General features: G+C 41.5%; 69 protein-coding genes and 3 pseudogenes (1 of these 72 running past the window's edge). 22 read left to right on the top strand and 50 right to left on the bottom strand.

Going from position 1 to position 56536, the window contains the following annotated elements; translation table 11 throughout:
- Positions 1 to 6 precede the first annotated feature (6 nt).
- From MKP07_RS04705 to tsaB, 7 genes are all read right to left on the bottom strand, one after another.
- Positions 7 to 354, bottom strand: a complete 348-nt coding sequence (locus MKP07_RS04705; protein ID WP_240845351.1) for a PDDEXK nuclease domain-containing protein — start codon at positions 352 to 354, stop codon at positions 7 to 9.
- A 133-nt stretch (positions 355 to 487) separates the two neighbouring features.
- Entirely contained in the window at positions 488 to 1072 is a 585-nt protein-coding gene (locus MKP07_RS04710) for a DUF1016 N-terminal domain-containing protein (RefSeq protein ID WP_240845353.1), read from the bottom strand.
- Between the two features lie 9 nt (positions 1073 to 1081).
- The gene (locus MKP07_RS04715) at positions 1082 to 2047 is read right to left on the bottom strand and encodes a Rossmann-fold NAD(P)-binding domain-containing protein (RefSeq protein ID WP_240845354.1); all 966 of its coding nucleotides are present in this window, start codon (positions 2045 to 2047) and stop codon (positions 1082 to 1084) included.
- Positions 2048 to 2189: 142 nt separating this feature from the next.
- Complete coding sequence (locus MKP07_RS04720) at positions 2190 to 3341, bottom strand: aspartate aminotransferase family protein (RefSeq protein ID WP_240845355.1); 1152 nt, start codon at positions 3339 to 3341, stop codon at positions 2190 to 2192.
- Between the two features lie 111 nt (positions 3342 to 3452).
- Complete coding sequence (locus tag MKP07_RS04725) at positions 3453 to 4118, bottom strand: rhodanese-like domain-containing protein (protein ID WP_240845356.1); 666 nt, start codon at positions 4116 to 4118, stop codon at positions 3453 to 3455.
- A gap of 22 nt (positions 4119 to 4140) precedes the next feature.
- A complete protein-coding gene (locus tag MKP07_RS04730) occupies positions 4141 to 4386 on the bottom strand; it encodes an ArsR/SmtB family transcription factor (protein ID WP_240845357.1) in 246 nt (81 codons plus the stop codon).
- Positions 4387 to 4536: 150 nt separating this feature from the next.
- Complete coding sequence (tsaB, locus tag MKP07_RS04735; RefSeq protein WP_240845359.1) at positions 4537 to 5253, bottom strand: tRNA (adenosine(37)-N6)-threonylcarbamoyltransferase complex dimerization subunit type 1 TsaB; 717 nt, start codon at positions 5251 to 5253, stop codon at positions 4537 to 4539.
- Positions 5254 to 5345: 92 nt separating this feature from the next.
- On the opposite strand from tsaB, the gene MKP07_RS04740 reads away from it, so the two are divergent.
- Both MKP07_RS04740 and MKP07_RS04745 read left to right on the top strand, forming a co-directional pair.
- Positions 5346 to 5726, top strand: a complete 381-nt coding sequence (locus tag MKP07_RS04740) for a RidA family protein (RefSeq protein ID WP_240845361.1) — start codon at positions 5346 to 5348, stop codon at positions 5724 to 5726.
- Positions 5727 to 5873: 147 nt separating this feature from the next.
- The gene (locus tag MKP07_RS04745; RefSeq protein WP_240845363.1) at positions 5874 to 7736 is read left to right on the top strand and encodes a 2-oxoacid:acceptor oxidoreductase subunit alpha; all 1863 of its coding nucleotides are present in this window, start codon (positions 5874 to 5876) and stop codon (positions 7734 to 7736) included.
- A gap of 51 nt (positions 7737 to 7787) precedes the next feature.
- On the opposite strand, the gene MKP07_RS04750 is transcribed toward MKP07_RS04745, so the two are convergent.
- From MKP07_RS04750 to MKP07_RS37680, 5 genes and pseudogenes are all read right to left on the bottom strand, one after another.
- The gene (locus MKP07_RS04750) at positions 7788 to 8348 is read right to left on the bottom strand and encodes a hypothetical protein (RefSeq protein ID WP_240845365.1); all 561 of its coding nucleotides are present in this window, start codon (positions 8346 to 8348) and stop codon (positions 7788 to 7790) included.
- Between the two features lie 53 nt (positions 8349 to 8401).
- Positions 8402 to 8686, bottom strand: a complete 285-nt coding sequence (locus MKP07_RS04755) for a hypothetical protein (RefSeq protein ID WP_240845367.1) — start codon at positions 8684 to 8686, stop codon at positions 8402 to 8404.
- Positions 8687 to 8729: 43 nt separating this feature from the next.
- Entirely contained in the window at positions 8730 to 9365 is a 636-nt protein-coding gene (locus MKP07_RS04760) for a prolyl oligopeptidase family serine peptidase (RefSeq protein WP_240845369.1), read from the bottom strand.
- Positions 9366 to 9427: 62 nt separating this feature from the next.
- Positions 9428 to 10482: pseudogene (locus tag MKP07_RS42115) on the bottom strand (hypothetical protein).
- Positions 10418 to 10879 (bottom strand): hypothetical protein, encoded by a 462-nt coding sequence (locus MKP07_RS37680; RefSeq protein WP_317235773.1) that lies wholly within the window; start codon positions 10877 to 10879, stop codon positions 10418 to 10420. Before MKP07_RS37680 ends, MKP07_RS42115 begins: the two are co-directional and overlap by 65 nt.
- A gap of 194 nt (positions 10880 to 11073) precedes the next feature.
- On the opposite strand from MKP07_RS37680, the gene MKP07_RS04770 reads away from it, so the two are divergent.
- On the top strand, positions 11074 to 12534 hold the full coding sequence (locus MKP07_RS04770; protein WP_240845371.1) for a patatin-like phospholipase family protein: 1461 nt from the start codon (positions 11074 to 11076) through the stop codon (positions 12532 to 12534).
- A 245-nt stretch (positions 12535 to 12779) separates the two neighbouring features.
- On the opposite strand, the gene MKP07_RS04775 is transcribed toward MKP07_RS04770, so the two are convergent.
- The 8 genes from MKP07_RS04775 to MKP07_RS04810 form a co-directional block, all read right to left on the bottom strand.
- Entirely contained in the window at positions 12780 to 13169 is a 390-nt protein-coding gene (locus MKP07_RS04775) for a carboxymuconolactone decarboxylase family protein (RefSeq protein WP_240845373.1), read from the bottom strand.
- Positions 13170 to 13173: 4 nt separating this feature from the next.
- Positions 13174 to 13653, bottom strand: a complete 480-nt coding sequence (locus MKP07_RS04780; protein ID WP_240845375.1) for a DoxX family protein — start codon at positions 13651 to 13653, stop codon at positions 13174 to 13176.
- 71 nt (positions 13654 to 13724) lie between these two features.
- Entirely contained in the window at positions 13725 to 14387 is a 663-nt protein-coding gene (gene truB, locus MKP07_RS04785) for a tRNA pseudouridine(55) synthase TruB (protein ID WP_240845377.1), read from the bottom strand.
- 71 nt (positions 14388 to 14458) lie between these two features.
- The gene (locus MKP07_RS04790) at positions 14459 to 14713 is read right to left on the bottom strand and encodes a hypothetical protein (RefSeq protein WP_240845379.1); all 255 of its coding nucleotides are present in this window, start codon (positions 14711 to 14713) and stop codon (positions 14459 to 14461) included.
- A 26-nt stretch (positions 14714 to 14739) separates the two neighbouring features.
- Positions 14740 to 15126: a hypothetical protein gene (locus MKP07_RS04795; RefSeq protein ID WP_240845381.1), complete on the bottom strand. Its 387-nt coding sequence runs from the start codon at positions 15124 to 15126 to the stop codon at positions 14740 to 14742.
- A 161-nt stretch (positions 15127 to 15287) separates the two neighbouring features.
- Positions 15288 to 15803 (bottom strand): TlpA family protein disulfide reductase, encoded by a 516-nt coding sequence (locus MKP07_RS04800; protein ID WP_240845383.1) that lies wholly within the window; start codon positions 15801 to 15803, stop codon positions 15288 to 15290.
- Between the two features lie 73 nt (positions 15804 to 15876).
- On the bottom strand, positions 15877 to 16266 hold the full coding sequence (locus tag MKP07_RS04805) for an NIPSNAP family protein (RefSeq protein ID WP_240845385.1): 390 nt from the start codon (positions 16264 to 16266) through the stop codon (positions 15877 to 15879).
- Positions 16250 to 16654 (bottom strand): hypothetical protein, encoded by a 405-nt coding sequence (locus MKP07_RS04810; RefSeq protein WP_240845387.1) that lies wholly within the window; start codon positions 16652 to 16654, stop codon positions 16250 to 16252. Before MKP07_RS04810 ends, MKP07_RS04805 begins: the two co-directional genes overlap by 17 nt.
- 119 nt (positions 16655 to 16773) lie before the next feature.
- On the opposite strand from MKP07_RS04810, the gene MKP07_RS04815 reads away from it, so the two are divergent.
- Genes MKP07_RS04815 through MKP07_RS04825 form a run of 3 tightly spaced genes read left to right on the top strand, consistent with a single transcriptional unit; the run spans position 16774 to position 18716 of the window.
- On the top strand, positions 16774 to 17142 hold the full coding sequence (locus tag MKP07_RS04815) for a hypothetical protein (protein ID WP_240845389.1): 369 nt from the start codon (positions 16774 to 16776) through the stop codon (positions 17140 to 17142).
- 32 nt (positions 17143 to 17174) lie between these two features.
- Complete coding sequence (locus MKP07_RS04820) at positions 17175 to 18149, top strand: tRNA modification GTPase (RefSeq protein WP_240845391.1); 975 nt, start codon at positions 17175 to 17177, stop codon at positions 18147 to 18149.
- A gap of 54 nt (positions 18150 to 18203) precedes the next feature.
- Positions 18204 to 18716, top strand: a complete 513-nt coding sequence (locus MKP07_RS04825; protein ID WP_240845393.1) for a hypothetical protein — start codon at positions 18204 to 18206, stop codon at positions 18714 to 18716.
- A 67-nt stretch (positions 18717 to 18783) separates the two neighbouring features.
- Here the strand turns inward: MKP07_RS04825 and MKP07_RS04830 are convergent, their stop codons facing one another.
- On the bottom strand, positions 18784 to 19305 hold the full coding sequence (locus tag MKP07_RS04830) for a hypothetical protein (RefSeq protein ID WP_240845395.1): 522 nt from the start codon (positions 19303 to 19305) through the stop codon (positions 18784 to 18786).
- Positions 19306 to 20214: 909 nt separating this feature from the next.
- Complete coding sequence (locus MKP07_RS04835; RefSeq protein WP_240845397.1) at positions 20215 to 20703, bottom strand: hypothetical protein; 489 nt, start codon at positions 20701 to 20703, stop codon at positions 20215 to 20217.
- Positions 20704 to 20950: 247 nt separating this feature from the next.
- Between MKP07_RS04835 and MKP07_RS04840 the strand changes: the two genes are divergently transcribed.
- Both MKP07_RS04840 and MKP07_RS04845 read left to right on the top strand, forming a co-directional pair.
- Positions 20951 to 21244 carry a helix-turn-helix domain-containing protein gene (locus MKP07_RS04840; protein WP_240845400.1) on the top strand — a complete coding sequence of 98 codons (294 nt, stop codon included), beginning with the start codon at positions 20951 to 20953 and terminating at the stop codon, positions 21242 to 21244.
- Positions 21245 to 21471: 227 nt separating this feature from the next.
- Positions 21472 to 22047: an FRG domain-containing protein gene (locus tag MKP07_RS04845; protein WP_240845402.1), complete on the top strand. Its 576-nt coding sequence runs from the start codon at positions 21472 to 21474 to the stop codon at positions 22045 to 22047.
- A 185-nt stretch (positions 22048 to 22232) separates the two neighbouring features.
- Here MKP07_RS04845 and MKP07_RS04850 read toward each other — a convergent pair whose 3' ends face one another.
- From MKP07_RS04850 to MKP07_RS04925, 16 genes and pseudogenes are all read right to left on the bottom strand, one after another.
- Entirely contained in the window at positions 22233 to 22658 is a 426-nt protein-coding gene (locus tag MKP07_RS04850) for a putative phage abortive infection protein (RefSeq protein WP_240845404.1), read from the bottom strand.
- Between the two features lie 303 nt (positions 22659 to 22961).
- Positions 22962 to 23324: a hypothetical protein gene (locus MKP07_RS04855; protein ID WP_240845406.1), complete on the bottom strand. Its 363-nt coding sequence runs from the start codon at positions 23322 to 23324 to the stop codon at positions 22962 to 22964.
- 95 nt (positions 23325 to 23419) lie between these two features.
- Positions 23420 to 24444, bottom strand: a pseudogene (locus MKP07_RS42120) (DUF4917 family protein).
- 1227 nt (positions 24445 to 25671) lie between these two features.
- Positions 25672 to 26115, bottom strand: coding sequence for a hypothetical protein (locus MKP07_RS04870; RefSeq protein ID WP_240845410.1), 444 nt, complete (start codon positions 26113 to 26115; stop codon positions 25672 to 25674).
- A gap of 390 nt (positions 26116 to 26505) precedes the next feature.
- On the bottom strand, positions 26506 to 27234 hold the full coding sequence (locus MKP07_RS04875; protein ID WP_240845412.1) for a hypothetical protein: 729 nt from the start codon (positions 27232 to 27234) through the stop codon (positions 26506 to 26508).
- 240 nt (positions 27235 to 27474) lie between these two features.
- Positions 27475 to 27945 (bottom strand): hypothetical protein, encoded by a 471-nt coding sequence (locus MKP07_RS04880; protein WP_240845414.1) that lies wholly within the window; start codon positions 27943 to 27945, stop codon positions 27475 to 27477.
- A 603-nt stretch (positions 27946 to 28548) separates the two neighbouring features.
- Positions 28549 to 28866 (bottom strand): hypothetical protein, encoded by a 318-nt coding sequence (locus tag MKP07_RS04885; protein ID WP_240845416.1) that lies wholly within the window; start codon positions 28864 to 28866, stop codon positions 28549 to 28551.
- A gap of 53 nt (positions 28867 to 28919) precedes the next feature.
- The gene (locus MKP07_RS04890; protein ID WP_240845418.1) at positions 28920 to 29378 is read right to left on the bottom strand and encodes a hypothetical protein; all 459 of its coding nucleotides are present in this window, start codon (positions 29376 to 29378) and stop codon (positions 28920 to 28922) included.
- A 181-nt stretch (positions 29379 to 29559) separates the two neighbouring features.
- The gene (locus MKP07_RS04895; protein ID WP_240845420.1) at positions 29560 to 30384 is read right to left on the bottom strand and encodes a hypothetical protein; all 825 of its coding nucleotides are present in this window, start codon (positions 30382 to 30384) and stop codon (positions 29560 to 29562) included.
- Between the two features lie 202 nt (positions 30385 to 30586).
- The gene (locus tag MKP07_RS04900) at positions 30587 to 31303 is read right to left on the bottom strand and encodes a hypothetical protein (RefSeq protein WP_240845422.1); all 717 of its coding nucleotides are present in this window, start codon (positions 31301 to 31303) and stop codon (positions 30587 to 30589) included.
- 178 nt (positions 31304 to 31481) lie between these two features.
- Entirely contained in the window at positions 31482 to 32090 is a 609-nt protein-coding gene (locus MKP07_RS04905) for a hypothetical protein (protein ID WP_240845424.1), read from the bottom strand.
- Positions 32091 to 32254: 164 nt separating this feature from the next.
- Entirely contained in the window at positions 32255 to 32737 is a 483-nt protein-coding gene (locus MKP07_RS37685; protein ID WP_317235948.1) for a DUF4184 family protein, read from the bottom strand.
- A complete protein-coding gene (locus tag MKP07_RS37690) occupies positions 32665 to 32988 on the bottom strand; it encodes a DUF4184 family protein (protein ID WP_262919149.1) in 324 nt (107 codons plus the stop codon). Before MKP07_RS37690 ends, MKP07_RS37685 begins: the two co-directional genes overlap by 73 nt.
- Positions 32989 to 33426: 438 nt before the next feature.
- Positions 33427 to 34149 carry a hypothetical protein gene (locus MKP07_RS04915; protein ID WP_240845426.1) on the bottom strand — a complete coding sequence of 241 codons (723 nt, stop codon included), beginning with the start codon at positions 34147 to 34149 and terminating at the stop codon, positions 33427 to 33429.
- A gap of 63 nt (positions 34150 to 34212) precedes the next feature.
- Positions 34213 to 34362, bottom strand: a complete 150-nt coding sequence (locus tag MKP07_RS04920; RefSeq protein WP_240845428.1) for a hypothetical protein — start codon at positions 34360 to 34362, stop codon at positions 34213 to 34215.
- A 483-nt stretch (positions 34363 to 34845) separates the two neighbouring features.
- Complete coding sequence (locus MKP07_RS04925) at positions 34846 to 35253, bottom strand: hypothetical protein (protein ID WP_240845429.1); 408 nt, start codon at positions 35251 to 35253, stop codon at positions 34846 to 34848.
- A 566-nt stretch (positions 35254 to 35819) separates the two neighbouring features.
- Here MKP07_RS04925 and MKP07_RS04930 point away from each other — a divergent pair.
- Positions 35820 to 36955: pseudogene (locus MKP07_RS04930) on the top strand (serine hydrolase domain-containing protein).
- 66 nt (positions 36956 to 37021) lie between these two features.
- On the opposite strand, the gene MKP07_RS04935 reads toward MKP07_RS04930, so the two are convergent.
- The 10 genes from MKP07_RS04935 to MKP07_RS04975 all read right to left on the bottom strand — a co-directional run bounded on the left by MKP07_RS04935 (position 37022) and on the right by MKP07_RS04975 (position 42649).
- Positions 37022 to 37699, bottom strand: coding sequence for a hypothetical protein (locus MKP07_RS04935; protein ID WP_240845430.1), 678 nt, complete (start codon positions 37697 to 37699; stop codon positions 37022 to 37024).
- A gap of 76 nt (positions 37700 to 37775) precedes the next feature.
- Positions 37776 to 38381 (bottom strand): Crp/Fnr family transcriptional regulator, encoded by a 606-nt coding sequence (locus tag MKP07_RS04940; RefSeq protein ID WP_240845431.1) that lies wholly within the window; start codon positions 38379 to 38381, stop codon positions 37776 to 37778.
- Between the two features lie 375 nt (positions 38382 to 38756).
- The gene (locus MKP07_RS04945) at positions 38757 to 39146 is read right to left on the bottom strand and encodes a nuclear transport factor 2 family protein (protein ID WP_240845432.1); all 390 of its coding nucleotides are present in this window, start codon (positions 39144 to 39146) and stop codon (positions 38757 to 38759) included.
- A 264-nt stretch (positions 39147 to 39410) separates the two neighbouring features.
- Positions 39411 to 39680, bottom strand: coding sequence for a TetR/AcrR family transcriptional regulator (locus MKP07_RS42125; RefSeq protein WP_394803531.1), 270 nt, complete (start codon positions 39678 to 39680; stop codon positions 39411 to 39413).
- Between the two features lie 358 nt (positions 39681 to 40038).
- The gene (locus tag MKP07_RS04950; protein ID WP_240845434.1) at positions 40039 to 40641 is read right to left on the bottom strand and encodes a CDP-alcohol phosphatidyltransferase family protein; all 603 of its coding nucleotides are present in this window, start codon (positions 40639 to 40641) and stop codon (positions 40039 to 40041) included.
- Positions 40642 to 40850: 209 nt separating this feature from the next.
- Positions 40851 to 41195: a hypothetical protein gene (locus tag MKP07_RS04955; protein ID WP_240845436.1), complete on the bottom strand. Its 345-nt coding sequence runs from the start codon at positions 41193 to 41195 to the stop codon at positions 40851 to 40853.
- On the bottom strand, positions 41161 to 41505 hold the full coding sequence (locus MKP07_RS04960; RefSeq protein ID WP_240845438.1) for a hypothetical protein: 345 nt from the start codon (positions 41503 to 41505) through the stop codon (positions 41161 to 41163). Before MKP07_RS04960 ends, MKP07_RS04955 begins: the two co-directional genes overlap by 35 nt.
- Before the next feature lie 96 nt (positions 41506 to 41601).
- Positions 41602 to 41808: a hypothetical protein gene (locus MKP07_RS04965; RefSeq protein WP_240845440.1), complete on the bottom strand. Its 207-nt coding sequence runs from the start codon at positions 41806 to 41808 to the stop codon at positions 41602 to 41604.
- Between the two features lie 95 nt (positions 41809 to 41903).
- Positions 41904 to 42308: a hypothetical protein gene (locus tag MKP07_RS04970; RefSeq protein ID WP_240845442.1), complete on the bottom strand. Its 405-nt coding sequence runs from the start codon at positions 42306 to 42308 to the stop codon at positions 41904 to 41906.
- Positions 42309 to 42328: 20 nt separating this feature from the next.
- On the bottom strand, positions 42329 to 42649 hold the full coding sequence (locus MKP07_RS04975; protein ID WP_240845444.1) for a hypothetical protein: 321 nt from the start codon (positions 42647 to 42649) through the stop codon (positions 42329 to 42331).
- Positions 42650 to 42813: 164 nt separating this feature from the next.
- On the opposite strand from MKP07_RS04975, the gene MKP07_RS04980 reads away from it, so the two are divergent.
- The 3 genes from MKP07_RS04980 to MKP07_RS04990 all read left to right on the top strand — a co-directional run bounded on the left by MKP07_RS04980 (position 42814) and on the right by MKP07_RS04990 (position 45588).
- A complete protein-coding gene (locus tag MKP07_RS04980) occupies positions 42814 to 44496 on the top strand; it encodes a hypothetical protein (protein ID WP_240845446.1) in 1683 nt (560 codons plus the stop codon).
- Between the two features lie 189 nt (positions 44497 to 44685).
- Entirely contained in the window at positions 44686 to 45186 is a 501-nt protein-coding gene (locus MKP07_RS04985; protein ID WP_240845447.1) for a GNAT family N-acetyltransferase, read from the top strand.
- 135 nt (positions 45187 to 45321) lie between these two features.
- Positions 45322 to 45588, top strand: coding sequence for a DsrE family protein (locus MKP07_RS04990; RefSeq protein WP_240845449.1), 267 nt, complete (start codon positions 45322 to 45324; stop codon positions 45586 to 45588).
- Positions 45589 to 45629: 41 nt separating this feature from the next.
- Here the strand turns inward: MKP07_RS04990 and MKP07_RS04995 are convergent, their stop codons facing one another.
- Together MKP07_RS04995 and MKP07_RS05000 are read right to left on the bottom strand one after the other, a co-directional pair.
- Positions 45630 to 46247 (bottom strand): TlpA disulfide reductase family protein, encoded by a 618-nt coding sequence (locus tag MKP07_RS04995; protein WP_240845451.1) that lies wholly within the window; start codon positions 46245 to 46247, stop codon positions 45630 to 45632.
- 54 nt (positions 46248 to 46301) lie between these two features.
- Positions 46302 to 46457, bottom strand: a complete 156-nt coding sequence (locus tag MKP07_RS05000) for a hypothetical protein (protein WP_240845453.1) — start codon at positions 46455 to 46457, stop codon at positions 46302 to 46304.
- 83 nt (positions 46458 to 46540) lie between these two features.
- Here MKP07_RS05000 and MKP07_RS05005 point away from each other — a divergent pair, with 83 nt between their 5' ends.
- The 10 genes from MKP07_RS05005 to MKP07_RS05050 all read left to right on the top strand — a co-directional run.
- Positions 46541 to 47107, top strand: a complete 567-nt coding sequence (locus tag MKP07_RS05005; protein WP_240845455.1) for an RNA polymerase sigma factor — start codon at positions 46541 to 46543, stop codon at positions 47105 to 47107.
- 59 nt (positions 47108 to 47166) lie between these two features.
- On the top strand, positions 47167 to 47487 hold the full coding sequence (locus MKP07_RS05010; protein ID WP_240845457.1) for a hypothetical protein: 321 nt from the start codon (positions 47167 to 47169) through the stop codon (positions 47485 to 47487).
- The gene (locus tag MKP07_RS05015; protein ID WP_240845459.1) at positions 47484 to 48239 is read left to right on the top strand and encodes a FecR family protein; all 756 of its coding nucleotides are present in this window, start codon (positions 47484 to 47486) and stop codon (positions 48237 to 48239) included. Before MKP07_RS05010 ends, MKP07_RS05015 begins: the two co-directional genes overlap by 4 nt.
- A gap of 196 nt (positions 48240 to 48435) precedes the next feature.
- Entirely contained in the window at positions 48436 to 51468 is a 3033-nt protein-coding gene (locus MKP07_RS05020) for a SusC/RagA family TonB-linked outer membrane protein (RefSeq protein WP_240845461.1), read from the top strand.
- 27 nt (positions 51469 to 51495) lie between these two features.
- Complete coding sequence (locus MKP07_RS05025; RefSeq protein WP_240845463.1) at positions 51496 to 53010, top strand: RagB/SusD family nutrient uptake outer membrane protein; 1515 nt, start codon at positions 51496 to 51498, stop codon at positions 53008 to 53010.
- Positions 53011 to 53099: 89 nt separating this feature from the next.
- Positions 53100 to 53372 (top strand): SGNH/GDSL hydrolase family protein, encoded by a 273-nt coding sequence (locus MKP07_RS05030; protein WP_240845465.1) that lies wholly within the window; start codon positions 53100 to 53102, stop codon positions 53370 to 53372.
- Positions 53348 to 53869 (top strand): GDSL-type esterase/lipase family protein, encoded by a 522-nt coding sequence (locus MKP07_RS05035; protein WP_240845467.1) that lies wholly within the window; start codon positions 53348 to 53350, stop codon positions 53867 to 53869. The genes MKP07_RS05030 and MKP07_RS05035 overlap by 25 nt, the downstream gene beginning before the upstream one ends.
- A 25-nt stretch (positions 53870 to 53894) precedes the next feature.
- Entirely contained in the window at positions 53895 to 54686 is a 792-nt protein-coding gene (locus MKP07_RS05040) for an alpha/beta hydrolase (RefSeq protein WP_240845469.1), read from the top strand.
- Positions 54674 to 54877, top strand: coding sequence for a hypothetical protein (locus MKP07_RS05045; protein ID WP_240845471.1), 204 nt, complete (start codon positions 54674 to 54676; stop codon positions 54875 to 54877). Before MKP07_RS05040 ends, MKP07_RS05045 begins: the two co-directional genes overlap by 13 nt.
- A gap of 320 nt (positions 54878 to 55197) precedes the next feature.
- Positions 55198 to 56536, top strand: the 5' portion of a protein-coding gene (locus MKP07_RS05050) for a glycoside hydrolase family 2 protein (RefSeq protein WP_240845473.1). It continues 893 nt past the right edge of the window; the window shows 1339 of its 2232 coding nt (coding positions 1-1339); it begins with the start codon at positions 55198 to 55200; its stop codon lies off the right edge, out of view.

The following is a 56536-nucleotide window of genomic DNA, read 5'->3' on the forward strand; positions in this document are numbered from 1 at the left end:
CCTTCTCTACATATTTTTTAAGCTTTCCTTTCTGAGGCAGCTTAAGCATATACTTTTAACAAACAAATTTTCATCCATTCCCGCTGTGGCATACTCTACCAAGGCCTGGTCTTTTTCTGCTACGAGCAATATACCAACGGGGAGATTGTCTGTTGATTCACAGATTTCCTTCTTGAAAAAATTCAGGTAGGTATTGAGCTGGCTGATATCACCATGCTCAAACTCTCCGATTTTTAATTCCAATAAAACATGGCATTTTAAAATACGATGATAAAACACCAGGTCAACAAAATAGTGCTTTTGCCCTATGAGTATTTTCTTTTGTCTTCCTTCCAGGCAAAAGCCATTACCCATTTCAGAATAAAACCTTGCAGGTTGTCTAGTAATGCCGCTTCCAGATCGGATTCTTCAACAATATCTTTTACCGGCAATCCTAAGAATTCAAAGGCATAAATATTCTTAACGATGTCAGAAGGCTCCTGTGGCGTTATCTTTTTCGTATAGCTGCTGATAGCTTTTGGGGCTTTGATGACAAACTGCTTCTTTCAAAGTACAGGCTGTTTATTTGTCGTTTTAGTTCTCTTACTCCCCATATCCCTTTGATAGCTTCCACCTCATAAAAGCTACGTTTTAAGGGATCTTCAATTTTTATTAGTTCAGCTATATGTGAAAAAGATAAGTTGGATACTATTTTAGCAGCAGTTACAGTTACTCTTTTTGCTGGTGCAGCTTTTTTAGATTCTTGGGACAGCGTCCCAAAAATGTTTGCTGGTAATAAATGAAATTCTTGGGACAGTGTCCCAAGAATTTGAGGATACACTAAATAGAACTGCCTGCACCTGGATAACTCAGGCGCTGTAAGCCCACGTATAGCAAGCTTTACAGCCATTTTTTCAAGAAGATTTTTACCATAAGCGGCCCTGCCTTTACCATTTTGCTCAAACTCTACTATGTAGTATCCAATAAGATAATTTCTTATGGTTAACGCCTGATTTACTGCGCCGGCAGCTTTTGACTGGAGCTGCTGATGTGTAAATGCAACAGCTTTTATAAGTTGTGCAAAATTGGTCATAGCAAAGCATTATTTTTTTAGCAGCTCACTCAGTACTGCCTGCGCGGCCCACACCCTGTTGCCGGCTTCCTGTGTAACAATACTGTTAGGACTGTCTAATATTTCATCACTTAACTCTACGTTTCTACGTACGGGAAGGCAATGCATTACCTTGGCGTTATTAGTTAACTGCAGCTTTTCCTGTGTCAGCATCCACTCTGGCTCGTTGCTGTAAATTTTGCCATAGTCGTTATAAGTGCTCCAGTTTTTTACGTATACATAATCCGCATCTTTCAACGCTTCATCCTGGTCGTAAATAATGGGTGCATTGCCGGTAAATTTTTTATCCAGTTCATAGTCTTCGGGATGCGTTACCACAAAATCAACCTCGCCCCATGCATTCATCCATTGTGCAAAGCTATTGGCCACACACTGCGGCAGAGGTTTTACATGTGGCGCCCAGGTTAACACCACTTTAGGTTTACGCGGCTCTTTAAATGTTTCTTTAATCGTAACTAGATCTGTAAGACTTTGCAAAGGGTGAAGCGTGGCGCTCTCCAGGCTTACTACCGGCAAACCGGCATATTTAATAAACTGGTTAATATAAAGCTCGCTGTAATCATCTTCTTTATTCACCAGTGAGGGAAAAGTACGGATGGCGAGTATATCAAAATACTTCCCGAAAATAGGCGCTGCATCTTTTACATGCTCTACCGTTTTTCCGCTCATGATCGCTTCTTCCTCAAATTCCAACTGCCAGCCTTCGTTACCCACATTAAATATAATGGCTTCCATACCCAGGTTCTGCGCCGCTATTTGGGTACTTAAGCGGGTACGCATACTTGGGTTGAGGAACAGGCATCCGATGCGTTTACCTTCTCCCAGTTTTTTATCAGTTAAAGGATCGGCTTTATAAGCAAGTGCTTTGGCCGCCAGCGCGTTGATGTCTGTAACATCTAATGCACTGATAAATGTGTTGCCTTTTAAAAGTGACATGGTTGTATGGATAAAGTTTTAATATACTAATTACTGGTAAAAAAACAATGGTTCGTGTGTGTGCACGAACCATTTTAATATTGTCTGATGTATGCACAAAAGAACAAATCTGAAGAATGCCTTTGAAGACCGGGACCGGAAATTATTCTGCTGCTACCGCAAAGGCTTCGATCTCTTCTTTTATTGCATCAACAAACTGCTCGGCATCTTTTTTCTTTAAAGCCAGGGAAGGGAGCAGTCTGATCACGTTCGGCTTGGCCTCACCTGTAAAGATCTTTTGATTCGTTAACAGGTTTTTCTTTAAAGCTGCAATTTCTTCAGGCACATCGAAGCCGATCATTAATCCGCGACCACGTACATTTTGCACTTCCGGAATGGCATTTAATTCATCACGCAGGTACTTGCCCGTCATCACCGCATTACCCATCAACTTCTCTTCTTTCATTACTTCCAACACTGCCATAGCAGCGGCGCAAGCCAGGTGATTGCCACCAAAGGTTGTACCCAATTGGAAATGCTTTGGTTTGATATGAGGAGCAATGATGATACCACCAATAGGGAATCCGTTGCCCATGCCTTTAGCCATGGAGTAGATATCTGCATTTACTCCGGCAAAGTCGTGGCTAAAAAATTTACCGCTACGTCCATAACCACATTGTACTGCATCTGCTATATAAACAGCGCCATATTTATCGCACAAAGACCTGATCAATTGCAAAAATGAATCGCTTGCTACGTTAATGCCGCCTACGCCCTGGATACCTTCAATAATAACGGCAGCTATTTCTTTGCCATGTTTTGCGAAATGAACCGCCAGCGCTTCTTCATCATTAAACGGAAGAAAATCTACGTTTTCTGTTTCGTTTACCGGCGCTACATAATTTTTATTATCTGTTGCTGCTACAGCCAGGGATGTGCGCCCGTGAAATGATTTGCTAAAAGCAACAATTTTCTTCCTTCCGGTATGAAAAGACGCCATCTTCAGTGCATTCTCATTCGCTTCTGCACCAGAATTACAGAGGAAGAGGCTATAATCTTCTTTACCCGATACTTCACCCAGCTTTTTAGCCAGGTCTGTTTGCAGGGGATTTTGAATAGAGTTGGAATAGAATGCGATTTTTTCCAATTGCTCTTCAATGCGTCGTACCCAGTGTGGGTGAGTATGGCCAATGCTGATAACAGCGTGCCCGCCATAAAGGTCTAAATACTGGTTACCTTCACTATCCCAAACATAAGAGCCCTTTGCTTTGGTGATAGTTACATTGTTGAGGGGATACACATCAAATAAGTTCATTCTTTCCTGTAAATTGAAAATAAAAAAATTGCCCGCTTGTAAACGGGCAACGAAATTACTTAAAATATTAATGGGTATCCCATAAAATTATTGTGAAACCCGGCAGTTTGCCTAGTTCAACATTCCGGGTTCTTTTATAATCCTGGCTTTCTTCTCCGACTGAACGGCGTTCCAGCCACCCAACACCACCCGAAGATTATGAATGTCCTGCTTTTTTAAGATAGTTGCAGCTAAAAAAGCTTCCTGGTCATTTTCTCCTATGATGTATACATTATCGTTTTCCTCGATAGCAGCAATTCTAAGGGGATCATTTATTTGAGCTAATGGCAGGCTTACCGCATCCTTTAAATGGCCATTGCCGAAGTTAACGGCGGGGCGGGTATCCATGATCACCAGGTTTTCATCAAATGGTATATCCATGATCAATTCATCTACCTCCACATCAATGATCAGATCAACGGCTTCACCGGCTTTTTCCCAGGCTTCAAATCCACCTTCCAGGTAGCCTTTTACACGCGTATTGGCACCATCGGATAGTTGTTGCAGAAAAGGCTCGAAATTCTGAGCCACATCGCCTACCAGCAAAACAGGGCTGAGGCCAGAACTAATTGAAAAACCCGAGAATGCACCGATATGGGCGCCAAAAATAGCGGGGTCAGAAAGCGAAATGCTGCCCTTTATAAAACCCTGTTTTAATAATTCTGTATCCCTGATATCAATGATCGGAAGTCCCTGTTCTGCCAATTGGCTAAAAGCTTCAACGCTGAGTGCTGTCATGCCTGAGAAATATGGTAAAAAATTAGGATAAAAGCTCCCCAACAAACTTATTCAAGTCTTTCATGCGTTGGGTGTTTACCGTATAATAAATGAATTTCCCGTCACGTTCTGTTTTTACGAAGTCTGCTTTACGCAGAATTGCCAGATGCTGAGAGGCAACGGATTGTTCAATTCTTAGTTTTACATAAATTTCGGTTACGGTTACTTTTTCCTGATTATCAATCAGTTTAAGTATTTGTTGCCGTAATTTGTGGTTAAAAGCCCGCAAAATTAACGCGGCTTTTTTATCGCCAGAGTATCTAATGTTAATTCTTCTCCGGGGCTTTCCTTTACCCCGAATGAAATGTGATAATTGCTCATTTAAATGATCGTGTTTAGAGGGTTTAAAAATACCAGCATAAAATTATTTATCGCAATGCTATTTATATTTCTTTTTTAGATATATATACATCTTTAACGTAATATGGTTCACAATATGCAACATCTGAGAAATTTTTTTCTGATAATATTTAAGCGATAGGGCAATCATGTTCCGCGCATCAATGTTATTTTCTACTATTTCAGCATTAACATTGTCTTTTATCAGTGACCTGAACTTCTCACTACCGTTGCCGGTGAATATGATGTGATCTTCCTTTAAGATATCTGAAAAACTTTCCTCGTTCAATATCGTGGCAAAGGGCTCTTTTATCAGAGTTAAGTTTTTATCAAATAGCGCTGTAAACACTTCCATACGGCGCGCATCAATCATTGGGCAAATATAGCGTTTGGCTTGTAACTCCACCGCCGCTGCAATAATTTGTAGCGTATTTATGCAAATTAAAGGCTTATTTAATGCGTAGCAAAGACCTTTTGCCGTGGAAAGTCCGATTCTTAAACCGGTATAAGAGCCCGGACCATTGCTTACTGCTACCGCGTCGAGCTGGTGAAAATCAAGGTCATTTTGTTTAAAAGCGTTGTGAATTGCCTGATGTAGCCAACCTGCTTGCTCGTTCCTGCTCTCGGTGACCTCAAAAGCTATCACCTCATCATTCCTGCTTATGCAGAAAGATCCTTTATCAATTGCCGTATCTATATTTAAAAGAAGCATTCCTGCAAAAAAATGAATATTGTTTAAAATATGTCTTAAATACATTTAAAGTTTTAAAAACCGTACAAAAGTTCATAGAAATTGTTTATTTAATGGTTCTTTTGTACACTTGCAAAGCTTCTTTCAATTAATGTTTTATGGAAAAGAAAATAATCACTACTACCAATGCCCCCGCGCCCATTGGTCCTTATAACCAGGCAGTTTTTGCCGGAGATACCTTATATATATCGGGGCAAATTCCGATTGACCCGACAACCGGGGAACTCAATAATGCCAGCTTGCAGGATGAAACCCACCAGTGTATGAAAAACCTGCAGGCCATTTTAACCGAGGCTGAACTTACTTTCTCCGATGTGATAAAAACTACTATTTTCATTACTGATATGAAACGGTTTGCCGAGATCAATGAGGTTTACGGGCAGTACTTCACCGACAATTTTCCTGCCAGAGAAACCGTTCAGGTGTCCGCCTTACCCAAATTTGTAAATGTAGAGATCAGCATGATTGCGGTAAGATAGTTGTGAGTTGGCAGATGACATTTGTTAGTCAGGTGTGCCTGTCAGCTGTCAACTATAAACTGTCAGCTTTCTCCCTTTGTCAGCGCTTCGTAAAATAAAAGAGCCTAACCTTGGAACTTTCGTACCTTCGTGCGCAATTTTTGAGGCATGAACAGAACACAGGAAGTTTTAAAGGATGTAGTTATCAAATTTGCGGGTGATAGCGGCGACGGAATGCAGCTTACAGGTACCCAGTTTACTACCAATACCGCCTTATTAGGCGCAGATCTCTCCACTTTTCCCGATTTCCCGGCAGAAATAAGGGCCCCGCAGGGCACTATCCCGGGAGTGAGTGGTTTTCAGTTACGTTTTTCATCAGATCATATATATACGCCTGGCGATGAGTGTGATGTGTTGGTAGCCATGAACGCTGCTGCATTAAAAGCCAACCTCAAAGGCCTTAAAAAAGGCGGAAGGATCATTGCCAACACCGATGGGTTTGACAGTAAAAACCTGAGACTGGCAAATTACCCGGATGGTGTAAATCCCATCGAAAACGGTAGCCTGGACGGATATGAGCTGATTAAAATAGATGTAACCAAACTTACCCGCGAGGCTTTGAAAGAGTTTGCGCTGGGCACCAAGGAAAAAGACCGGGCAAAAAATATGTTCATCCTGGGTTTTCTTTACTGGATGTACAACCGCGATATGGAAAACACCATCGGCTTTTTGACCGAAAAGTTTTCTAAAAAACAGGATATCTTAGATAGTAATATCAAAGCCCTGAAAGCCGGTTACAATTACGGTGATACTACCGAAACATTTACCACTACCTATAAAGTTGAAAAAGCAAGGATTGAGCCCGGAACCTACCGTTCTATTATGGGTAACCAATCTTTAGCGCTGGGCTTAATTGCAGCGTCTACCAAGAGCGGACTTCCCATGTTTTTAGGAACCTATCCTATCACACCTGCCAGCGACATCCTGCATGAGCTGAGTCGTCATAAAAATTTCGGCATCCGTACTTTCCAGGCTGAAGACGAAATTGCGGCAATTACTGCAGCTATAGGCGCTTCGTATGGAGGTGCGTTAGGAGTTACTACAACTTCAGGACCCGGTATGGCATTAAAAGCAGAAGCGATGGGATTGGCAGTGATGCTGGAGATTCCGTTGGTGATCATCAATGTGCAGCGCGGAGGTCCTTCAACCGGTTTACCTACCAAGACTGAGCAGTCAGATTTGTTACAGGCTTATTATGGCAGAAACGGCGAATGCCCTATGCCGGTAATTGCCGCGAGCAGTCCTGCAGACTGTTTTGATGCGGTATATGAGGCGGTTAAAATAAGCGTGCAACACATGACACCCGTTATTATGTTGAGCGATGGATATATTGCCAACGGCGCAGAGCCCTGGCGTTTCCCAACCGAAGAAACCCTGGCCCCCATTCATGTAAAGTTCAAAACAGAGCTTTGGGACCATGAAGATAAATTTCAACCTTACCTGAGAGATGAGAACCTCGTACGCCCCTGGGCAGTGCCTGGTACGCCCGGACTGGAACATAGGATCGGGGGTCTCGAAAAGCAAAACATCACCGGCAATATCAGCTACGACCCGGATAACCACCAGACCATGGTAAGGATCCGCCAGGAAAAGGTGGATAAAATAGCAGAGCATATACCAGATCAAAAAATAGATAGCGGTGATCACAAAGGCAAAGTGCTGGTACTGGGCTGGGGATCTACCTATGGTACGATCAAATCTGCCGTAGCAGATTTACAGGCACAGGGCAAGAGTGTAAGTCATGCGCATATACGCCATTTACGCCCATTCCCTAAAAACCTGGGCGAAATTATCCGCAATTTCGAGCATGTAATTATTCCTGAAATTAATAACGGCCAGCTGATTAAAATTATCCGCGACCAATATTTGGTAGATGCCAAAGGTTACCATAAGATCATGGGTATACCTATTACCAAGCACGAGCTGGTAGAAGAGCTGGATAAATATTTTGTGGTGGAACAAGTAGTATAAGACGCATATTTTTTACGATATGGAAGGTCACCGTTTAAACGGTGACCTTTTTTATTTTACGGAAACCATATATATTTCACTCCCGTTAATAAGCAGGAATGCCGGACCATTATTTTTTAGCTCAATGAGATTGTCCTCCCCACTCAATATTTTAAACTGCGTTGAAATATTGTTGAAACTCATATCATAATAGTAATAACCCACTTCTCCGTATACAGGTATAGCAGGAATAAAATGATTGCCACCGCCCGTGATATGCCAGGACTTTCGCATCATGGCGTAACCCGTTTCTTTGATATGAGGATGTTTTCCTTCTAAAAATTCCATTTTTTGAAGAGCATTCTTCACCGGCACCTCCTCCCGCTCCTCCTTCACTATAGCCGCACTGATTTTTTTCTCCAGGGCATAGGGAATTTGAGTAAGAATAAATTCGTCATCTTTGGTTTTTATATAATAGTCGTCACTTGCTACCTGCTGATTATAGGGGATGCGGCTATCATCAAGTTTATACTTAGTATAAAAATACCCAACAAAAAGGGAATCTATAACAGGGTTAATCCCAGATGCTGTATCTGTGTAAATCCTGTAAATGCTGTCTTCAATTGCTCTCAACCTTGGCGACTCATCAATTATTTTTATGGAACGCCGGTTAAAAAGCCGGTCATCTACCCGTAGTAGCTGGTGTCTTCTTTTAAAATAAACAGGCCGTTTGCATAAATGAATTCAGTTGTCGGAAATCGGTTGGTTTGCTGATAATGAAACCGGTAAACAATCATAGCGGCACTATCTCTAAAAACCAGGGCAGAATCATTATAGTAATAATCGTAAACACGATCGAACAATTTTTGAACTACAAATTGTTTATTGGTAGTTGCCGGGAATTCAGGAATTTCCGGATGGAGGTCCTTGCCCGTTTTGTTGAGGCAGGACGAACATAGTGCTACCATCAAGCACAGGCTTATTAAGATACGATAATTCAAACTCCGGCGTATTTTATTCGGTGATACCTTCCAGTTTTAATAAAAAAGCATAGCGCAGTGCGTCTTCTTTTAAATAATCAAAGCGGCCAGAAGCGCCACCATGGCCATAATCCATATTAGTACGCAAAAAGATCAGGCTATTATTAGTTTTAAAATCCCTGAGTTTAGGCACCCATTTAGCCGGTTCAAAATACTGCACCTGGCTATCATGTAATCCTGTTGTGGCCAGTATATTGGGGTAGGTCTTCTTCTCTACATTTTCGTAGGGTGAATAGGACTTCATATATAAGTAAGCGTCTTTGCTGGTTTCGGGATTACCCCACTGGTCGTATTCGTTAGTGGTAAGGGGAATGGTAGGGTCCAACATGGTATTCACTACATCCACAAAAGGCACATCCGCGATAAGGCCATTAAACAATTCACCGCCGATATTGGCTACAGCCCCCATTAACAAACCTCCGGCACTACCCCCATTGGCATATAAATGCTTCGCCGAAGTATATTTTTCATTGATGAGATAAGAGGCGCAATCTATAAAATCAGTAAACGTATTTTTCTTCTTCATCAACCTGCCATCCTCATACCATTGGCGGCCCATTTCCTGTCCGCCCCTGATATGCGCAATGCCGTAAGCAAAGCCCCTGTTCATCAGGCTGACCAGGTTGGCATTGAAATAAGTGGGATAGGAAAAGCCATAGCTGCCGTATCCAATCAGCAGAAAGGGCTGCGTACCATCTTTTTAAATCCTTTCTTATAAGCAATAGATAGCGGAACTTTTGAACCATCTTCGGCTGTTACATACACCCTCTCGGTGGTATACTCGTCTTTATTATACCCGCTCGGTATTTCCTGCTGCTTTAATAATGTTTTTTGGCCTGTTGCCAGGTTGTAATCATACACACTGTTAGGTGTTACCGGTGAGCTATAGCTATACCTGAGTTGGGTAGCATTGTAATCTGCATTAGAAGAAAAAGAAGCGGTATAAACAGCATCTTCAAAAGGCACCAGTTTATTTTCTTTTCCATCTTTAGATAATAGCTGAAACTGGTCCAGTCCGTTCTTCTTTGATTTTACGATCACGAAATCTTTGGTGAGCGTGATTTCTTCAACCAACACATCAGAACGATGAGGTATATAGTCTTTCCAATGCGCTACCCCGGTGGCATTAAATGGAGCAGTGGACACTTTAAAGTTCAATGCTTTATTATTGTTTACAATATAGAACTGTTGGGCATCTGCATCTACTTCATACAATACGCTATCCATTCTTTCCTGGAAAACACTGAAATTGCCTGATGGCCTGTCTGCTGCCAGGTAACGGATTTCCGAATTAGTAAAATTGCCCGAGCTGATGAGAATAAAGTTATCTGCTTTGGTTTTATGAAGGCTCAGGTAATTATTATTGCTTTTTCTTCGTACACCAACTCATCTGCTGCAGCCGGCTCATTAACCTTGTGGCGCCATACTTTTTCAGATAGCAGTGTAAGCGGGTTGTTGGATATATAGAATATCGTTTTATTGTCTGCGGCCCATACATAATCCGAGCTGGTATTTATAATGCCCTGCGGAGTGATATTCCCGGCAGTAAGGTCTTTTACCATTACCGTGTACTGCCTGCGGCTTACGGTATCCTCTCCAAAAACCAGCCATTTATTATCAGGACTCACGGCAGCGCCCGCTATGGAGTAGTAAGCATGTTTTTCAGCCATGGCGTCTACATCCAGCAGTATTTCTTCTGCAGCAGATAAACTGCCTTTTTGCGGCACAATTTGTAATACTGCTTGCCGGTTTCGGTGCGGCGATAATAGAAATAACCGTTCTTAAAATACGGTACCATCTGATCTTCTTCCTTAATCCTCCCCGCATTTCCTTAAAAAGTGTTTCCTGAAGCCCCTTGGTATCGACCATCATATCATCCAGGTATTTGTTTTCCGCCTCCAGGTATTGTACCACTTCGTTGCTATCGGCACCTTTTTTAAAGAAATCGATCATCCAGTAGTAGTCATCATTTACCTTATCTCCGTGAATATCCCTTACATGCGCTTTTTTTGCAGGAACAGGATGTTGTATTTCAGGCCATTTAACAGCGGTCATTTGTGCACTTGCTTTTTGTAAATAAAATAAGGCTATAAAAATAGCTAATATACCATGAGCCCGTTTCATATATTATTTTTAGCGTGAGGAGATGGAGTTTTAGTCATTTAAATATACTTTATTTTAAAGAGGAACATAACTGGTAGCTAGAATTGGTGACCTGTCATATTGTATATTTCAACCTGAAGTTTTTACCTTCAGCAGGAGAAATGGGTCAGTGCCACTGAAATACAAACACCAAACATAAAATAAAGCCCGCTGCAATGTCAACTCCTAAAATAACCGTTCAAGACTTTACCAATAGTCCGAAAGTGCAGAACAATTTAAAGAAGCTACGAGAGGCTTTCGGCACCAACGGTAAGCCTTTTATAGTATCTGATGTGCTGGATGCTGAAGGGCACCAATATGTAAACCTGGTGCAAAAAGGCGGTGGCGTGTTGGGTGTAGCCCTGGTGGGGTATACCTATGTTTTGGAACAGATGGGGGTAAGATTTTTAAGAATGGCCGGTACCAGCGCCGGGGCTATCAATACGGCGATGCTAACTGTTATTGGCAAAAAGCAGGAAGAGAAATCAGGCCGTGTGCTGGACGCCATTACCAATCTTAATTTTTTCGACCTGGTAGATGGGCACCCTGCCGCCCGCTGGGTCATTAAAAGATTTATTACCCACAAGAAATACTTTCAGAGAGTACGTAATGTAGCTATCGGGGTTATTGCCTTGTTTGCATTGCTGCTTGCTGGCAGCATCGTGTCGTTGATACTGGTGCAAAAAAATGAAGGGTTGCTCAACCTGAGCCGTTCATTATTATTGGCGCTGGTAGTAATAATGATTGTAATTGGAGAATTGGTGCATTATATTTTAAAGCTGTTCAGGAAGTTTAAAACGGCAGGCTATGGTATTAATCCCGGGCACTTTTTTTATAACTGGATAGAAAAGCAAATGCGCGATAATGGTGTATTGAACACTAACGACCTGGTCAATAAAGCTGCGCAGGATATTCCGGGCCTTCACCTGCGAAATGAGCATCCGCAGGGTGTGACGGATTTAAAAGGCGATATTACCCTTATCACTTCCGAACTGGTAACCCAAAATAAGATTGAATTCCCTGCAATGGCAGGATTGTTTCGCAGTAAAGGAAAGGATGACCTGCATCCTGCAGGCTTTGTTCGGGCGTCCATGTCTATCCCCATGTTTTTTGAATCTTATTTTATTAAGGATATCCCCTGTGATCTTCCCGAAATTAAAAAACAATGGAAAGATATTTTCGACGAAGACGACCCGCCTTCTGTGGCCCGTTTTGTTGATGGCGGCATTTTGTCCAACTTCCCCATCAATATTTTTTACAACCCTAAAGTGACCGTGCCAAGACTGCCTTCTTTTGGTATTGACCTCGACGATTCAGCACCTGAAGATAAGAGTAAACGTGCCGGCAGCTGGACCATCATGGGTTATTTCGGTCGCATCTTTAATACCATCAGGAATTATTACGACAAAGATTTCCAGCTCAAAAACAAAGTATATTCCAGAGGTGTGGGCACTATCCCGCTGGCTGAGTACAACTGGCTGAATTTTTTATTACCGATACGGAAAAGCTGGCCATGTTTGAAAAAGGTGCGGAGGCAGCTACAAGCTTTCTTTTACAATTTAACTGGGAGGAATATAAAAACGACCGGGCTTTTATGCAGGCTACTATCGAGGGGAATAAAGGATAAGCCTGTCTGAAGGACTCCTTTTGGAGACGAACCGTTTTTCGATCATGATGCCCTTCGTCAAGCTCAGGGCGACAATCATTTTCAATTATGCAGGCTAAGATTGAAGGCAATAAGGGTTGAGAAGATACATTCCTTTTTTAACTTAACCGCTAAGGCGCGAAGGCGCAATGTGCTTCTTTGCTAGACCTCTTCTCCCTTGCGTCCTCGCGCCCACGCGTTTAGACATCCCATGTAATTTAGATATGTCATGTTCTTTTACCTTGGCACTTCCAGCTGTGTGCTGATTGCGATGCGATTCCAGGCATTAATAGTTACCACTGCCAGAATAATTTGTGCTACATAGTTTTTATCAAAAAATTGTAAGGCTTGCTGATAGCTGGCATCAGACAATCCGTGCTGATGGATCAATGTCATTTCTTCGGTTATGGCCAATATGGCTTTTTCTTCCGCAGAAAAAAGGTCTGTTTCACGCCATGCATTCAACAGGAAAATACGCTGGTTGGTTTCCCCGTTTTTTAAGGCATCTTTGGTATGCATATCAATACAAAATGCACAACCGTTTATTTGAGAGGCTCTTATTTTGATCAGCTCCTTATGTGTTTTTGTTAATTGGGTAGTGGCCAGGTATCCTTCCAATCCCAGCATAGCTTTATAGCCCGTAGGTTCTGTTTCGTAAATGTTTAATCTTTTTCCATGATTTATTATTTAATTGATCGATGCTGAATTGGTAATAAGGGATACCGGCGAGCAAATAGCAAGCTGATGCGCCTACCCATACGGAATAATCTAAAGTAGGTTTAAGCCCTAAAGCCAACACCATACTTAAGCCAAAAATGGAGAGCAGGCTGCCGGTTAAAATCGCTACCAGCCTTGTTTTGTATCCTATTAGTAGTAAAATGCCAAACGCTATTTCTAAAATAGTAGCTATTACGGCAGCTACAGCCACCAGTGAGTGGGGCAAAAAGAATAGTAATTGCCCGGTATACGCTTCAAAATTAGCCCAGTTGCCCCAGGTAGACTGGCTGCCCCAGTAACCCAACCGGTCTGCTACGGCAGAAAACAGGGTGGCGGAAATAGCTACTCTAAAGATGAACTGTGCCCGGTTGGTATAAGAAGTTTTTTGTTGCATATTGATCCTTCAAAATTCAATATTACAAAGCTTCTAAAACTTAAACTGGTTTAAGAAATAAAAAAGTAATGCTAAGGTTGATCAGCCACTTTTGCTTTTCTTTCGCGCATTGCTTTTTCGAATGCTTCGATGGTTACTGCTTCTTCCGTAGTAAAAGATCCTATACGGGTACGGCGCAGGCTGCTTAAATAAGCGCCACAACCAAGGGCTGCGCCAAAATCATTGGCCAGGCTACGGATATAGGTGCCGGTGGTACATACTACCCTGAAGGATACGATGGGTAGTGCAGAAGCATCTACTTCAAATTCCTTAATGGTTATTTTTCGCGGTTCCAGCTTTACATCCACTCCTTTTCTTGCCAGCTCGTATACCCGCTTGCCGTCTATTTTTATGGCTGAATGAATGGGTGGCACCTGGTCAATTTCGCCCAGGAAACCGGAAGTAGCATTCTTTATGTCATCTATAGATAAATGATCGATGGGTTGAATGTTTACAGGTTCGCTTTCCAGGTCATAGGTAGGTGTGGTAGCCCCCAGCGTAAAAGTACCGGTATACTCCTTCTCCTGCGCCATATATTCATTAATCCTTTTAGTAAACTTACCCGTGCACACAATCAGCAGACCGCTTGCTAATGGATCTAATGTTCCGGCATGGCCTACCTTTTTTATTTTGATCAGGTTACGTATTTTTCTTACTGCATCGAAAGAGGTCCAGTCGAGCGGTTTATCAATCAATAAAACTGCGCCCTCGGCAATCGATAGTTTGTAAATCTTCAGTAGTCATTATAATAAAAGCAGTGAGGGAATTAATTGGTTGTGTCCTGGTTGGTTGCAGATAGTTCCCGCAAAATATTCTCCAGTCTGGCGTTGAGTGTATCGTAGGGTGTAAAACCTTCGGCTACCAAATAAAATTTAGTATCGTTTACCTGTAGTAACAATTTAGGAAAGCCGGTAACCTGCAGTTGTGCGCATAGTGCAAACTCGTACCGGGCTTTTTCAGCATAGGCCGGGTCTTTCAGCTTTTCATAAAAAGCATCAGCAGGTATCGTGTACTTTTCCAATAAATGCCGGTAGGCTTCGCCATCGCTCAGGTCGCGCGCCCTTCTTCAAACATTGCTTTTTGAAAATCAGCCGCTATAGCCACCTGGTGTTCGGGTAAATATTCTTTAAAAATGCAGAGCGCTATCGCCGGAGTTAAAGATTCGGGAAACCAATCGCTGTCATCCGGGTTTTGAATATGCCAGAGATAATCGGCACCAAACTCCACGCCCGCCAGTTCTTCTACCCTTTTATAGGCTTCGCCAATATATCCTGCCATTGCTTTTATTGGCCTGGCCGTTTCTTTGGGAATCATGCCGCCGCTCAACACTTCAAAGTGAAATTGGTTCTGATACTGAGCTGCTAACCGGGTGATCACTTTACTAAAACCATAACACCAGCCGCAATGCGCATCATAACAATAATAAATAGTCATTCGGCAAAAATAAACCTTGTTGATTAATGAGGTGGCAATGTTATTGAGCAGATGAAAAGTTTTGCCACGAATACACGAATATTTTTCTCCTCATTTGTGCCTGCCCGTCCGGATCAGGCGGGCATTCGTGGCATTCTATAAATCGATTTGTAAAACGGAGGCTACTTAGTCAGCTTCGCATCAATCAGCTCCACCAGCTTTTTAAATTCGGCAGGTTCATAACCAATAGATTGGTAAATAATGGTCCCTTTTTCATCGATCAATATATTACGCGGAATAGACTGCGTAGCGAATTTGCTGAAAACGCCCCTGTCCACATCGGGCAGAATAGGGAAAGTATATTTAAATTTTTCTTTAAAAGGCACCAGTACATCCCAGTTTTCTTCGCGCCCGAAAACAAACAATGCAAATTTTTCGTTTTTGCTGTGCTTCTCCCATACCTGCTTTTGCATTTCCGGCAGTTCCTTGCGACAGGGTGGGCACCAGGTAGCAAACAAATTGATCAGCACCAGCTTGCCTTTATAATCGGCAATGCTTTTTTTCCCCTTTTCTACTTCAAAATTAAATGCCGGTACTTTATCCCCGGTTTTTGTTACCGAGCCGTCGGCATCAGCCTGAGCAAAAGCGGCTAAACCGCCCAACAACATCATTGCTACTATAGTTACCCATCTTTGCATATATACTATTTTTTACCAGGGGAAGATATTATCATTTAAGTGCTTTTATTAACAGCCGTGATCGTCATTTTGTTTACAGATCAGAATAGGGGCGGGCTTTCAAAAAGTTGATCTCGATACGCGACACATTATCCTGGTACGCAGGGTCTACTTTAAGCTGGTTCCATGCCGGGTCATTACTAAAGCTTTTCCAGTTACGGTCTCTCGCAGCCATATCTGCATGCGTGGTCATATACATCAGGTTCGGCATGCTGGCCCCGGCAATCACTTCTCCATAAAATACTGCGTTAAATCCCAGTCTTTTAAATATACCTACTTCCCCACCTTTATTAAACATTTCTACTTTATTATGAAAGAGCTTTTCGGTACCACTTTCATAGCTCCGCAGCTCGTACACCCTGTCGGTTTTTGTATTCGTAAGGCCCGGTTTCACCAATACCGGCGCATCAGCAAAAGCCTTCATCAAAACTGTTTCCATGCGGTCGTACACCTGCTTTATTGGGCGCATTCATATATGCCGCAGCAGCACGCTGGTAGGCGGCATCCTTAGTCAACCGGTCGTTAATGCTGAGCCATTGGTCCGCCCCGCGAAACGGTATCAATACATACATTTTCTTTTGCTTCGCAGTATCGTTAGCCAGGTTACTGAACGCCCCTACCCGGTTAAATCCCAGCCGGTGCAGGGTGGGTAATAGTGCATTTTGAAGATAGTCGTTCAATGCTGCTTCCTGTGTAGCCGAATGGTATTGGTAAATAGTGAGCTGGTAATACTCACGCAGATTTTTCTGCGCATCAGCTTTTGTAACCAGAAAAATAAGACAAAGCAGTAGGGTATGTTTTAAGCGGGTCATATCAAAAAAATAATTTTTAGTTGGGCGCTGTTAAATGGCATGCCGCTGTAAATATAATCGATCGCTGGTATAAAATACCCGCGCATACAGGTGTGCCGGTGAATACATAATTTTGCCGCATGAATATGCTTTCGGGTTTGGGTGATACTATTGTGGCGCTGGCAACGGCTCCCGGTGTAAGTGCAATAGGCGTTATCAGGCTGAGTGGTGCAGACGCCATTCATATTGCTGATAAAATTTTCAGGGGTAAAAACCTGTTAAAGCAGGCTTCCCATACCATTCATTTCGGTCATATTGTTTCTGGGGATGAAGTCATTGATGAAGTGGTGGCTTCTTTATACCTGGGTAAGAAAAGTTATACGGGTGAGAATACGGTAGAGATCAGCGGGCATGGATCGCCTTATATACTGGGCAGGATCATCGAAGCCGCAGTAGCTGCCGGCGCGCGGCTGGCCAGACCGGGTGAGTATACCCAACGTGCTTTTTAAATGGCAAGCTAGACCTGGCACAGGCCGAAGCGGTGGCTGACCTGATTGCAGCTAACAGTAAGGCAGCCCAGCAAACGGCCCTCAACCAGTTAAGGGGCGGCTTTTCGAGCGACTTGAAAATACTGCGCGATGAGCTGATCAATTTTGCGGCGTTGATAGAATTGGAGCTGGACTTTAGTGATGAGGATGTAGAGTTTGCAGACAGGGAAAAATTCAGGACCCTGATCCATAACCTGAAATCGAGGGTTACTCACCTGCTCGATTCCTTTAAATTGGGCAATGCCATTAAAAACGGTATCAGCGTAGCTATTATAGGTAAGCCCAATGCTGGAAAGTCAACTTTATTAAATGCCCTGCTGAATGAAGAGCGGGCCATTGTAAGTGATATTGCAGGCACTACCCGGGATACCATCGAGGAAACATTGAACATACAGGGTGTATTGTTTCGTTTGATAGATACCGCCGGTATTCGCGAGCATAGCACGGATCATATAGAAAATCTGGGTATTGAGCGTAGCAAACAAAATGCGCAAAAGGCGGATATCATTTTGCATCTGCTGGATTTGACGGACCCGGCCGAAGAACATTCTTTTGATTGGCTGCAGGCATTTGAATCGAAAACGATTAAGGTTTATAACAAGTTCAGGCCCTGGTATGCTGCGATGGAAGCGCAGGGTCTATTAGTGGACCCTGTATTTCCAACGATAGATGCCAAGGATGGTTTTGGTATTGATGCTTTAAAAAAGTTGGTATATGAAAAAGCGATTGGCGAAGAAATCAATACCGAAAGCACTATTGTTACCAATGCCCGCCACCACGAAGCCCTACAAAAAATTATTGAAAGCATTGATGCGATTGAAGCCGGTATGCAAAATAATCTCAGTGGCGATCTGCTCACCATCGATATCCGCAGGGCTCTGCATTACCTGGGAGAAATTACCGGGCAGGTAGAGGTTGACCGGGATATACTGGGAACGATCTTTGGCAAGTTTTGCATAGGCAAATAGCCTCCTTCGGCGTGAGCGTTTGGCAACATCTATGATAAACAAATTTTAATGCTAATGAAACAAATACTTCCGATTTTGATAATTTTCATGAGTTGCACAAGCAATCATCGACAGACAGAGAAAATAGATCAAAGCCCAGAGGTTGTAAATAGACCTCTTGAAAATGTGGTCATATTCTATGATCATACAACTTCAGTTGACCTGCAAAAAGACTTATATACGGTGCATTTTATGGATAGCAGCAAGGTTGATTATAAGCTGAACTTTAATGCTGCTGAAAAGAATATAATAATGCAAAGTTTTGAAGACTTAAAGCTTAATCGCCTGAGAGATTCTATCTTTTTCGAAGATCAATGCGTTATCGTTCCTAAAATGTACACAACGATCAGGTTTGTTTATAAAAATGATTATACGTCCATCACGCTTGATGAAAATTGCAAACTTCCTGCCGGCAAGCATGAAGGCGAAGCAAGAAAGATTCAAAAATTCTTAGGGCTTTTTGACAGTATTATTACTACGAAATCGCAACTGAAAAATGCGGTACGCTCAGATTTTAGATATATGTAACCTGATTTCGGCATAAGCCCGGTTACTTTACTCTTTGCATCAGTATTAGGCAGTCATCACTGTACTACTATCCATTATTCTTTACAATCATTGTTACCATCTGTAGTAGCTGCGTTATGTAGGTCGTAAATGTATAGATCGCTACAGGGCTTATTTCATCCGCTGCTGATTGTTGAGATATTGCAGCCATCGTAAATACATGCAGCCACTTTTTCCATTTCCTAAGTGAGGCCTTACTGAAGAATGTTTTTAAATATTGTAAGGCATCCGCATACTCCACTGACTCTGTTGCTGCCTGTTGTTGCGTCAATAGGCTGCGGTATAGTTGCCGGTTTTTATGAAGCAGGCAAGCGGCTTCTATTAACAGTTCTAATTGCCCGGCATAATGCAGGGCATTGCCGGGGCTGCCCCTGTGCCAGCCATACTTTTGTTTGAGTGCTGCCCTGCAGAATGCGTCAAAGGCTTTGGTATGTTCTGCAGGTGTGGCGTAGTTGAAGAATTCTTGTAATATTCCTATTGGCGATGCTTTTAGTGGATTGCCTTTGCAGGTTGCGGCAATGCGGTTTAGGTTAATAAAGTGTTTTTTCATGGTGGTTGATTTTATTGTTTGATGCTTCATTAGTATCGTCATCCCGAGCGCAGCGTAGTGTAGTCGAGGGATCTCCACCTTTTCCTAGTAAATAATCACTACGATGAAAGTGTCTCTATAATTAGCGTCAATGTTGCCCTATCCGAATGGAATTCATCCAGACCGACTTTTCCATATTAATAGGTTGTAGCATTGCAATACCCCATCAGCCTTTCATGATCAAATTTTCTTTGTCCTTTTTTGCTTGTCCAAAAAGAACGAAAAAAGACCCCGGCGGCACTTACGGGCCTGCCGCCGGGATGGGTGCTACTATCAACAGTGAACATAGTGGTGTGTCCGCCCCGTTGTACCTACCGTGCTATGGGCGGACGCTGATCTTATGAATAGTTACTTACGCACGTCTTGGCATTGTTGGTGGAAAGGATGAATAGCGCATAGGCCGGTATCTATCTCCATCAACTACCAATGCCCTTTACATAACAGATGCAGGACCGGTCTTGAAAAAATGGCGTTAAGAAAACAATTGCGTAAGCCGTTAAAAAGCCGCCACTGTCCGAGCCCGTGGGGACTTTTTAACTGCTTTACACTAAGTAAGCGTCCCGAACGTTCGGGACAGGCATTTTAGCGAAACGAAGGTCATTTTTAGCGAAGGCATCACAGCCTTGTCCCGAAAGCATTCGGGATGGCTCAACCTTTTTATCCCCGCCTGACCTCCAATGATATTTTATTTTGTAGTCGGGCAGGAAGAAAAAGGTTGAAAAAGCAAATAATAGTAGCTGTCAGCTTCACTTAAAACCTTCATTCCATCCAAAGTACTGAAGGCCTTCTTCGAACCTTCGGATACCGCAACGGGATGCGCATTCCTACAAGCATCTGCGATCCTAAACATACTGCTTGCAAGCAGCAGCATCAAGGCGAGCCTGAACTGTCATGCATAGTATTCCCAATAATCCCCGGAAACGCTGTAACAATCCGCCCAGCGGCGTCAGCGATTATGGTAACAACCTGCGTAGCACTCCCACAAACATCATAACCCACAATACTACCCGCCTCCCAAACCCTTTGGTAATTGCAGCTTTGCGGCACCGGCTGTGCGGTGGCGGCAAAAGCCTCTTTGATGATGGCAACAATGCGCTCCACGCCAATGGTAAACTTACCCGCGCCGGGGTGGCGGGCCATGGGCGCATAATGCCGCTCCAGTATATGCGCCAGAGTGGAGGCGCTTAAGTACCAGTTATTACGCAATAGCTTTTTATGCTGTTTGAGTGGCAGCTGGTAAAAAATATCTTTATGCAATTGCTGTAGCCATTGCTCGGTATCGGCAATGAGAAATAAAATACGCAGCCATTGGGCCTCGTTAAACGGGTGGTGTGGCGTAGGTGTAGTAACGGCGTTCATAACAGGTGGTTTTAAAAGCACCCGCACAAAAAAGGCGTGGCGCTCAACTTACCGTAACTGAGGCCCTCGGAAGGCCCTGGAACAGATAAGAGAGCTCACGCCTAGGCCGTGAGCTATTCTACTTATCATCTTGTTCCATTTGAAATTTCCGAGGTTTCAGCTACAAGACTCAAAGCGAATGCTTCAAATATTTTTATGAAGTGATCGCAAATATAAATTCTACAACTAAAGTACAACTATTTTTTAAATGTGTGCTATAACTCACTTTATTTTTTCTATTTTCTTTGACCTTGCTGGTGTGACCAAATTTGAAAAAAGATATAATTCAGAAATTAAAGCGTTGGGCGAAAGGATCAAGGCTATACGCATTCAAAAGAAGTTAACGCAACTGGACCTTGAAGTATCTTCTGGCATTAATCGCACCGAAATAAGCCGAATAGAAACCGGCCAAAAAAATGTTGAGTTTATAACATTGGTAAAGCTTGCTTTAGCGTTGGATGTAGAGTTAGTAGATTTCTTTGGCGAAATGGAAGGCTTATAAATTATAGCTACATCGGCAAGATCGAAAAACGAAAAGCTAACATTGTTAGAGTTGGCAAAGGGCCTGAAAATACACCCTAAAAAATTGTTGGATTTTGATTTTGAGGAGGGGGAGTGAGGATTTGATCAAGTTATCTAAATAATACAAGCTGAATAAAAGTATCAGAGGCGACTAGCGAGAAGCCAACTTTAATGTAGATTAAAAATAATTGCAGCCACTAGACAAGAATGAAAGAAAAAACATGGAATGGATGGGAAAGCTTCATCCTAACGTTTATCAAATTGGGCAAACCCAATGACGGAACAGTAAACCTATTTAGAGGCCAACCTTGTGCCAAGCCGCTAATACCAAAAATTGCCAGATCCTTTTCCAATCAAAACACAGAAGCTATTGAGAAAAAGATGCTTAATGAACTTAGGCTTAGGGGCTCTCGTTTTTTGCCGAAGGAAAGTATTAATGATCTTGACTTATTAACTATAGCGCAACATCATGGGATGGCCACTCGTTTATTGGATTGGTCTACTAACCCTTTAGCTGCATTATGGTTCGCATGTAAAGATCGAGATGAATGTAGCGGTCATTTTTACTTCTATAGGGCCTACAGCAATAATTTTTTTGATCCATCAAAAGACGTGGACATATTCAATCTACCGTATACCAAAATATTGCGACCCAAATATAATAACGCGAGAATATTAGCACAAAATGGATGGTTTTCTTTGCACGGCGTTAATCAATCTTTCAAAGATGGAAAATTTGAAGGGAAATTTATAGGATTAGATGAAGATCCAATGCATTTTTAAGTATTTACCATTTTGAAATTCCAGCCACGGAAAAAAATATAATAATGGAGCAACTTGATTGTCTTGGGGTAAATTACGAGTCATTATTTCCAGATATTGATGGGTTATGTAAAAACATCAATATGATTAATGGCATACATAAGTAATGTGATGGAAGACCATATTCAAACTTACTGATAGTTACTTTATGAGAGAGCATGCTTTAGTTTATTCCAGTCAAAGAAATCTCTATCTGCTTTAATTTCATCTTTGAATTTTTCTTCAGGTTCAATCCCAAAATCCGCGAATGACAAAGGGAGATTAATGAGTAACTTATACTTCTTGATGTACTCCTTTTTTATCCAATCGTTTCCTAATAAGGACATTGAGTTATAATATAGAATTATTTGTTCAAAGTTTGACAATTGAGCCCTCAAAGTTTTTAAATACGAATATTTTATTGTTTCGGTAAACAATGGATTATCTTGACGATCTACATATTCAACAGTTTGAAACAAATGCCTAAAATAATGTCCGATTTTAGTTCCATGACCGGTAAAAGGCTGATAGACTTGGATGAAGACTGCTTTCTTACCATTATGCTCAACTACAAGGTTTTTATGTGAAGGCATAAGTAACCCAAGTCGAAGTTTAGCAACTTCAATTTTGGATGCTATCTTGCTATAGCTACTCTTCTCACTCTCCAGTCTTTCTACTGTCTTTATAAAAAGATTTCGGTTACATATTTCGGTGCAATATGAGAGAAAACACTCTGGGTAGTATGACCTATTCCAAAAAAAATATTAAATATCCAAGATTTGTCAGCTCTTCTTTGGTTAGTGGCCGGGCCGGTTTATTTGTATCGTGCATTCTCTCAAGAACAAAATAGATATATCTCAACTCAAAATAATAAGTTGTAAAAACCTTTCTTCCAGTTATAATATCTTGTATATTTTGTTCTTCGACATTCTCCTGTGCAGTTTAATTAGCTCAAAAAATCGATTTTCAAATCTTTCTATTACTGTATCATTAGCTTGCTTAGCGAACTGATTTCTTTGTTCTTTATTAGCTTCATATTGGATATAGAATGCAGCAAACGTCAATATTGCAGCAATCCATGCAATAACTGGTCCCATGGTTCCTCCAAATGCGTCTCCCATCTGGCCTTTTTTTTCTTGGCTACATAGATAATAATATTTTGCTTGAATAAAATCTGGACCAAGGAAAAATAGAAGAGCACTGGTAATCAATAAAAAGGCGGCCAAATAAATTAAAATATTTCTAGATGAAAGCTTCATGTCAGTGTATATTATCATATTTGCTCAAAGCGTTGAACAATTATTTAAGCCATAATTTAATAAGCTTTGAATAATGCCTTGTCATATGCTGTTCTTTATTTCCAAATTTTCACTTTTGAGGCGTCATAGAAAAATAATTCGAGTGGATTCTTTTTATTCTTCCTGTTCTCCTTAAATGAGTTTGCTTTCTTTATTATTTTCTTATTATCATTACTGTCAGGATCTCCATAAATACTAATAAATAGTTTTGACACCTTACCTTTTGGAATTAGGTTTAATATGTGGTCGTCGTTGTCTGCCAAGGAGTGGCCATATATAAAAAGTGTATTTCCTATTGCTGAAAAACTTCTATATCCTCTAGAAAGATAGTTACTATGTACAATTTTCTCTTTTTTCTCTTTGCTTGTTCCCTCTGAAACAAAAACGGGAAAAAAGCTTTTGTCAAGAGCATTCCTTATTTGTTCAATAAGTTTGATGCCAGTATTTACCCAAGTGTATTTTTGAAGCTCAGCACCCTCGTCAAATATGTGAAGAGCTCCATGTAAATAAAAATATTTTGTGTGTTCGTCTTTTCAATATCCCAAGTGACATATTGTGATTTGCCATTGTCGGGTGTTCTAAATCCATCATCATATTTTATTTTATCATTCTCTTGGTTGTAATGCATGATTACCCAATAAAGTAGTAAATCATAATTCAACGTATAAATGTTTTGAAAATGATTCAGGAATGAATTGGCTAAAAAATATTCGTTTTCAGAAATTTCACTTGGATTTTCGGGATGATTTGATGCAATTGTAGTAACCAATAAATTTTTCAATTCAACTGCATCCTGTTCAAGCTCGGCAATTAACCTTTTCCTGGCAGGCAAATAAACCTTTAAAACTCCTGCTGCATTAACCAAGGATTTCATTACTAACTCAAAATCTTTAGTTTTAAGTTTTTCAAATACTTTCTTAATATCAGGATTTAAATTCTTGAAGTTTGCCCTATCGTAGAGCGAGTCGTATCTGAATGTATCCGGCTTCCAAGAAATACTGAAACCATTTCCAAGTAACAAATGTTTTTTGTCGCCAGAAATTCTCAAAGCCTCATCAAATGAAATTAGTTTAGTTGGCATTGTTATATTAAAATGGCATATAGCTCATAAGTGCGCGAAACAAGTACCATAATTAACCTTTTATAAATACTTGCACCGCCTACTCATAGTTTGCTCTAATTATTTAGTGTTGTTAATAGCTATCGGGCAATCTTTGGTGTTTCCATTGGCTTCCCACAGCAGTTTTGCTAATGTACTTATTTTTCGTGTCTTCGTCAAGCTCAGACTGACATTCGTGCCCGATTTTAGTTCGGTCGGGCAGGCTTCGTCAAGCTCTCCAAAGGAATCCGTTCGACAGACTGACATTCGTGCCCAAACCAGGTTCGGCCGGGCAGGCTTTGTCATGATCTCCGGGGAGTCTCCAACAACGTTTTTCGAACCTTTGAAAACGACAACATCGTATCGACATTGGAGCCAAATAAAATCACAGTAATAAAGGATCCATGCAAGTACCCATCCCTAATAACAAAAAATCAAAAAAGATGAACAGGAATAAGCATCCCGCTGTAGGATAAAGCAGTAATAAGAAAAACTTCCGTATACATTTTTATGGGTAAGAACTATACCTGTACAATTGCACCAGGAATTAGTCAAAAACCTGATCAACCAATCAGTTTTAACCACCAAATTGGTCAGCTTTTTTAGGAGGGTCAATCCGTTTTAATCATCCAATGTAGTTTTATATACATTTTGCCAGGTCTATTACTCCTCTCAGCCTGTAAAATACAGGTCCGGAGCGGTCTTTTACTGGTTTGCCGGGGTTGTACAACCCCATTTTTGCGGTTCCGAACCCCAACGCCGGGGTTATGCAACGCGTTGGTTGGCGTAATGCACCGCACTGGCCGGGCGCTGCACTTATCCGGATAGGTTCAATACTCATCCACACCTATACAACATATATCTGTACATATAGCGAACCCCGCCGATGCGGTTCAATACCCTGCGGTTGGGGTTATACAACCTATCCTTCGGGGCAAACAACCGGGGTAGCGGGGTGTAACACCGGGCAGGACAGGTTCCTTATCCATCCAGACCTATAAAACATATATCCGGACATATAGCGAACCGCGCCGGTGCGGTTCAATACCCTGCGGTTGGGGTTATACAACCTATTTCTCGGGGTAAACAACCGGAAAGAAGCAATAAAAAGCCCCGCCGGAAGTGGATGATACTTCGCTGACGGGGTATTCCCAGTTTTCCAACACTCCGGTTAACCAGCCGGATTTTCTGTGGCAGGCTTACCTGCTTTCACAAAAACTGTTTCAGTCCGGCCCACTTTTCTTCGTAGCCCGGCTCATTGCTGCCTGCCTTATAAGCGGTAAAAGCATAATCGGTAAGGGCAGATTGATAATTGTCGTAATCGTGCAGGGTTTTGGCATTGTTCAACCGGTCTACCAGGTTGTTCAACCTCGAAATAATGCCTTCGTAATTGGTGCGACTCTGGTAGTCAGCATTAAACTCGCTCCAGTCTACTTCGGTGGCCGATAAGCTCGTCTGGCTAAGGTTATAATCTCTAACCTTGTTAATAAACAGCTTGTTTTGCTCGTTTACACTGCCATACTTACGCCGCTCATCGGGCGTGAGGTTAATGTTTACGGCCGTTAATACTTGTTCTAGCTGGTTGAGCGCGCTCTGCGCCTGTGCTACCTGATCTGCGCTCAGGTGCACATTGTTAAGGTTGCTGATTGGCATAATTTTTCATTTTTGGCCCATTTAGGTGTGAGCCGGGTTAAAAATTTGTTTTTCGGTTAACAGGGTGCAATGTTAGCATTGCTACTGTTAGCAACTCTAATATAGAACAAAATATGAATAAGTAAAATTTAAAATTTGTATAAAATTACCTGGAGGTTAGGCGAGGACGGTTAGCCTGGTTGGTTGCGTACCTATGGCACGCGTAACCTGGCTATTTTGGCTTTCTACCAATGGTTGTCCCTGACGGGACCTAAACAACAGGAATATCCGTGCTGTGTTGCCGGAATATACTTTTAGACATTAAAACATATTTTGCTTTTTTGCAGTTGCAGGTGTTTGTCACCAGCAAGCCTTGATCGGTTGGTAGTCCCAACCATGGCGAAAAAATCATTAGAACTTAAATAGCTCATCAATATTCATATTATCGTGCAAGCCATTATCCTTCTCAAATACAATTTTTCGATCTTTCAATGAATACCAGACTTTCCAATCCAAAGGCTTATGGTAAATTCCAAACCTGTCATTATCGAACCATTTGTTGGTCCTTACAAGTTTATAAATAGAATCATACCACCACCAGTTACGTTTATCAAAAAGCTTAATAGTTTGAGATTTGTCCTCTATTAAAAACGTAACATACAAACTGGTGACCAGATCAGTCTTTTCAATATATAGTTTCGCGGATTTCTTTTTATCTCTTGACGTTTTGAATGGATAATCTATTCTGAATTTAAATTTGCTTTCTATAACTTCCGTATACGCTCTTTCGAACACAGAGTTGTCCCAGCTGTATTCATTACTTAATTGAAGCATACAATTATGAATAGTATCAAGAAAATATTGATACTTTTCCTGTTGATTGAGGCTTAAGTATTTTTGATAAATAAATTCAGTTGCTATCAATTTCAACGAACCGTCAGTCCAGGTTCTATCCCAAATTTTGTAATATGATGGATCAATACTTACACGGGTTGTGTTAGGCGGCTTGTAACCATACATTTTACTTATATACAAGTCACTGATGTAATTCTGAAGAGCCCTTTCCTGCCAATACTCTGGCGAGCCGGGTAGATATTGAGTTTCTGCGTATAGAGTTATGTCCGAAAAAGGAGTGCTCATGATTTTAGTGTTGTTCGGGGTTTTATATCTGAAACGAAAATCGTCGGATAAGAATCTTATTAATTATTAGCTGTTACCTGAGTTATCTTTTCCCTTCGCTGAATAAAAAGGCCTTTCAGAAGGCTTATCAAATATTCTTTTTATATACTCAAAGTTGTCGGTCATCTGTTAAGGTGCGTGCATTAATGCCATCTCTGGTGTTTCCGTTGACTCTCACAGCAGTTTTGCTAATGTAGTTGTTTATTCTACAATAATTCTATCGATTTTATTTCCAACCGGGATTTGCCCAATTTTTTGAAAAGCATCAAGGATTTGCCGCTTTGATGTTTCAAAATCGTTATCCTGGAAATCCAGTATTGCTATTATTTCATTATTACTATCTGATTCCTTTTTGTCTTCTTCATTAGTTAATTCAGAAATGTAAGTGTCTTTAATTGACGCTGATAATATCTTTTCAATTTCTTCAATTTCGTCTTCGAGTATTTTTTCGCTACAGCATATAGTAAAGGTTAAATCAGGATAAAGTGTATAATCATATTCGATTAAAAAATTAGCGCCGACCTGCTCTTTTGAATAAATATTTCTGGGCTTTAAATACGGTGTATAGTTTTCTGCATTAAAGTCTGTACACCATCCAAACTCAATATTTTCATTATTCCAAATATCAAGTTCGGAGCACTTTCTAAGTTCACATTTTCCAAAGGCTTCCAATAAGCTGTCGCAGGAGTGGCAAATGCAACAGGATCGGTTATATAAACAAGAGCAAATGCATAACCATCTTTATAAATGGTTTTCATGGGAAGCAAGCCTGCCGTTAATAGAAATTTAGGACGTTTGATCTCGTGCGTGACATCTAACATTAAATAAAATTTCTCTTGTAATTGTGACGCCATTACTTCCCGAAAGGAATTGGAAAAACGACCAGCCTCCTTTGTAAAAGTTGCCCACTTATGATATTTAAAATCTTCTTCCATAATAGAGTTGTGGTAACCTGGAAAGTACGAAATGAGTTTACAAATATTTACAACGCCTACCCTGATACCGCTTTAATTGTCAATAATATTTTTATTAGCTCATAGGCAATCTCCGGTGTTTCAATTGGCTCCCAAGCAGTTTTGCTAATGTACTTATTTTTTGTAAAACGAGATACCGTTTTCCGTACTTAAGAAGGTGTACATTCTTGAGGAGATTCCTCGGCTCCACTCCGTTGCGCTCGGAATGACGGTAGCAGGCGTTCTTCCATCCGGGCATCGGTGGCATTAACAACTCCTCTCCGCCCCGCTTTGCCCTTACCATTTCAGGCAGCGCGTTGTTTCATTCCAAAATCAGTTTGCCGTCTTCTTTCAAAATTTCCTTTCCGTCTTTCATTATATAAAGTCTGATTTCGGACATACTTGGGTTTTCAACCATAGTTCGGTAAACTTTGTAAGTATAATGTTCGTTTACAAAAGTAAAAACGTGGTTTCCTCCGCTTCCTTCAAATACTTTCTCGCCATCGGTTAAAATGATATCTGGCTTTGAAGATTCTTTTTCGCCCACCTTCCAGGAAGCATAGCGGTATTTATAATTCGCTAACTCGTCAATCCGGATATGGTATTTCTTTGTTTGTATTTTGTAGGTAGGACTTACCAATGTTTTTAATGAAGTGTGCAGGTTTTCCTTGTCTTTAATAATTAGCGTTTCCCTTAATTTTTTTCAATCTCACTCTGATAGTTTACCGCAGTTATGACGGCGTCACTATAGCCCAGCCACACAAGGCCATTGTCTAGCATAACTCCTTGCCAACCCACAGCCGACCATTGCTCCAATTTGGAATTGGCAATTTTATCAATAAGAGTGGTGTCAAACACCTCGTTGAACCGCTGTTTAAAGGTTTCTTTGTCTCTAATGGGCGGTATTGGATATTCCCTGTGTAAAGGATAATTTATTCTGTTGGCAATTTTGTCAATGTTGTTCTCTTTAAATAAAGCGATAATAGTTTTAACACGCTCAGTTTGCTCTTCGGTAAGATCTACCTGTCTTACTTGTTTGCCCGCCGTGTCAACCGGTTGTTTGTGGGTTGTTACGGTGTTTTTACTGCTGTTTTGATTACAGCTCAACAGCAAAACTGCCAGTGCTATTATTGTTAGTGTACAATGTTTCATTTTGTGTTTAGTATGGGTTTCGTATGATTGCCGATGCTTTTTGGTTTTGCGTTCCGGCAGGCTAGGAACCCAAAATTGTTAATGGCCGGTTGCTTTCTCACTTTTATTTGTCCGTCCGATAATAATTAATATTTCCTGTGAACTCCTATGGTCGCCGTCCTGGTCTGTTGTTCCCCTCTCGTCAGTTGTCCAGTCCATATTTCTGTTTTGCTTTAAAATGTCCCGTTTGTTTGTCGTAAAGGAAAATATATTTTATTGAAATTCTGTCCGCCGGATTTTCAATTGTAAATGGTTTCCCATTCTCAACGTCATACCACAAACTGTCTTTTGTATATTTTCCTAACATCAACTTTTGTCCAGTAAATACGATATCGTTGAAGCCATCTTTGTTTTCGTCTTTAAACCCAATTTTAAGTTCGTTGGGTTCAAACACAGAAAGGTCTTCGTGAGCATCATAAGTCTGAACGTCATAGTCGAAATAGCCCTCATAAACATTCTGTAAAGTGTCTGAAGATATTCTATAAATTTCGTGTCCGCCATTTCCTTTTGCTGTTGCAGTAACTGTCAATAGAAATGGGTTTTGATTTGGAAAAATTGTAACGAAGTCAAACCGTTGTCTCGATAACGATTTTACCAACCCGCCTTCTGTTGTCAAGAGTAGTCGATATTTCCAAGGATAAGTAGCCATACAACCATCTCCGTAGTCATACTCAATAAAAATGTAGTCGTTGTCCGAGCCGTAAATTTTTACTTTTTTATAATTCATGATTTTTTCGTTTGCCTTTTGAGAAGGGCTTTCGTCAACTTCAAGTCCAAAAACTTGTCGCAGGTCAGCAATGAATTTGGTAGTATCTTTTATTGTCGGAAAGTCGGCAACTTGTCTAAATACTGTATCTGCTTTTTCTTGAGTTTCTGTCACAGGTAATTTTTCGTCTTTCGGTGTCTGTTTGTTAACACAACCAAAAGTCGTCAAAGTCAAAATTATCAATATGAGCAGCGTCTTCATACAATTACTGGTAACTCGAAAATATCCGAAAAGTATCGCTCATTAATTGTTTATAAACGCTTACAACACCTACCGATCTTTCTCTTTAATTGTTATCAATATTGTTAATAGCTACCGGGCAATGTTTGGTGTTTCCACTGGCCTCCCAAAGCAGTTTCGCTAATGTACTTATTTTCTAAAACAATATGTGGCTACAGCTTCGTTATGCTCGCAATATTTTTTCCGCAATGGCTAAGCAGTTTTCCAGAGTCCCGATTGTTCCCATATTGTCAGTTTGAAGTTTGTAAAGCCTGTTTGCAATATTATGTTTATCAGGGTTTGTCTTCAATAAATCAAATACTTCAGGAACATAACTTTTGTATTCATCCCTGGGAGCAATATCGTTAATACCCAGAGGATCCCAGTCAGACCAAAGGATGTCATCAATTTTTTTATAAAGTAAAAAATCCGAGTTGGTTGTTAAATTGTTCCTGAATTTCTTATTGCCGTTAAACACCAGAATAGTGGAGCGAACCTCTTCTTCAAGCCCTGTATCATCAAAATATGCTGCTGTATGTAGTGCCAGACTTGCAATATGATGCCCACTGTCACTATCGAATGGTGCAGGGAGCCCCGATGCATTGTAAGTTACTTTGGCAACAAGTTCTGCAAGTCTTAAATAATTGTCCGGCTTATAATCTTTATTGCTGAGGGCAAACGTTCTGATTTGGGTAAATTGTTGATGCGCTTCTTTCCACCGATCTTTATTATCAATTATTGAAAACAGGTTGGTAACCGAAGATGGATTATTTTCTACAAAATCGTTAAAACGGGATAAAACAAGCCCTGCCCAACCTGGCCTTATGTCGTTCGGTAACCTTTGAAAAATTTCTTGTCCGATTTTGATGTTAGTCTTTAGGTCGTAAAGTTCGGTATTCATACAAGTAAGATGGATGATTACAGCTGTTCAATTGCCTGATTAGCAGTTTTGCTAATGTAATACTTTTTATAAAACGAGATATGGTTTTCTGTGCACGGCGAAAACAGTTTTCAGTCGGGCAGGCTTTGTAACCCTGATATATGTAACTGCAATCAACAAATCCCATGTTGGTGTCTGGTTACTTCGTCAGCGTCACTCCATCTCCTCGCATCCAAATGTTACCTTTTTTAAAATTCTTAATATTCTCTTCAGATCTTGTTGTCAACTTAACGAAGTGTAACTTGATTTTATCCCCTTCATTTTGGCCGTCCCAGGTTACTGACAACAAATTATTTTCGTCGATTTCGTATGTGTTGTAGTCGCCATGTATAATATTACCATCAATCATAAATATTAAAGAGTCGGTTTTATAGTTGAGTGGATAGTACTTGGCTATTAAGTTCGGCAGGGAAATAGCCTTAGGGAAATAGTTATTCTTTGCTACTAAATGAATTTGTCTATCATATTTGACGCTGTCAATCTCAACGGGCTTGTAAATAACTTTTAGACTCTCCATAAGTTCTGGATTTGTAGACACCAATAAGGAATGTTTTATAAATCGGTCATTCAAAAAATAGGCAGTTTTCCGGGCTTGCTTTCCCGGGCCAATCGTTATAAGTGTATAAACAGAGGTATCATTTGGTATCCGCTCATGCAATTTTGAAACGTCATTTGTCTTGTTTGTTGGTGTTTGGCCAAAAATATTTGTAGGCCCAATCGCAAGCGCCAATAGTATAAGCTTTTTCATCTTTTACAAAGTGTTTATAGGGTTTCTGCTAAACTTACCACCAACGTTTCGAGTATTGCCGAAGGCGGGGATTTTTAGCACTAAAGTTCAATCGAAGAACGAATGTTTGAACCTGCACAAATGTCCAATCGAAGCAAGTCAGCCCGCCTATTGCCAACCTGATGTTATAGCCAGTTTTTATTTCTTTTCGTTATTAATGATGTCAAAATTAATGAAATTAGTGTCGCTGAAATGCTTGTTACAATTACATTTCCGTATTGTCTGATGTCAAGTCCGCATAAAATTCGTGTCGCAATAATTGTCAAAGCCAAACCTGCGAAAATTGTCCAGTATTTCAAATTTACGTTTTCGCTTTCTGTCTTGTCTGTCGGCAGTTTGTAAACTGCAAAAGCAATTACAAGTCCTCCAACTATTGTGCTTGAATGTTGCAAGATTTTTAAAATTGGAATTTGTCTGCCAAACAATTCAACTGTGTTTGTCAGCGTTGGAATTGTCTGCACGAAGTAACCGTGTTCGTGTGTAAAACTGTCCCAAAGTATATGTGAAGCTGCACCGATGAGAATTGAAATTGCAATTACAAACCAGTTTCTTTTAAAATGTCCGTTCCAGTCAAATTGTCTAAATGCTGAAAATCTTGATTTAAAAATGTCGGCAAGTTGTCAAACAAACTATTGCGAACGATGTCGTGAAAAATGAAAGCAAACAAAAGTCCTAACGGCAAGTCAAACCAAAAAAGTCCGTCAAGTGTATGGCTGTAATTGCTTTTAATTCTCATTCGTAAAAAATATTCAAAGTCCGGTGTCAAACTACCAATTACAAGTGCCGTCAGCGAAAACCATTTTTTCGGCAAGTATGTTAGAGGTAAAACTATTGCTGGATGTGAGAATGTAAATGGCATTTTTTCGTATTTTCTGTCTGTTTACGGGTCGTCCTAAAATTGGCTATAACTCAGAAATATGCAAAACAAAGATCATGATTAGTCGTTTATAAACATTTATAAATACTTACAATGCTTTCCAAGTCTGCTTTAATTGTCAATAATATTGTTAGTAGCTATCGCGCAATCTTTGGTGTTTCCATTGGCTCCCAAAGCAGTGTTGCTAATGTACTTATTTTTTGTAAAACAGGATACGGTTTTCGGTATTTAATTGCCTTCGTCAGGCTCAGGCTGACATCCGTTTTTATTCTTCCCATTTATCAATCAGTTCAAATTTATTGTCAATTAACATTTGTTTAAATTGTGTTCTTGTCAAGCTGTTTCCAAGTCTATAATGAAAATGGTGATAACCCAACTCCAAATTGTAAAAATCTCTTGTTTGCTCATAACCTAGCTCAATTATATTTCCGATAAAATCACGGAATACACCCTCGTCTTTAGTATGTAGTTGTATTTTTTGTGGGCGTCAAGTGTTAAGTTAGTCTCCCGTAGCAGAGAGTGGACTACGATATCTAAGTAGCCATTTTCAAGAGTATTTATCTTTTGAGTTTTAAGAAAGTCGATTACGCTATGCTTGTCAGTGAAATGTTTTGCAACCCAAAGTTCTGTCAAATCACTTTCCCAGTAATTTCTGACATACACCCAAAATCCATCAATCGTCGGTATGAATTCAATTGTTTTGAAAAATGTATCTATTAGATTTTGTTTAGTAAGAACCAGTTCCAGTTCAAAAACTCCATTGTCGTTTGCCCCGTAAGCAACAAAGTTTTCCATAATTAAATCATATTCGTATTCTCCTTCATCAACACTTTTAACTACCCCAATTGGTGGAATGAATTCTTTGTCTGGGTCATCGAACGGATAGGTGTAAGTTGTTGGTCGCATGTAAACATTGTCTGAGATTTTAACCAATTCATTGCTGTTATCAATTACATCAAAGTTTTCAAGCAATGAAGCTTCTGCCAGGTTATGATTTGCAAATTTATATTCAACAGATGCTTTTATTGTCTTGTCTAATGCGTCTCCCAAATGATCGCCATAAGCATAAAAGTTTCCGACAATTCCTGTTTCCGTGTCTTTTTGTCCGTCAATTAGTAAATACCAAAGTTCATTTTTTATCATTCTGAAGTCCTCTTTAAAAAATGTATTGCAACTCCTGGGGACGCGAAATATTCATTTTAAAACTTATGAATACTTAGGACGCTGATCCCTGTTTTTCTTAGTTGTCAATAATATATTAATAGCTATCAGGTAGTCTACTGTGTTTCCATTGGCTCCCAAAGCAGTGTTGCTAATGTACTTATTTTTTGTAAAATGAGATGTGGTTTTCCGCATTTTGTAGAGATGCTTAAGAATGGATGATGTTTGGATTCAAAGCAACTGCCCGGTTGTAGATCTTTACCCATTTATCCAGGTCGATAGCTATTTCTTCTTCAACATCATCAAAGGAAATCCAACAACCGCAGGTTTTCGAAAGTTCAATGAGTTGGTCTATGTCAGGTTTTGAGATGATGCCTTGCCCATACTTTTTGGACCGCTCATAAAACTATTCAATAATACATACTCTAAATTTTCCATCCATCGGGCCGAGTAACATTTTTCACTCAATTCGCTCATAAAATCAGCAAGATTTCTTTGGTCTATATTTAAGTCATTAAGCATTGTGTAAAAAATCAATGTAATTATTTGATGATTTTGTCAATCCCTGGTGTCTCCATTGGCTTCCCAAAGCAGTGTTGCTAATGTACTTATTTTTTGTAAAACAACGTACAGAGTTCCATAATTTCACTACTATCAACTAGCCTTATTGGCTGCAAATTATTGAGACCAAAAAAGCTTTTCAAATGTTCTTTTCTTCTTGACCTCTTCTTCCTTTAGGTTCTCGTATTTTATCCAGTCGTAAGTACCATGCTCGGTATGATAAACGACTACCTTATGTTGTAGTACTTCATCAATTAATCGCGTGAGTGTAACAAAACAATCATCAAGGTCGGCAATTTCATAGCTGCTTATATGTGTATGTACATCCGTCTTGCCATCTGGGGTTTCCAGACCAAATGTTATTTCGCTGTTATAGGTAGCTATCCACATTAAAAATTTACCTGAGTCGCTTTTCAAATCACACTCAAAAGAATCATCGTCATTATATTTTACTGAAGGTAAAAATTCAGGAAAGTTTTTCGCTAAAAAATCAAAAACATATTTTGAAAATATCTTTTGCTCCATTTTTTAAGTATGGCTGGCCTTCCCACAGCAGCTTTGCTAATGTACTTATTATTTTAAAACAATTCGCCGCTCCGGTAATTTACTACTGTGAAAAACATTGCTGGCTAGGGATGTTTCAGACTTTGCGCTCGAGTGATTTCAAGGCAAAAAGTGTCAAGCCTGCATGTCAGTCCGCCTGACACAAAAATCCGCACCTGTGGCAGTTTTTATTTTTCTGTCCAATATTTTTCTTTTAACTATTCAGTCTTTTTAATGTCGCAACCTAATACAAATACCCGGTAAACAGGTCTGTCTATTCCGTTGGTGAACAAATACCACCCGCGGCGAAAATTGAAATGTATCTGTCAATATGGTAGCCGCAAAATATATAAAACGACAGGGTAAAGCAATACCTTTGAAGAACTGATGTGCCTGAGAAAGCGGACATCCTGAACAGTGATAATTTTTTTATCCCGCCAAATGACGACTTGGGTATTGTTAATGTGCAGTGCTTTACAATAATCAAAGTTTAAAAATATATGCGTTTTCCAAATTACTTCCTGTTTCCATTGTTATTTCTCGTACCGATGAGCGATACCATCGCACAATCAATCCGTCGCATCAACGGCTCTTCGATTAATGCAGACAGCCTGGATCAGCGGGTGAAGCAACTGATAGAGAAAGCAAGAGTAACAGGACTTTGTTTAACCGTCTTCAACAACAACCAACCGGTATTTGCCAAAACCTATGGCTATGCCATTGCAGCCACACAACAACCCATGACTCCTTCTACGGCATTATACGGTTTGTCACTTAGCAAGGCTGTTTTTGCTCATTTGGTAATGCAATTGGTTGATGAAAAGAAAATCGACCTGGATAAACCCTTAGTAAACTACCTGCCCCGATCGCTAATGACCTATACGTTTCCGGGGAAGCTCAGTTCTTACAAAGATCTGGAAACGGATGAACGATATAAAAAGATAACAGCCCGCATGTGTCTGACTCATACTACGGGATTTCCCAACTTTAGATGGTTTGAACCGGATAAAAAATTACGTATCAAGTTTGAACCAGGTACTCGGGTCAGCTATTCAGGTGAAGGGCTATATTTCTTGCAGGTGATCATTCAGGAAATAACAGGAAGAGACCTTGAATCACTGGCCAGGGAATATATTTTGCTCCCTGTGATATGCCAACATCCAGCTATGTTTGGCAGTCGGGATATGAGAAAGCATATGCGGTGGGCCATGATGACAAAAACGATAGCACCTTTTTTCCCCGCAGGCCTTTACCCAATGCAGCAGGTTCTCTGACAACCACAATGGAAGAATTTAACCGCTTCTATACCATGTTGATTAATGGCAGGAGGTTGTCGAAGCAATCTTTTAATGAAATGACGCAAAGCCAGATACGCATCCGATCGGTTAAACAATTTGGCCCTCTTTCCTGGAAGGATTCAACTTTAAATGACAATATACAGCTTGGGTATGGTCTCGGGTATGTTGTACTTCATTCACCTTACGGGCCTGCATATTTTAAAGAAGGAAACGATGTGGGTTGGGGCCACTATTGTATTGCTTATCCCGATAAAAAAATTGCGGTTGTGATACTCACCAATTCTCAAAACGGTGAAAGCATTTTTAAAGACTTACTTCAAGAAGCTATTGGCGACATATATACACCGTGGTTTTGGGAAAATTACATCCCCTGGTACCAGCTGTAAAGATATCTGGTTTCGCAGGCAACATCAGAATCAGCCCTTGCGGGTATTTCTCACTAGCAAGCCTCCTCAGGCAAATGAATAGGGCAATAGATCAGTGGTGAAAGCTACCAACTGCGGCGAACTAAAAATTGTAACCAAAATGCAGCCCTGGCTCCGGTGTATACTTGCCCCACTTGTCATCCTTTTGTTTGAAACCATCAGGCATTTTCGTGTGATAAAGGCGACCGGCAACACCGACTGATGGCTGTATAAAAACCGGTCTTTAAATAGCTTCACGTGATAGCCAGCCCGGTAAGTAGTGAAAATATGAAAACCATTGTCCACCTTTTTACCCTTTTCGTTTACAAAAGTTTGGAACATAGGCATTACATGTGCTGCCGCATAAAACCCTTTCCAGAAAAATCTTTGATACACCAGGGCGATACCATAATCTCTTATATAACCCGGGAACTTCTCTTCCGCCTTCCCGTATGATTGATTGAAGAAGGGATTAATACCAAGAGGCCAGGCATATTTCCAGGTGATGAGTTCCAGTGAAACCACATCCCTCCCGGTAATGCGATAGCCAACATTAAGCTGAGCGAGGTTGGGTGGGTTTACGGTAGAGAAATTGCCTAATAAAAACAGGGTGCTGCCCACAAACCACTTTTTGTGGGTGCTGTCTTCACGGGCATATTGCGCATTCAGGGCTAAACTGTTAAGCACTGTTACTATTAAAGCCAACCATAAAATCTTCTTTTGCATGTCTTTTATTATTAAATGACGGCAAAAGTAGAGAGGAACCTCAGCTTAAAATCGTTCACTTAAGTGAAGAAATCGGCTACGCTTTGCTATTTTCCAGGATCCTGGCTCTCAGCCTGCTTAGTGATTGCGGTTTAATGCCGAGGTAGCTGGCTAGCTGGTGCTGTGGCACCCGTTGCAATAGGTCTGGCCTTTTTTGTATTAAGTTGAGGTAGCGCTGTTCGGGCGAAGACGTTCTAAACTGGTCAAAGTCTATTTGCTGCAGCGTTAAACGCTCTTCCGATAGCATTCTGCACAAGGTTTCAAACCTGGGAAATCTGCGGTTAGCATCTGCTTCCATATCCGAATTGGAAACGGTGAGTATCGAGTCTTCCAAACAACTGATATAATACTCGGAGGGCGCCTTAGTTATGATGCAATGAGGTGTTAACACGTCCATTTCGGTGTAGAAGGCTGTTGTCTTTTCTTCACCATCTATCACATAATAGGTGCGGATACATCCCTGCAGGACAAAGTAGCTGTCTTTCGATTGCTGACCTTCTTTAAGTAAGATGGTGCCCTTCTTTACCGAGCGAAAAATGTCGAGTGAAATGATCTCGTTTTTCTCTTCTTCTGAAAGGGACATATACTTTGACAGAAAATTAAATAGTACTTCGTACATGTTGATTTGTTCGGGGGCTTCCATTACAATTACTATATCTGATAACGTTCGTGCGGACGTCGTGGTGAAATTGAAGCACAAATGTTCAATCGCTAATGGGAGCTAAAATAATAAAAAAGCTGAGGCTTGCACTTCAGCCACTTAACTCAAACACCTTTTTACCTGCCCGCATATGATCAGTCTTTTCTCCCTGGTCATTATTTATCACCAGCAAGCCTTCTCATAGGCAACTCAGTGCATATTGTGACCGGTTGGCGAAAAATATCAATCGTGGCGAAGGCAAAAGCCTGACCGAAAAGAAGATGTTTGACTCGACACAAATAGCCAACCGAACATTTCTTTACAGCTTTGGCGAAGCCTGTTGGCCTGCGAGGCATTATAAATATCTTTCCGATTCATTTATCTCCAGGTCGTTAATGCTTGCATATCTTTTTTCATCAGTCCATTTTCGTCAAATTCCCAATTTTCATTTCCATAGGCTCTAAACCATTGCCCATCCTTATTATGATACTCGTACTCAAACCTTACTGCAATCCTATTTTTCAGAGAATGTGCCCAATATTCCTTCCTGAGCTTATAATTAAATTCCTTTTTCCATTTATCTGATAAGAATTGTACGATTTCCGCTCTGCCATTAACAAATGTACTCCGGTTTCGCCATTCGCTGTCTACGGTATATGCCAGCGAAACCTTTTCCGGATCCTGCGAGTTCCAGGCATCTTCAGCCATTTTAATTTTTTGTTTTGCGCTTTCCAATGTAAAAGGTGGAAGCGGATGTTTCTGTTCCATATTGTACTATTTATATTAAATTGTTGATGATAGACTTTGACTTACTGACGATTTCATTTGATTTAAATAATTGACTTTCTATTATAGCGCTTTCAAACAGCAGGTATACATGCGTTGCCAATAGCTCATCGCCGACTAATTGTTTAAAAAAATTTCTCAAATCGTTTTTGTGATCCTGGATAACAGTAAGAATGCTACCCTGTTCCTTTGATATTTCAGATAAGATATTCAGGAAACTACAGCCTCTGAAATCTTCTTTTTCATTCATATAGATAATGAAGTCGAACGCTGCAATAACCTTTGTTTTAATTTTTTTGATCTTGATATGTAATTTAAAAGCTCATCAAACCAATATACATGCCTCCTATTCAGAAATTCAACACATAAGTCGTCCTTTGATTTGAAGTGTTGATAGAAGCTGGCTTTTGCAACATTTGCTTCCTGTATGATCTGGTTAATTCCTGTACTATTATAACCCTGCTGATGAAACAAAATGGAGGCTTGGTCTACTATTCTCTCTCTTGGTGAACTCATAATTCCTGATTGTCTAGCAAAAGTATGAAGAAAATAAATATAAACAGACAAGTCTGTCTATATATTTCTTAAAAAACTCTGACCATACCGAGAGATCGTTTTGCAGGAAACTCCAAAATACAAAACGGATATCTGGCATCAATGGGATACACACGTCTTTAAATACTTAAGTCTTGCTCGTATGGTTTGTATTTATTGCAAGTAATCTTACTATTAATTGCAGGGAACCCCTTCGGTATTTAAATCAGCTTTTTCAGCCATTTGTGTTAGCGAACTTTCTCGCTAAAGCAGTATAAAGTTGCCAGTACATGGCCAGGTTTCGTTCAGTAGGGTGCCGTTCTCTCCGATCATCGTATCCTCAGCCGTTAAACATTTTATGTCTCCTTATTACCTTACCCTGCCTTATTTGCAGGGCATGATACAAGGTAGGAACATCGTTAGCCCATCGTTTCAATGTAAAAATAATGGCTATTATTTCCAGCCTTGTTACCAGGCCAAGCCAAAAGCACATATTAAACAAGACGGTAGAATGACACTCCATAATAATCTCTATTAATGTTGCGAAAAGAACCAGGGTCCACATTTTAGCCCCGATCGAATGCGTTGCAATTTCTTTTTTAAACTTAATGAAACTTATAAGATATGCCAATAGCTCCAGCCCGATGAGCAAGGTAAGCTTTAAAGCTTGCGCGTTAAAAAAACCGGCGCATCTGATATATGCGGCAATTGTAACCGACACAAAAAATACCTGGTCAACTGTTGAGTCTAACCGTCTTAGTTTCTCAGTAGAAACATTCAGTTGGCGTGCAATAATGCCATCAAAAATGTCGCTCAACAATCCAATTGTCAGCAGCGAAATCGCAATCACCGGGAAATACCTGATTTCGACGATGCTCAGAAAAACTATTGTCAACCCCATTATAAGCCTCGAATAAATCAAGATGATAGGCAGTTTATTCATCAGTTATATTATTAACAATTCAGTCCTTTTAATCTGACACAAAGAAACAAAACTGCAAGGCCGGCTTTTTTGATAAATGTCAAAATCTTAGTTTCACAGATCTGGCTCTTTTCCGCCCTTGCTGATGTTTATCACCAGCAAGCGCCTCACCTGAAGTCAATCGACCGATCGTTGAAACACTAATTATGTTAATAAACTGAAAGATGCTTTTATTTAGATAGTTGCGCGGATTTTATTCCTTTTTTCTGATAGTTTTCTTTATTCATTTCATAGTGCATCATGGTCATCATATTTAAGTAGTTTTTCAAAGAATCGAGATTATACGCTTTCCTTAACTTGTCAATATTAGCGGAGTCTGCGAGTCCGATTTTAGGGATGGCTCTGCCCGTGGTTTCCACTTCATAAGTTACTTGTGTTCCAAATAATTGCTTTTCTCCTGCATTTACTTTTACACGGTCGTACAGGTAAGCGTAGTTATTGGGATTGGCATTGTGCTTTTTACTTGCTTGTTCATCGACTTCAATACCTTTTTTGAAATTCAGGGTATTTATCACAATGCTGAACCAGTAGCCAGAAATGCTGCGAGCCTTCTTTTCCTACTTTATCAAAACCAGGAAACCCATATTGATCAAATATAATCTCCACCTGCACTTTGTTGCTGGTAAAAACACTGTCTTTAAATTTTTCCCATTCTTCCCTGGGAAGTTCTTTGTATTTCCCTTGCGGAATATTTGCAGCAATCTGGTCAACATCTACCATGTCTTTCAATTGCTTTTGCAATAAGGCCTGATGGTCCGCTGTAAATTTTGCGGCGCAACCAGCTAAAATTCCGGAAACTAATAGAAACAAAATGGTCTTTTGCATCGAAGTATTATTTAATTATGGATGCTCAAAAGTATGCGATACAAATATCCGTTATAAAGGTTTATAATGTGTATTCCCGTAGCCCGCACCTTTCTTTCATTCATAACTATCCCCTTCCGACTGCTCATCCGGGCTGACAGCTACGTCATCCATTAGTGTAATTGCGGCATAAAACAACGTAGAAAGAGATTCCTCGCCAGCTTCGCAGGTCTCGGAATGTCCGAAGGACTCCTTTGGAGACGGTAGTAAGTGGCTGACATCCGTTTTAGCATTATCGGTGCCTGCTCCCGTCCCGGCGAGCACGGGTGGGCGTCCAGATCATACGTGTATCAGTGGCATAAAATAACCTGTAAACATGGGCAGCTTTAACCTCTATCAGAAATTGGCCTTTAAGCTGCCTACTGCTCTTTAATAAAATCATACGCCGCCTGTATATGATGATAACCTGGCCTGATGAGGCCGAGGCGTGGATTATTAAGATCGCTTATGACCAGCATGGTGAACGAAATGGTTACAAAGTAAATAACCGGCACCAGGAAATGAACACGGCTTTTAATACCATTCATAAAACCCACCAGGAAGCCTATAAGCAGGGATACGGTAATTAGTAAAAGCATAATAAACACTGGTGTCCGCTCATAATTGGCATAGGCATACAGCGTAGCCGCCGCCATAATCTGTTCGAAATACCCGGAGATCTTATCCACCACCTCAGCTTGCTGCGGAGTTGCCTGTTTTTTAAAGCTTCTCAGGTTTTTCCAGTAGGCATCGCTCATTTTTTGGGCCGTGGCAAAAGTGGTCACATCGCCCGTTTTCTCATAAATCAGTTGGTTTTGTAAAAACCGGTCAGCATATTTTGGGTATACCGATGCATGGAATCGGGTAGCTCGCGACTATAGCGATACAACATGTCAATATTATTTACTTCCCTGTGCAGGTTGGCCGAGCGTTCCCGATGCGCATTGCCGGCCTGTAAAAATGTAAAGGAAATGATAAGACCAAAAATGCCAATAATGGCATTTTCGATGCCTGAACTTTCCCAGCTGCGTTTCTTTTTATATACAGCCCCATAACGAATGCCAAGTATCAAAGACGTAAACAGCAGTAACACATAAAATATCATCCCCCATAGCGTGTTGAGCATAACGGTAATTGATTGGTTAGAGGTGATTTACCAATTGAATATACTAAAAATGGCGGACTGTTGCTGACTGCTACTTTAAAAAGATTTATACGGGTTAAAAGCCGTGCCCGCTACCCATACAGGTATTGGGGTATTTTTGTTCACGCCGTAATATTCATATAATTTTGCGAAGGTATCAATCAGCTGAAAGACTGTATTATGAGAAGAACCGCGAAAATTGCTCTTTATTTACAGATACTGCTCATCGCGGTGTTGATGCTGTATGGATGTGGAAAAGATACCAATCCGAAAAAGACAGTTCTAGTGAAACCAATCCTTCAGTTGTTAAACCAGAGCCGGAAAAAATCACACTTTTACCCAACGCGGCCTACAGGGATACGTTACCACAAGGTGAAGGGACCTTACCTTTTGTTGCTACCAATAACACATTTGATTTTACGGGTAGAATTTTTAACGCCACTTCGGCCTACTCCCCCAACCTGTTAATGCCTCCAGGCATAGCCTCTGTTATTGCATTTACACTGGAGGGCGGCAGTAAACGCCCTACGGCATCTCTGGCTGCCACCAACAACAATGCCCTATCTCAGCTCTACGAAATGGGAGTTGAAGGCGGTAATATTTTTGTTAACACCGGTGGAGGTAATTATACCTACCATGGGCCGCTGGGAACATCGCTATTGGCATTTGAACGAACCACCGGTAATAGCATTTTATATACAAAATATACGGATGGAGTAAGAACGGTGCTTTACGATATGGGTAGAATGAGCGATACGTCTGCAAAGTTATATCCAAGGTTCAGTTCTTTAGAAGGTGGCACCAAACTAAAATATCTTCAATCGATCAATACCGTGGTGGTCAACGATGCGGGCAATCCTCTGTCGCAGATTTTTACATTCGAAAGCTATATCGATAATGCCTATTATGCCGCCAACGCCTTGAATGCAGGCGGCCAGAAATGCAAGAATGGGGATGCTGTAATAACCATCCCGGATAGCAAAGGCAATGTAAGTATTAAATATAACGGAGCCAGTGCTCCTACTCTTGGAATACCCAAATATTTAAATGGAAGTATTGCTGTAACCAATCAATCGGATGCAGTGTATCTTTCAAGTGAAGTGGCTTACAATTCATCCGTTTCAACAACTGGCCTCTACAACCTTCCGGAAGAAGTAACGATGGTTTTTAGAAAAATGCCCGGAACTGATTGGGAGGCTATTTCAACAACTGCTGATTACTACATTGGATTTGGTGGCGGCGCGCTTCGGGTAATGAGTCCTGCTGTTTTTTTACCGGGAACACTGCCCGATATTAATTTTAAAGTAGCTATCCTCCATGTTAGATTTTATAAAAGCGGTAGCGCCGATGCCGCTGATGTATGGCTGAATGGCATAAGCCTGGGAACAGTAACGACTTCCTCGGGAATGTACAGGAGCAAAAACAGGAGTATCAGCGTTCATACCAACGCAAGCGATCATGATTTGATTGCCAAATTTTATAAATCCGGGACCATTTCAGACCGGGCAGATTATTTAAAGCAACTCAACACTTATTTTAATGCCAATGAAGGGCCTTTAGCTAATCAGCCTTATGCTTCCAATGTGACCAAATCCAAAAGCGGCAATCAATACACTGCTAACTATGTGTACAATGGCCTTAAGCCTGAAAACGCCTCAGCGGTGCAATATCAATGGTATGAATTGATCAATAATGGAGCTTTCACACATGTTCCCCTGGGCACTACGAAAACGATTACCTACACAGGTCCTAATGCTATAAGACCTACCATAAAAGTGGTTGACAGTTTAGGAAACAGCTGGCGGTATGTAAACGGGCTGTACGAGTAAATAGCTAAACATATATCTTATACATAAGAAAAGAACGAATAATCCATCTTCTAAAGCTGGAAGAGCTAAGGGAGAGTTTACAGTTGCCTGCTAACCGGCGCTTGCTCAAAAGTTATTGATATATATTCGCCCTACATGTCTAATGATTAGCGGTTCCGCCTTTTGTACCTTTGTATTATATTTCTGTATATGAATTTTAGAAACGCAACGATCGAAGATCTGCAGGCTATAAGTGCGATTGAACATATATGCTTTCCGCCCAATGAGGCGGCCTCACAGCAATCTTTCACCCAAAGGCTTACCATTTTCCCCCAGTATTTCTGGCTATTGGAGGTAGAAGGCCGATTGGCAGGATATATCAACGGCATGGTCACCGATCATTCAACTATTCATGATGCTATGTTTGAACATGCTGAGCTGCATGACGAAAATGGAGCCTGGCAATCTGTTTTTGGACTGGCCGTATCCCCGGAATTTAGAAAAAGCGGCTATGCAGGGAAACTAATGCAACATCTTATTAAGCAGGCTACCAGCCAAAACAGAACCGGTATTACCCTTACCTGTAAAGAGCACCTGGTGGGTTACTATACCAAGTTTGGCTTTGAAGACCTTGGCATATCCCAGTCAACACACGGTGGGGAAAAATGGCATGATATGACACTTCGTTTAAAATCAACAGGAGAAAAATAGCGATGAATTATTTAGATGAAAACAGCAGTAACCATTTTAGTCCTGCTACAGCCCCCTGCAACAGTACTATGCATTATATGTTATTAATGAGTCGGGGCCTAAAATAAAAGGGTCATTGGCAATATCGCCAATGTATTGAAAGATCCCCGATTAGAAGGCAAGTTGTTTATTGAACTGGTGGTTTTTGGCGATGGCATAGAAATGCTGCTAAAGGCTAATAATTACGAGGAACTGCTAAAGCCTTTGATAGCGCAGGGAGTGGTGTTTGTACAATGTATGAATACGTTAACAGGGCGTGGTATATCGAGCGAAAAACTATATCCTTTTGTGCACTATGTGCCCAGCGCCAATGGAGAAATTATTTTACGTCAATATGAAGGCTGGGCCATCGTAAAGCCATAAGCCTGGCTTATGTGCGCAACGCCGGTTTTCTTACCGTTTGGCTATTCCTTTATAAATGTATTGACCTGGTTAATGAAATCCTCTGATGCATAGTTGGCAAAGCCCTCATGACGGAATACAACTTTTCCGGTCTTGTCTAAAACCAAAGTAGTAGGCAGGGTGCCGTTGTAAATGGCAGCAGGCACCGTAGATTTTGTTTTGAACATCGGGGTAATATAATTTTTCTTTGCCAGGAATCCTTTGCCTGCTGCCCAATCGTCATCTTCATTAATCATTAGAAAGAATATCTCAGGGTTGTTTTTAAACCTTGCATACAGTGTTTCAATGGAAGGGAATTCTGCGCGACAGGGAGGGCACCAGGAAGCCCAGAAATTGATAAAAACCACTTTTCCTCTCAATGATGCCGTATTTTGAACACCCCCTTTCTCGTCTTCAAAATCGAAACCTGATTCTAACTGAGGTATAGCAGCAGCTTTCTTTTCAATCTTTACATTGTACAATCCGGTACGCATCAGTTGCTGTATTACCCAGGACTTGGCTTCGGGACTTACGAACAGCGTAATGATGATAAGACCCATCAGGAGGGTAAATCCATGTTTACTTATAAAATTGCGTCCGCTCTTTTCAGCTATTTTCTGTTCTTTGTCGCTGCCTGTCATATAATCTACCGCTAAATCTGCTTGTCAATAATTGATCTGCAAAAATACATACAATTAGGTCTTTATATAGTGAGACGCTCCTAATACCAGGGCGTTAAGGCCATCTGCCAGAAAATGGTTTGGCCAAAAACATTTTTGAAAACCTTTTTTCTTACATTGCCAAAGGAAAATCTCTTTTGATACTTTGCCAGGCTCTTTAACTGCTGCCATTACAGGGTTGTTGAATGGAAGTGTACCATAGTGTATGATCCCTATAGATTGAATATAAACTTAAAAACAGACACAGGTTCTTTTTGAGCACGATAGCTGATATACAGGCGGGCAACTCCTTTGTTTTTGAACAGGTGTATGAAGAGTACTACCTGAAGTTATATCATTTTGTGTTAGGTAAAACAAGATCAGAATGGCTGGCAGAAGAAGTAACGCAAACCACATTTGTGAAGCTTTGGGAAAACCGTCAACGATTGAATCCTGAAATTTCGCTTTCGCTACAGGTATTCAGAATTGCAAGAACGACCATGATCGACTATATCAGAAAGCAAAATCACCTGAGCTTTGCCCTTACACAATTAAAAAATAAATCAGGCGAGGAGGCAGATCAGCTGGATAACGAAATAGATTATAACGAAACCAACCGCAAACTGGCAAAAGCTTTAACAGAGCTGCCAGAAATGAGACGGAAGGTTTTTGAGCTCAGCCGCCTGGAGGGAATGAGCTATAAAGATATTGCGGAGCATTTATCTATTTCGGTAAAAACGGTAGAAAAACATATTTCAAAAGCGCTTCAGCAATTGAGGCCGCTTTTACACGGGCTGGTGATGATTGGATGGATTTTGAGAAACTTTATAAAAAATATATGACCGGAGTAAGGGAACGGCCGGTTACAAACGTATGTATTATTAAGGCGCCAGACTGAACGGTGCACATTGTAAGAAAAATGGTTACCAAAGAGCAGATAGAAAGGTTTTTCAGGTATCAGTGTACTCCTTCTGAGGCAGATGCAGTGGTTCGGTATTTCGAGCAGCACCCCAATGAATTGGCACAGTATATGCCTGAGGAAGAATGGGTTGGCTACGAATTCAGCAATGAGCTCGATAGCCAGTCTGCAGGTAAGCTCCTCCATAATATTAAAAGCAGAACAGTTGGTGCCACTGTCGAAAAGAAAAGACCGGTTATTTATTACCTGGCGGCCGCCGCAGCAGTTATTGCGGTTGCTTTTTCGGATGGCAGTACCTGGTGAAGCAAAACCTCCCCGAAAAGGGCGATCCTGCTTTCCGGGTACGGTTAGTGGCGAATAATACAGAGGCGCTGATGAATATCATGCTTCCTGACAGTTCGCAGGTGGCATTATCACCCCATAGCAGCATTAGTTATAAAGAGCCTTTCCAGGATGGCAAACGCAGCATCGAATTAAAAGGAGAAGCCTACTTTGAAGTAGTTAAAAATGCACGCATGCCTTTTGTGGTAGCATCTTATCCATTAAGCACTACTGTTTTGGGAACCGTGTTTTCGGTGAAAAGCTTTGAAAAAGACCGGCAGATCAAAGTGTCATTATTTAAAGGTGTAGTAGCGGTTGGCAATGCCGATTCATCGCGCCCGGCAGTAAGAGCCCCGTTTTACTTATCACCAGGCGATGTTTTGACCTATGATAAACAAAACGGCCAGGTTCGTTTTATATCGGCCAAATCAACTCAGCCCTCATCTAATGATTCTGAAAAGGGAGGCAACACATCCTTACCAGATAATACAATGGCAGACAATAACTGGTACATGTTCAATAATCAGCCCTTAACGGGTGTGCTCGATCAGCTGTCGCTTTTATACAACCAGAAAATATCCTATTCGGCTGAAGACCTGAGTGGTCTGTCTTTCATTGGCCGGATTGATAAAACGGATACGCTTGAAACCATTCTTCAACTAATAGGGCGACTGAACAACCTCCAGGTAGTAAAGGAACCCAATGGCTTCCTGATGAAAAAGCCCGGTAATTAATAGCCCCGCCCTATTGTTCAGCCACCGCCATTAAATCCTTACAAAAAATATTAAAAAAAGAAAAAAGAGGGTAGGGTGTTTTCAATCCTGAACGTATATGTATAAGAAGGGCATTGTAACGATTGCATCGGGCGCACTTCTACCCGGTTCAGAATGCCTGTAATGATTGTTTGAAATTTAAACCATTTAATTAAGTATGATCACTTGTTTAAGAGGAAAACACAGTGTGCTGCTATGCATGCTGGCAATGGCCCTTTTAGGGCAGATGGTGGCGCAGGCCCAAACGCCATCCAACAGTGTGAAGGGTTATGTAAGAGACGAAGCGGGGAACCCGGTCAGTCATGCTACTGTTTCCGTGAAAGACAATAAAACAGGCTTTACCGGCGGTACGGAAACAGATTCTACCGGCTTGTTCAGGTTCAGGGGACTGGCGGATGGAAATGATTATGAATTTACCATCTCTTCCGTTGGTTACGAAACACAAACCCTTTCGGGTTACAAGATCAGCAACGGTGCTGATATTTCATTACTGGTAAAGCTAAAATCCCAGTCTACTGCTATGGACCAGGTAGTAGTGATTGGTTACGGTACCCAAAGGCAAAAAGACCTTACGGGTGCGGTGTCGGCCATCACCTCGAAAGACTTTAACCAGGGTATGGTATTAAGCCCGCAGCAATCTATACAAGGTAAGCTAACGGGAGTTAATATCTCTCAGAATAGCGGTAAGCCCGGCGGTAGCAATACCATCCGTATTCGCGGCGGTACTTCATTAACACAATCTAACGATCCGCTTTATGTGATTGATGGGGTGCCTATTTCAACCAACGCAGGTGTTAGCCAGGCTAATATCAACAGCAATGGTCAGCAGAATGTTTTTGATATGGAGCCTACCAACCCGCTGATGACATTGAACCCGGATGATATCGAATCTATAACGGTTTTGAAAGATGCATCGGCTACTGCCATCTATGGTTCGCGTGGTGCAAACGGTGTAATTGTAGTGACTACCAAAAAGGGTACCGGTGGCGCTCCTATGGTTGCTTTAAATGCATCCTTCGGTGCCTCCAAAGTAGCTAAAACACTGGATGTTTTATCAGCAGATGAGTACCGGAAAACCATTGCAGACCTGGGTCTCACTATTGATGACAAGGGCGCCAATACCGACTGGCAGAAGGAAATATTCAGAACGGCTCACCTGCAGGATTATAACCTTTCGCTATCGGGAGGGACCGGCAAAACCACTTACCGCGCTTCATTAGGATACGGCAACCAGCAAAGCATCATGATCGGGTCGGATCTTACCCGTACCAATGCACGTATCAACGTGAATCACGCTGCTATAAAAGACCGCCTGACTTTTGACCTGAGGGTAAACTATGGTCAAACCTTCTCCAGGCAATCACCTGTTTCTAATACAGTAGGTAGCGAGTTTGCCAGCAGCATGAACTATGAAGCGATGGTGTTTAATCCAACCTACCCCATAAGAGACGAAGCCGGTAATTACTATAACGTACCGCCGTACCGTGTTAATCCCGTGTCTTTCTCCGACCAGGTATTGGATGAGCTCACCAATAACCGTTTTATAGGAAATCTTTCTACGACTTTAAAAATTGTAAAACCACTGAGCTTAAATGTAAACGTTGGCTATACCAACCAGAACATTAACCGTAATTCCTATATCGCAAAGGCGAATTTGCTAGGGCAGGGTCTCGGAGGATTAGCCAGCGTACAGAAGCTGGAAGACTATAGCAAATTACTGGAAACGGTATTACGCTACAATAACACTTTTGGCGATCATACGCTTGACGCCATAGCAGGTTACTCCTGGCAGTATTTTTTAAACAACGGCAATCGTACCGCCGCCAACGGCTTCCTGTCTGATGAGTTTAAATGGTATAGCCTGCAGGCTGCCAGCACCATCAACAGTGTGTCTACCTTCCAGGCCAGTAACAAGTTAATATCATTTTACGCAAGAGCCAATTATAGCTATGCAGACAGGGTTCTTTTTACAGGAACCGTAAGGCGCGATGGTAGTAGCCGTTTTGGCTCAGGTAATAAATGGGGCGTGTTCCCCTCAGGTTCATTAGCCTGGAGAATATCGAAAGAAAAATTCTTTAATGTCGACAAGATCAACGATCTGAAAGTGAGAGTAAGCTATGGTTTAACAGGTAACCAGGAAATAGGGAACCTGAATTCCATCACCACCCTTGGCGCTACTACTACTGGTTATATCGTAGGTGGCAAGAGGATCACTACCGTATTGCCTCAACAATACGCCAATCCTTCTTTAAAATGGGAACAGACCGCACAATTAGATATTGGTTTGGACTATGCGTTGTTCGGTGGCAGGCTGCGTGGATCCTTGGATTATTATGACAAGAAAACTACGGATCTGCTGTTAAGAATTCCGGTACCTACCCCAAGTGCTATCAGTACACAGCTGGCGAATGTAGGTAGTGTACAGAACAGGGGGCTTGAAGTAAGCATCACCGGTGTTATCGTAGATAAAACCGATTTTGGCTGGGAGTCTAATTTCAATATCAGCTTTAACCGCAATAAAGTGTTGAGCTTATCTAATGATCAGTTCAGCGGAAAGAATATCCAGATAGCGCCCTTGCAGGGAACCGTGTCGCTGGGCAGATTCGCACAGCTGGTAATACCGGGTCAGCCTTTAGGCACTTTTTACGGTCCTCAGTTTAGTGGCATTACAGATGGAAAAGAAACCTACGCTTACAATGGTGCTGATACCATTATTGGTGTAGCACAGCCCAAGTATATTTTTGGCTTTTCCAATACGTTCAATTATAAAAGATGGACGTTGAACTTCCTCTTCCGCGGATCGGTAGGCAATGATGTATTCAACCTTACTGCAGCTAATATGAGTTATCTCAGCAACCTGCCGGGTAAAAACGTACTGGCTTCGGCAGTTACCAGCGGCTTGAACCGCGATGCGCCAAAGCAGTATTCCTCCAGGTGGATTGAGGATGGAAGCTTTGTAAGACTGGATAATCTCTCTTTAGGTTATAATGTTAATGTAAAGAACAGCTTTATCTCTTCTGCAAGACTATTCCTTACCGGTCAGAACCTGCTGTTGTTTACCAACTACTCAGGAGTCGATCCGGAAGTAAACTCAGAAGTATCAGGTACCGGCACTGCCCCATTAGGTATTGACTACCTGGCTTATCCGCGCGCACGTTCGCTGAGTGTTGGTGTAAATCTTACTTTTTAATTCTTACTAATTCTAACATCGTTTGTTATGTATAAATATTTGAAATTACCGATGATTGCTGCAACCTGCCTTTTGTTAAGTGCAGGATGCACCAAACTGGATGAAGAAACTTTCGGAAGTCTCTCACCGGATACTTATTACAGGAATGAAGAAGAAGCCCTGTCCTCCGTTGTAGGCGTGTACCAGTTGCTGTCTTATAATGTAGATATTGGTGACCCCTGGCGGATGAAGGAGTTTAGCACCGATGAATTTATTGTACCCGGAAGGGCTAGCGGCGGATGGTACGACCAAAGCAATGTTGACCTGACCAACCACGTACAGGATATTAACAACAATACCGTAGCCCGGGCCTGGGTGAATATTTTCCAGGAGATTGGTACGGCTAACGCCGTACTCGAAAGCCTGGAGTCTTCGCCTAATAAGGATAACCTCAAAACCCTGATTGCCGAAACAAGAGCACTGAGGGCTTATGGCTATTTCTTTGCAATGGACAACTGGGGTAATGTGCCGCTGGTAACCATTGCTAAGCTCGATCCTAAGAACCTTCCACCCAGTACTTCACGTGCAGACGTATATAAGTTCATTGAAACCGAGATGCTGGCGGCTGTAGCTGATATGCCTTCAGTTAAAGATGTGGATCGTACGGCTTACTATCCAAGATTTACAAAAGAAGCCGTGTACACTGCATTAGCTTATATGTACCTCAATGCGGAAGTATACACCGGTACCGCTCAATGGCAGAAAGTAATAGACATGTGCGACCTGGTGATCAATACAGGAGCTTATAGTTTAATGCCTAATGTGATTGACAATTTCACTTCCACACAACAGGCCGCTTCAAAAGAAATTATTGCTGCGTTCACCAAAGACCCAACCAAGAATGCCGGTAACAATCAATTTATACTATACACGCAAAATGCACTGGATCAGAAAAAATACAACCTGCCTTTTGCACCGGCTAATGGTTATAGTACTACACAAGCAGCATTAGACCGGTATGAAGATCGCGACATCAGAAAATCGATGATCCAGTATGGTCCGCAGTTTTACCTGGATGGTAAGCCGCTTACTTACACCAATGGCACACAGCTGGTACTAGTGCCTGTAAAAGATATTGTGGCTGCACAGGATAATGAGGGTTACAAAGTATTAAAATATACACCTGTGGGTGCAGCATTCTCTGGTTTCAATGCCGATAACGACCTGGTACTGGAGCGTTATTCCAATATCCTGTTGATGAAGGCTGAAGCGTTATTCAGAACGTCTAAAGCTTCTGACGCCCTTTTATTGGTAAACCAGGTAAGAAACAGGAGCAATGCCACACCTTTGAATGCGTTGACCATAGGGGATATTGAGAACGAACGTGCCCGTGAATTTCTTTGGGAGGGATGCAGAAGAACGGATATGATCCGCTTTGGAAGCTTCTTCACCGGTACCTGGGCTTTTAAAACCAGGCAGACGGAATCTTTCAGGAAGATCTACCCTATACCCGCAGCTCAATTGGTAGCCAATCCCAATCTTTCTCAAAACCAGGGATATTAAATTTTTTGTGGGGTTTACAAGAGGTCAAATAATCAGATCCCGGCCATTATACAACCGGGATCTATTATTAGTTTTAAAGAAACTGGGAAATGAAACAAAAAATTATAAGAATCTGTTTATTGGTGCTGCTTTTCTTTGGTACCATGGCTCTGGTAACACCTGAAGAAAAAATAACCGTATGGCTGGCAGGTGATTCCACCGTTTGTGATCAACCTTTGGACCGGTCACCGGTAACAGGCTGGGGCACGCCTTTCGCCAGCTTCTTTGATAATACGGTGGTGGTAAAAAATCATGCTAAAGGTGGACGTAGTACCCGGACTTTTATCAGCGAAGGCCGATGGGAGACTATAAAAAAGAGATGAAGGCTGGCGACTATGTTTTTATACAATTTGGCCATAATGATGAAGCCAAAGAACCGCAGTATAAAGATCGATATACGCCCGTTCCTGATTATAAAAAGAACCTGGCTTTGATGATTGGTGATACAAGAGCCAATAACGCAACACCCATACTGGTGACGCCTGTTAGCCGCATGCGTTTCAGTAACGATGGTACTGCGCTCGAAACGCATATCGAATATACCGCAGCCGTATGGGAAGTGGGGAAGCAATATCATGTGCCGGTAATCGACCTGGATGCGCGTAGCCGGAAACTATTACAGCAACTGGGCCCTGAGCCTTCCAAAATGCTTTTCATGTACCTCGATTCGATGCAACATCCGCACTATCCCAACGGAAGAAAAGATGGTACGCACTTTAATGAATACGGCGCCCGCCGTATGGCAGAGCTGGTATTAGCCGAAATGAGGAAACAACAATTGCCGCTGGTAGCACGTATTACTACCCAGGCGGCGCCTTAATATTTATCTAATTTAAACATTGATAATGTATAAACTTTTTGTTACCGGAACTGCACTTTTAATGTCACTGGCCTTAACAGCTCAGCGAAAAATACCTGTCGATTCCAGCTATAATGTAAATCGCGTGTATAGCCAGATCTCTGGCGATTACCCGATAGCAGTGCCAGCGAAAGACAGCCTGCCTGCCCATGTAAAAGCCACGCGCAATCTTGTTTATAATACACTGGAGCATACCCCTTTTGGGAAAAGAGCATTGCATCTTGATGTATTTCAGCCAAAAACCGAAGGGCTGCATCCGGCTGTTATCATGATACATGGCGGCGGTTGGCGCTCGGGCACCCGCTCCATGCAGGTGCCGCTGGCTCAGCAATTGGCTTCAAAAGGATTTGTAACCGTATCGGTAGAGTACCAGCTTTCAATGGAGGCTAAATATCCTGCGGCAGTACATAATATCAAAGCAGCTATTCGCTGGGTTAAAGCCAATGCCGCAACGTACCAGATCGATACCAACCGAATCGCCATATCGGGTTCTTCGGCAGGTGGCCACCTGGCTGCGCTTACAGGGCTTACCAACGGGCTGGCTCATTTTGAAGGAAAACAGGGTGTTTTTACCGCAAGCAGTAAAGTACATGCAATAGTAGATATTGATGGGATTGTTGACTTCCTGGCACCCAGTTCACTTAACCTGGTAAGAAAACCAGATTCCCCGGATATCGAGTGGCTGGGCGGGTCCTATAGCCAAAAGCCCGATACCTGGAAAGAAGCCTCCCTATTTTCTGGGCTACCAAAGAAACGGTTGTACCTATGCTTTTTCTGAACAGTGGCTACTCGCGTTTCCATTCAGGGCAGGATGAACTGATAGGCATGATGAAGGAATGGGATAAATATACCGAGGTGTATAAGTTTGATATAATGGTGCATCCTTTCTGGTTGTTCCATCCCTGGATCGATACTACAGCTGATGTGATGGCAAAGTTTCTGCAGGCCCGGCTGCCGAAGACACTGTGAAATATTTGTGTAGATGCCTGTTTAAAATCATTCCTGCATCATCGAAACGCTTTTTAGTTACAATTCAATCGTAAGTCGTTCTGTTTCTACAGAATCGACTTTCTTTTAGCAGTCGCATAGATAACCACCTTCCCATCTTTTATTGCCCGTCCCCTGCTTCTTTGACCGAAAGAAACAGGCCCGCATTTTGCAGCAAATAGTTGTTAGCATTTCGGATGATAGCCGGTATTTTTGTACCGGACTTGTTGGCTTCTAAACCCGTTGGTGATCTGAGTTAACAACAACCGATTATTCTAACAAGCCCTGTTAAAACCATTCCAATGCACAAAATTGTAACCAGTATACTCGTTCTGATAGCTTTTGCCGTACATGCCCAGGATTATAAACCAGCACCGGTATCTCTTTCCACCAAATGGGGACGTGAAGTAACCGCGGATAATGTTTGGCAACAGCATCCCCGCCCACAGATGCAACGGTCAACCTGGCAAAACCTCAATGGGCTCTGGAATTATAGCGTTCAGAAAAAGGGAGCAGCAAAACCCGGTCAATATGATGGTAAGATACTAGTGCCCTTCGCTATCGAATCTTCTTTATCTGGTGTAGGCAAGCCTTTATTACCCGATCAGGAGCTTTGGTATAAGCGCAGTTTTACAATCCCGGCTGATTGGGCCGATAAAAACATTATCCTGCACTTTGAAGCGGTAGATTGGGAAACCAAAGTATGGGTGAATGGGAAGCAGGTGATCACGCACAAAGGAGGTTCTGATCCATTCCAGGCAAACATCACTCCTTTCTTAAACAGCAAAGGCGAGCAGGAAATTATAGTGGTCGTTGGAGACCCTACCGATAGCGGAATGCAGGCCCGCGGCAAGCAGTCCCTCGACCCGAAAGGTATTTGGTACAAAGCCGTTTCCGGCATCTGGCAAACCGTTTGGCTGGAGGCCGTTTCAAAAGAACATATCGCTAACGTATACCCCATGCCGGATGCAGACCGCAACAGGGTTTACTTTACCTTCCAGGCAGAAAACCTTACCAGGTCGCACGAGTTAAACATCTCTATTAAAAATGGCAATACTATTGTAAAAGACACGACGTTGTTCTTCCAAAACAGCCTGATCCTTCCCATACCCGACCCAAAGCTATGGACACCCTCCAATCCACAATTATACTATACCACTATCACCATTAAGAAGAGAGGAAAAATTGTTGATCAGTTTAATACTTATTTTGCCCTGCGCAAGATCAACATGATCAAAGATAAGAATGGATACATGCGGCTGGCGCTGAATAATAAACCGCTTTTCCATTTAGGTACGCTCGACCAGGGTTGGTGGCCTGACGGGTTGCTGACACCACCTTCAGAAACTGCGATGATATACGACATTGTTAAGCTGAAAGAAATGGGTTTCAATACCATTCGCAAGCATATCAAGGTGGAACCTTCCCGCTACTACTACATGACGGATTCTATCGGGATGCTGGTTTGGCAGGATATGCCATCGGGCTTTATGGGAACCGATCACCCCTCATTTGTAAAACACAACAACCCGCAAGATTGGGTGCGCCCGCAGGAATCGGCGGTTCAGTTTGAAAAAGAATGGAAGGCCATTATTGACCACCTGCGTTTTTTTCCTTCTATTGCTATGTGGGTTCCCTTTA

This window comes from Paraniabella hibiscisoli (assembly GCF_022512515.1).
Taxonomy (GTDB): Bacteria; Bacteroidota; Bacteroidia; order Chitinophagales; family Chitinophagaceae; genus Niabella; species Niabella hibiscisoli.

Bases quoted from the DNA above. Each gene is read 5' to 3' on its own strand.
- MKP07_RS04925 (WP_240845429.1), bottom strand. From the start codon at position 35,253: ATGGAGCAAAAGATATTTTCAAAATATGTTTTTGATTTTTTAGCGAAA.
- MKP07_RS04940 (WP_240845431.1), bottom strand. From the start codon at position 38,381: ATGGAAGCCCCCGAACAAATCAACATGTACGAAGTACTATTTAATTTT.
- MKP07_RS04780 (WP_240845375.1), bottom strand. From the start codon at position 13,653: ATGCAACAAAAAACTTCTTATACCAACCGGGCACAGTTCATCTTTAGA.
- MKP07_RS04840 (WP_240845400.1), top strand. From the start codon at position 20,951: ATGTGTGCTATAACTCACTTTATTTTTTCTATTTTCTTTGACCTTGCT.
- MKP07_RS05035 (WP_240845467.1), top strand. From the start codon at position 53,348: ATGGGAGACTATAAAAAAGAGATGAAGGCTGGCGACTATGTTTTTATA.
- MKP07_RS04800 (WP_240845383.1), bottom strand. From the start codon at position 15,803: ATGCAAAGATGGGTAACTATAGTAGCAATGATGTTGTTGGGCGGTTTA.
- MKP07_RS37690 (WP_262919149.1), bottom strand. From the start codon at position 32,988: ATGCCATTTACATTCTCACATCCAGCAATAGTTTTACCTCTAACATAC.
- MKP07_RS04960 (WP_240845438.1), bottom strand. From the start codon at position 41,505: ATGCAAAAGACCATTTTGTTTCTATTAGTTTCCGGAATTTTAGCTGGT.
- MKP07_RS04995 (WP_240845451.1), bottom strand. From the start codon at position 46,247: ATGACAGGCAGCGACAAAGAACAGAAAATAGCTGAAAAGAGCGGACGC.
- MKP07_RS04830 (WP_240845395.1), bottom strand. From the start codon at position 19,305: ATGAAAAAACACTTTATTAACCTAAACCGCATTGCCGCAACCTGCAAA.
- MKP07_RS04705 (WP_240845351.1), bottom strand. From the start codon at position 354: ATGGGTAATGGCTTTTGCCTGGAAGGAAGACAAAAGAAAATACTCATA.
- MKP07_RS05030 (WP_240845465.1), top strand. From the start codon at position 53,100: ATGAAACAAAAAATTATAAGAATCTGTTTATTGGTGCTGCTTTTCTTT.
- MKP07_RS05020 (WP_240845461.1), top strand. From the start codon at position 48,436: ATGATCACTTGTTTAAGAGGAAAACACAGTGTGCTGCTATGCATGCTG.
- MKP07_RS04770 (WP_240845371.1), top strand. From the start codon at position 11,074: ATGTCAACTCCTAAAATAACCGTTCAAGACTTTACCAATAGTCCGAAA.
- MKP07_RS04985 (WP_240845447.1), top strand. From the start codon at position 44,686: ATGAATTTTAGAAACGCAACGATCGAAGATCTGCAGGCTATAAGTGCG.
- MKP07_RS04975 (WP_240845444.1), bottom strand. From the start codon at position 42,649: ATGCTCAACACGCTATGGGGGATGATATTTTATGTGTTACTGCTGTTT.
- MKP07_RS04810 (WP_240845387.1), bottom strand. From the start codon at position 16,654: ATGACCCGCTTAAAACATACCCTACTGCTTTGTCTTATTTTTCTGGTT.
- tsaB (WP_240845359.1), bottom strand. From the start codon at position 5,253: ATGTATTTAAGACATATTTTAAACAATATTCATTTTTTTGCAGGAATG.
- MKP07_RS04715 (WP_240845354.1), bottom strand. From the start codon at position 2,047: ATGTCACTTTTAAAAGGCAACACATTTATCAGTGCATTAGATGTTACA.
- MKP07_RS04745 (WP_240845363.1), top strand. From the start codon at position 5,874: ATGAACAGAACACAGGAAGTTTTAAAGGATGTAGTTATCAAATTTGCG.
- MKP07_RS05040 (WP_240845469.1), top strand. From the start codon at position 53,895: ATGTATAAACTTTTTGTTACCGGAACTGCACTTTTAATGTCACTGGCC.
- MKP07_RS04870 (WP_240845410.1), bottom strand. From the start codon at position 26,115: ATGCCAATCAGCAACCTTAACAATGTGCACCTGAGCGCAGATCAGGTA.
- MKP07_RS04795 (WP_240845381.1), bottom strand. From the start codon at position 15,126: ATGACTATTTATTATTGTTATGATGCGCATTGCGGCTGGTGTTATGGT.
- MKP07_RS04775 (WP_240845373.1), bottom strand. From the start codon at position 13,169: ATGCTGGGATTGGAAGGATACCTGGCCACTACCCAATTAACAAAAACA.
- MKP07_RS04890 (WP_240845418.1), bottom strand. From the start codon at position 29,378: ATGAAACATTGTACACTAACAATAATAGCACTGGCAGTTTTGCTGTTG.
- MKP07_RS04935 (WP_240845430.1), bottom strand. From the start codon at position 37,699: ATGCAAAAGAAGATTTTATGGTTGGCTTTAATAGTAACAGTGCTTAAC.
- MKP07_RS04950 (WP_240845434.1), bottom strand. From the start codon at position 40,641: ATGAATAAACTGCCTATCATCTTGATTTATTCGAGGCTTATAATGGGG.
- MKP07_RS04805 (WP_240845385.1), bottom strand. From the start codon at position 16,266: ATGAAGGCTTTTGCTGATGCGCCGGTATTGGTGAAACCGGGCCTTACG.
- MKP07_RS04850 (WP_240845404.1), bottom strand. From the start codon at position 22,658: ATGCCTTCACATAAAAACCTTGTAGTTGAGCATAATGGTAAGAAAGCA.
- MKP07_RS04905 (WP_240845424.1), bottom strand. From the start codon at position 32,090: ATGAAAAAGCTTATACTATTGGCGCTTGCGATTGGGCCTACAAATATT.
- MKP07_RS04815 (WP_240845389.1), top strand. From the start codon at position 16,774: ATGAATATGCTTTCGGGTTTGGGTGATACTATTGTGGCGCTGGCAACG.
- MKP07_RS04835 (WP_240845397.1), bottom strand. From the start codon at position 20,703: ATGAACGCCGTTACTACACCTACGCCACACCACCCGTTTAACGAGGCC.
- MKP07_RS04725 (WP_240845356.1), bottom strand. From the start codon at position 4,118: ATGACAGCACTCAGCGTTGAAGCTTTTAGCCAATTGGCAGAACAGGGA.
- MKP07_RS04825 (WP_240845393.1), top strand. From the start codon at position 18,204: ATGAAACAAATACTTCCGATTTTGATAATTTTCATGAGTTGCACAAGC.
- MKP07_RS04720 (WP_240845355.1), bottom strand. From the start codon at position 3,341: ATGAACTTATTTGATGTGTATCCCCTCAACAATGTAACTATCACCAAA.
- MKP07_RS05025 (WP_240845463.1), top strand. From the start codon at position 51,496: ATGTATAAATATTTGAAATTACCGATGATTGCTGCAACCTGCCTTTTG.
- MKP07_RS04855 (WP_240845406.1), bottom strand. From the start codon at position 23,324: ATGAAGCTTTCATCTAGAAATATTTTAATTTATTTGGCCGCCTTTTTA.
- MKP07_RS04915 (WP_240845426.1), bottom strand. From the start codon at position 34,149: ATGATAAAAAATGAACTTTGGTATTTACTAATTGACGGACAAAAAGAC.
- MKP07_RS04945 (WP_240845432.1), bottom strand. From the start codon at position 39,146: ATGGAACAGAAACATCCGCTTCCACCTTTTACATTGGAAAGCGCAAAA.
- MKP07_RS05045 (WP_240845471.1), top strand. From the start codon at position 54,674: ATGCTTTTTCTGAACAGTGGCTACTCGCGTTTCCATTCAGGGCAGGAT.
- MKP07_RS05000 (WP_240845453.1), bottom strand. From the start codon at position 46,457: ATGGCAGCAGTTAAAGAGCCTGGCAAAGTATCAAAAGAGATTTTCCTT.
- MKP07_RS42125 (WP_394803531.1), bottom strand. From the start codon at position 39,680: ATGAGTTCACCAAGAGAGAGAATAGTAGACCAAGCCTCCATTTTGTTT.
- MKP07_RS04760 (WP_240845369.1), bottom strand. From the start codon at position 9,365: ATGAACAGGGGCTTTGCTTACGGCATTGCGCATATCAGGGGCGGACAG.
- MKP07_RS04920 (WP_240845428.1), bottom strand. From the start codon at position 34,362: ATGCGGAAAACCACATCTCATTTTACAAAAAATAAGTACATTAGCAAC.
- MKP07_RS04845 (WP_240845402.1), top strand. From the start codon at position 21,472: ATGAAAGAAAAAACATGGAATGGATGGGAAAGCTTCATCCTAACGTTT.
- MKP07_RS04710 (WP_240845353.1), bottom strand. From the start codon at position 1,072: ATGACCAATTTTGCACAACTTATAAAAGCTGTTGCATTTACACATCAG.
- MKP07_RS04900 (WP_240845422.1), bottom strand. From the start codon at position 31,303: ATGAATACCGAACTTTACGACCTAAAGACTAACATCAAAATCGGACAA.
- MKP07_RS04895 (WP_240845420.1), bottom strand. From the start codon at position 30,384: ATGAAGACGCTGCTCATATTGATAATTTTGACTTTGACGACTTTTGGT.
- MKP07_RS04875 (WP_240845412.1), bottom strand. From the start codon at position 27,234: ATGAGCACTCCTTTTTCGGACATAACTCTATACGCAGAAACTCAATAT.
- MKP07_RS37680 (WP_317235773.1), bottom strand. From the start codon at position 10,879: ATGAAACGGGCTCATGGTATATTAGCTATTTTTATAGCCTTATTTTAT.
- MKP07_RS04740 (WP_240845361.1), top strand. From the start codon at position 5,346: ATGGAAAAGAAAATAATCACTACTACCAATGCCCCCGCGCCCATTGGT.